The sequence below is a fragment of the Pseudomonas mangrovi genome, from assembly GCF_003052585.1.
Classification (GTDB): Bacteria; Pseudomonadota; Gammaproteobacteria; order Pseudomonadales; family Pseudomonadaceae; genus Aquipseudomonas; species Aquipseudomonas mangrovi.
This window is the reverse complement of record NZ_QASN01000011.1, coordinates 1-57,671: the sequence shown is the minus strand read 5'-3', so window position 1 is coordinate 57,671 and position 57,671 is coordinate 1. Positions and strand designations below refer to the sequence as shown.

Annotated in this window: 50 protein-coding genes (1 of these 50 running past the window's edge); 7 read left to right on the top strand and 43 right to left on the bottom strand. The window is 62.6% G+C overall.

The features are described from left to right. From DBO85_RS06300 to DBO85_RS06275, 6 genes are all read right to left on the bottom strand, one after another. Positions 1 to 195, bottom strand: the 5' portion of a protein-coding gene (locus DBO85_RS06300; protein WP_108106368.1) for a Na+/H+ antiporter subunit G. Its footprint begins 138 nt before the window's first position; 195 of the gene's 333 nt are visible here — the first part of the coding sequence; it begins with the start codon at positions 193 to 195; its stop codon lies off the left edge, out of view. A gap of 151 nt (positions 196 to 346) precedes the next feature. Beyond that, positions 347 to 616, bottom strand: coding sequence for a K+/H+ antiporter subunit F (locus DBO85_RS06295; RefSeq protein WP_108106366.1), 270 nt, complete (start codon positions 614 to 616; stop codon positions 347 to 349). Continuing rightward, positions 601 to 1,104, bottom strand: coding sequence for a Na+/H+ antiporter subunit E (locus DBO85_RS06290; RefSeq protein WP_108106364.1), 504 nt, complete (start codon positions 1,102 to 1,104; stop codon positions 601 to 603). The genes DBO85_RS06295 and DBO85_RS06290 overlap by 16 nt, the downstream gene beginning before the upstream one ends. Beyond that, positions 1,101 to 2,594 (bottom strand): monovalent cation/H+ antiporter subunit D, encoded by a 1,494-nt coding sequence (locus DBO85_RS06285; RefSeq protein WP_108106362.1) that lies wholly within the window; start codon positions 2,592 to 2,594, stop codon positions 1,101 to 1,103. The genes DBO85_RS06290 and DBO85_RS06285 overlap by 4 nt, the downstream gene beginning before the upstream one ends. After that, positions 2,591 to 2,920, bottom strand: coding sequence for a Na+/H+ antiporter subunit C (locus DBO85_RS06280; protein WP_108106360.1), 330 nt, complete (start codon positions 2,918 to 2,920; stop codon positions 2,591 to 2,593). Before DBO85_RS06280 ends, DBO85_RS06285 begins: the two co-directional genes overlap by 4 nt. Next, positions 2,920 to 5,712, bottom strand: a complete 2,793-nt coding sequence (locus DBO85_RS06275; protein ID WP_108106358.1) for a monovalent cation/H+ antiporter subunit A — start codon at positions 5,710 to 5,712, stop codon at positions 2,920 to 2,922. The genes DBO85_RS06280 and DBO85_RS06275 overlap by 1 nt, the downstream gene beginning before the upstream one ends. Between DBO85_RS06275 and DBO85_RS19305 the strand changes: the two genes are divergently transcribed. Beyond that, the gene (locus DBO85_RS19305; protein ID WP_177429740.1) at positions 5,645 to 5,869 is read left to right on the top strand and encodes a hypothetical protein; all 225 of its coding nucleotides are present in this window, start codon (positions 5,645 to 5,647) and stop codon (positions 5,867 to 5,869) included. The two genes, DBO85_RS06275 and DBO85_RS19305, sit on opposite strands and share 68 nt — an antisense overlap. A gap of 117 nt (positions 5,870 to 5,986) precedes the next feature. On the opposite strand, the gene DBO85_RS06270 is transcribed toward DBO85_RS19305, so the two are convergent. Next, positions 5,987 to 6,343, bottom strand: coding sequence for a hypothetical protein (locus DBO85_RS06270; protein ID WP_108106356.1), 357 nt, complete (start codon positions 6,341 to 6,343; stop codon positions 5,987 to 5,989). A 276-nt stretch (positions 6,344 to 6,619) separates the two neighbouring features. Next, positions 6,620 to 7,084, bottom strand: a complete 465-nt coding sequence (locus tag DBO85_RS06265) for an outer membrane lipoprotein (RefSeq protein ID WP_108106354.1) — start codon at positions 7,082 to 7,084, stop codon at positions 6,620 to 6,622. 189 nt (positions 7,085 to 7,273) lie between these two features. On the opposite strand from DBO85_RS06265, the gene DBO85_RS06260 reads away from it, so the two are divergent. Next, a complete protein-coding gene (locus tag DBO85_RS06260) occupies positions 7,274 to 7,507 on the top strand; it encodes a hypothetical protein (RefSeq protein WP_108106352.1) in 234 nt (77 codons plus the stop codon). 290 nt (positions 7,508 to 7,797) lie between these two features. On the opposite strand, the gene DBO85_RS06255 is transcribed toward DBO85_RS06260, so the two are convergent. The 34 genes from DBO85_RS06255 to DBO85_RS06090 form a co-directional block, all read right to left on the bottom strand. Beyond that, the gene (locus DBO85_RS06255; protein WP_108106350.1) at positions 7,798 to 8,121 is read right to left on the bottom strand and encodes a ComEA family DNA-binding protein; all 324 of its coding nucleotides are present in this window, start codon (positions 8,119 to 8,121) and stop codon (positions 7,798 to 7,800) included. Positions 8,122 to 8,202: 81 nt separating this feature from the next. After that, on the bottom strand, positions 8,203 to 10,173 hold the full coding sequence (locus DBO85_RS06250) for a polysaccharide biosynthesis protein (RefSeq protein ID WP_108106348.1): 1,971 nt from the start codon (positions 10,171 to 10,173) through the stop codon (positions 8,203 to 8,205). A 37-nt stretch (positions 10,174 to 10,210) separates the two neighbouring features. Further along, positions 10,211 to 11,236, bottom strand: coding sequence for an MraY family glycosyltransferase (locus DBO85_RS06245; RefSeq protein WP_108106346.1), 1,026 nt, complete (start codon positions 11,234 to 11,236; stop codon positions 10,211 to 10,213). Next, entirely contained in the window at positions 11,233 to 12,195 is a 963-nt protein-coding gene (locus DBO85_RS06240) for an NAD-dependent epimerase/dehydratase family protein (protein WP_108106344.1), read from the bottom strand. The genes DBO85_RS06245 and DBO85_RS06240 overlap by 4 nt, the downstream gene beginning before the upstream one ends. Positions 12,196 to 12,197: 2 nt before the next feature. Continuing rightward, the gene (gene wecB, locus DBO85_RS06235) at positions 12,198 to 13,325 is read right to left on the bottom strand and encodes a non-hydrolyzing UDP-N-acetylglucosamine 2-epimerase (RefSeq protein WP_108106342.1); all 1,128 of its coding nucleotides are present in this window, start codon (positions 13,323 to 13,325) and stop codon (positions 12,198 to 12,200) included. Beyond that, positions 13,318 to 14,328 (bottom strand): nucleoside-diphosphate sugar epimerase/dehydratase, encoded by a 1,011-nt coding sequence (locus tag DBO85_RS06230; protein WP_108106340.1) that lies wholly within the window; start codon positions 14,326 to 14,328, stop codon positions 13,318 to 13,320. The genes wecB and DBO85_RS06230 overlap by 8 nt, the downstream gene beginning before the upstream one ends. Positions 14,329 to 14,389: 61 nt before the next feature. Beyond that, entirely contained in the window at positions 14,390 to 15,250 is an 861-nt protein-coding gene (locus DBO85_RS06225; RefSeq protein WP_108106338.1) for a dTDP-4-dehydrorhamnose reductase family protein, read from the bottom strand. Between the two features lie 22 nt (positions 15,251 to 15,272). Further along, a complete protein-coding gene (locus DBO85_RS06220; protein WP_146168172.1) occupies positions 15,273 to 16,685 on the bottom strand; it encodes a hypothetical protein in 1,413 nt (470 codons plus the stop codon). Then, complete coding sequence (locus tag DBO85_RS06215; RefSeq protein ID WP_108106334.1) at positions 16,682 to 19,099, bottom strand: hypothetical protein; 2,418 nt, start codon at positions 19,097 to 19,099, stop codon at positions 16,682 to 16,684. The genes DBO85_RS06220 and DBO85_RS06215 overlap by 4 nt, the downstream gene beginning before the upstream one ends. Before the next feature lie 47 nt (positions 19,100 to 19,146). Next, complete coding sequence (locus DBO85_RS06210; RefSeq protein ID WP_108106332.1) at positions 19,147 to 20,358, bottom strand: glycosyltransferase family 4 protein; 1,212 nt, start codon at positions 20,356 to 20,358, stop codon at positions 19,147 to 19,149. Between the two features lie 3 nt (positions 20,359 to 20,361). After that, positions 20,362 to 21,552 carry a glycosyltransferase family 4 protein gene (locus DBO85_RS06205; protein WP_108106330.1) on the bottom strand — a complete coding sequence of 397 codons (1,191 nt, stop codon included), beginning with the start codon at positions 21,550 to 21,552 and terminating at the stop codon, positions 20,362 to 20,364. Between the two features lie 49 nt (positions 21,553 to 21,601). Beyond that, on the bottom strand, positions 21,602 to 22,723 hold the full coding sequence (locus tag DBO85_RS06200) for an N-acetyl sugar amidotransferase (protein ID WP_108106328.1): 1,122 nt from the start codon (positions 22,721 to 22,723) through the stop codon (positions 21,602 to 21,604). After that, positions 22,713 to 23,486, bottom strand: a complete 774-nt coding sequence (locus DBO85_RS06195; protein ID WP_108106326.1) for an AglZ/HisF2 family acetamidino modification protein — start codon at positions 23,484 to 23,486, stop codon at positions 22,713 to 22,715. Before DBO85_RS06195 ends, DBO85_RS06200 begins: the two co-directional genes overlap by 11 nt. A 1-nt stretch (position 23,487) precedes the next feature. Further along, positions 23,488 to 24,108: an imidazole glycerol phosphate synthase subunit HisH gene (hisH, locus tag DBO85_RS06190; protein WP_233356561.1), complete on the bottom strand. Its 621-nt coding sequence runs from the start codon at positions 24,106 to 24,108 to the stop codon at positions 23,488 to 23,490. A gap of 113 nt (positions 24,109 to 24,221) precedes the next feature. Further along, on the bottom strand, positions 24,222 to 25,655 hold the full coding sequence (locus tag DBO85_RS06185) for a hypothetical protein (RefSeq protein ID WP_108106324.1): 1,434 nt from the start codon (positions 25,653 to 25,655) through the stop codon (positions 24,222 to 24,224). Then, entirely contained in the window at positions 25,655 to 26,707 is a 1,053-nt protein-coding gene (gene pseI / locus DBO85_RS06180; RefSeq protein WP_108106322.1) for a pseudaminic acid synthase, read from the bottom strand. The genes DBO85_RS06185 and pseI overlap by 1 nt, the downstream gene beginning before the upstream one ends. Then, positions 26,704 to 28,218, bottom strand: a complete 1,515-nt coding sequence (gene pseG, locus DBO85_RS06175; RefSeq protein ID WP_108106320.1) for a UDP-2,4-diacetamido-2,4,6-trideoxy-beta-L-altropyranose hydrolase — start codon at positions 28,216 to 28,218, stop codon at positions 26,704 to 26,706. The genes pseI and pseG overlap by 4 nt, the downstream gene beginning before the upstream one ends. Next, positions 28,215 to 28,997: an imidazole glycerol phosphate synthase subunit HisF gene (hisF, locus tag DBO85_RS06170; protein WP_108106318.1), complete on the bottom strand. Its 783-nt coding sequence runs from the start codon at positions 28,995 to 28,997 to the stop codon at positions 28,215 to 28,217. The genes pseG and hisF overlap by 4 nt, the downstream gene beginning before the upstream one ends. After that, complete coding sequence (hisH, locus tag DBO85_RS06165; protein ID WP_108106317.1) at positions 28,991 to 29,614, bottom strand: imidazole glycerol phosphate synthase subunit HisH; 624 nt, start codon at positions 29,612 to 29,614, stop codon at positions 28,991 to 28,993. The genes hisF and hisH (DBO85_RS06165) overlap by 7 nt, the downstream gene beginning before the upstream one ends. Beyond that, entirely contained in the window at positions 29,611 to 30,759 is a 1,149-nt protein-coding gene (locus DBO85_RS06160) for an N-acetyl sugar amidotransferase (RefSeq protein ID WP_108106315.1), read from the bottom strand. Before DBO85_RS06160 ends, hisH (DBO85_RS06165) begins: the two co-directional genes overlap by 4 nt. A 1-nt stretch (position 30,760) precedes the next feature. After that, positions 30,761 to 31,393 carry a pseudaminic acid biosynthesis-associated methylase gene (locus DBO85_RS06155; RefSeq protein WP_108106313.1) on the bottom strand — a complete coding sequence of 211 codons (633 nt, stop codon included), beginning with the start codon at positions 31,391 to 31,393 and terminating at the stop codon, positions 30,761 to 30,763. After that, positions 31,390 to 32,088, bottom strand: a complete 699-nt coding sequence (gene pseF / locus DBO85_RS06150; protein ID WP_108106311.1) for a pseudaminic acid cytidylyltransferase — start codon at positions 32,086 to 32,088, stop codon at positions 31,390 to 31,392. The genes DBO85_RS06155 and pseF overlap by 4 nt, the downstream gene beginning before the upstream one ends. Beyond that, a complete protein-coding gene (gene pseC / locus DBO85_RS06145; RefSeq protein WP_108106309.1) occupies positions 32,085 to 33,224 on the bottom strand; it encodes a UDP-4-amino-4,6-dideoxy-N-acetyl-beta-L-altrosamine transaminase in 1,140 nt (379 codons plus the stop codon). Before pseC ends, pseF begins: the two co-directional genes overlap by 4 nt. 41 nt (positions 33,225 to 33,265) lie before the next feature. Beyond that, positions 33,266 to 33,778: an acyltransferase gene (locus tag DBO85_RS06140; RefSeq protein ID WP_199286990.1), complete on the bottom strand. Its 513-nt coding sequence runs from the start codon at positions 33,776 to 33,778 to the stop codon at positions 33,266 to 33,268. A 1-nt stretch (position 33,779) separates the two neighbouring features. Then, the gene (locus DBO85_RS06135) at positions 33,780 to 35,048 is read right to left on the bottom strand and encodes a lipopolysaccharide biosynthesis protein (protein ID WP_108106305.1); all 1,269 of its coding nucleotides are present in this window, start codon (positions 35,046 to 35,048) and stop codon (positions 33,780 to 33,782) included. After that, positions 35,045 to 36,142: a DegT/DnrJ/EryC1/StrS family aminotransferase gene (locus tag DBO85_RS06130; RefSeq protein ID WP_108106303.1), complete on the bottom strand. Its 1,098-nt coding sequence runs from the start codon at positions 36,140 to 36,142 to the stop codon at positions 35,045 to 35,047. The genes DBO85_RS06135 and DBO85_RS06130 overlap by 4 nt, the downstream gene beginning before the upstream one ends. Further along, positions 36,139 to 36,723, bottom strand: coding sequence for a UDP-2-acetamido-3-amino-2,3-dideoxy-D-glucuronate N-acetyltransferase (gene wbpD / locus DBO85_RS06125; protein ID WP_108106301.1), 585 nt, complete (start codon positions 36,721 to 36,723; stop codon positions 36,139 to 36,141). Before wbpD ends, DBO85_RS06130 begins: the two co-directional genes overlap by 4 nt. Positions 36,724 to 36,726: 3 nt before the next feature. Then, complete coding sequence (locus DBO85_RS06120; RefSeq protein WP_108106299.1) at positions 36,727 to 37,677, bottom strand: Gfo/Idh/MocA family protein; 951 nt, start codon at positions 37,675 to 37,677, stop codon at positions 36,727 to 36,729. An 83-nt stretch (positions 37,678 to 37,760) separates the two neighbouring features. After that, positions 37,761 to 39,074, bottom strand: coding sequence for a UDP-N-acetyl-D-glucosamine 6-dehydrogenase (gene wbpA, locus DBO85_RS06115; RefSeq protein ID WP_108106297.1), 1,314 nt, complete (start codon positions 39,072 to 39,074; stop codon positions 37,761 to 37,763). Between the two features lie 416 nt (positions 39,075 to 39,490). After that, a complete protein-coding gene (locus tag DBO85_RS06110) occupies positions 39,491 to 39,844 on the bottom strand; it encodes a hypothetical protein (protein ID WP_146168171.1) in 354 nt (117 codons plus the stop codon). 22 nt (positions 39,845 to 39,866) lie between these two features. After that, positions 39,867 to 40,709, bottom strand: coding sequence for a hypothetical protein (locus DBO85_RS19040; protein WP_146168170.1), 843 nt, complete (start codon positions 40,707 to 40,709; stop codon positions 39,867 to 39,869). Continuing rightward, positions 40,706 to 47,902 (bottom strand): hemagglutinin repeat-containing protein, encoded by a 7,197-nt coding sequence (locus DBO85_RS06100; protein ID WP_158268876.1) that lies wholly within the window; start codon positions 47,900 to 47,902, stop codon positions 40,706 to 40,708. The genes DBO85_RS19040 and DBO85_RS06100 overlap by 4 nt, the downstream gene beginning before the upstream one ends. Before the next feature lie 186 nt (positions 47,903 to 48,088). Further along, positions 48,089 to 49,807 (bottom strand): ShlB/FhaC/HecB family hemolysin secretion/activation protein, encoded by a 1,719-nt coding sequence (locus DBO85_RS06095; protein ID WP_407681450.1) that lies wholly within the window; start codon positions 49,805 to 49,807, stop codon positions 48,089 to 48,091. A gap of 151 nt (positions 49,808 to 49,958) precedes the next feature. Further along, positions 49,959 to 51,383: an alpha/beta hydrolase domain-containing protein gene (locus tag DBO85_RS06090; protein WP_108106287.1), complete on the bottom strand. Its 1,425-nt coding sequence runs from the start codon at positions 51,381 to 51,383 to the stop codon at positions 49,959 to 49,961. Positions 51,384 to 52,122: 739 nt separating this feature from the next. Between DBO85_RS06090 and mnmC the strand changes: the two genes are divergently transcribed. From mnmC to DBO85_RS06075, 3 genes are all read left to right on the top strand, one after another. Then, positions 52,123 to 54,084, top strand: coding sequence for a bifunctional tRNA (5-methylaminomethyl-2-thiouridine)(34)-methyltransferase MnmD/FAD-dependent 5-carboxymethylaminomethyl-2-thiouridine(34) oxidoreductase MnmC (mnmC, locus tag DBO85_RS06085; RefSeq protein WP_108106285.1), 1,962 nt, complete (start codon positions 52,123 to 52,125; stop codon positions 54,082 to 54,084). A gap of 401 nt (positions 54,085 to 54,485) precedes the next feature. After that, a complete protein-coding gene (locus tag DBO85_RS06080) occupies positions 54,486 to 55,073 on the top strand; it encodes a Tll0287-like domain-containing protein (protein ID WP_108106283.1) in 588 nt (195 codons plus the stop codon). 173 nt (positions 55,074 to 55,246) lie between these two features. Then, positions 55,247 to 55,513 (top strand): metal-sensing transcriptional repressor, encoded by a 267-nt coding sequence (locus tag DBO85_RS06075; protein ID WP_108106281.1) that lies wholly within the window; start codon positions 55,247 to 55,249, stop codon positions 55,511 to 55,513. Between the two features lie 10 nt (positions 55,514 to 55,523). On the opposite strand, the gene DBO85_RS06070 is transcribed toward DBO85_RS06075, so the two are convergent. Beyond that, positions 55,524 to 56,477 (bottom strand): MerR family transcriptional regulator, encoded by a 954-nt coding sequence (locus DBO85_RS06070; protein WP_108106414.1) that lies wholly within the window; start codon positions 56,475 to 56,477, stop codon positions 55,524 to 55,526. A gap of 273 nt (positions 56,478 to 56,750) precedes the next feature. On the opposite strand from DBO85_RS06070, the gene folE reads away from it, so the two are divergent. After that, positions 56,751 to 57,311: a GTP cyclohydrolase I FolE gene (folE, locus tag DBO85_RS06065; protein ID WP_108106279.1), complete on the top strand. Its 561-nt coding sequence runs from the start codon at positions 56,751 to 56,753 to the stop codon at positions 57,309 to 57,311. Between the two features lies 1 nt (position 57,312). Then, on the top strand, positions 57,313 to 57,671 hold a 359-nt coding region (gene folX / locus DBO85_RS06060; protein WP_108106413.1), incomplete at its 3' end, for a dihydroneopterin triphosphate 2'-epimerase.

Here is a 57,671-nt window from a genome sequence, read left to right as displayed (position 1 = left end):
GCCGTCACCCTGGCTGCCGAAGAAGATCATCGAGGCGATGATCATCCCGCCGACGCCCAGGGTGGTGGCCTTGGTCGGGCCGTGCAGGCGGGTGAAGAAGTCCGGCAGGCGGTACAGGCCGATGGCACCGACCAGGGCGAACAGGCTACCGAGGATGAGAAACAGGCAGATCAGCGCTTCGATCCAGAAAGACATGCGGTGCTCCTAACAGGCCATTGGAAAATGTAGGCGCGGCAGGCAAGACAAGGCAAAAATGGCGGAAAAAGCGCAATTCACCGATGTAACAAGCATTTTCACCCCGTTTTTGCCGCCGTATTGCCAACGCAGGGCGTTTTACAACGGCCTGCTAGTCAATGATGTCGCCGTGCAGCAGATACTTGGCCACCGCTACGGTGCCGACGAAGCCCATGACCGCGATCAGCAGCGCCGCCTCGAAGAACAGGTCCGACGCCAGCCAGATGCCGAGCAGCACGATCAGCGCCAGGGCGTTGATGTAGAGCGTGTCCAGCGCGAGGACCCGGTCGACCATGTCCGGCCCCTGGATCAAGCGCAGCAGGTTGAGCACCATCGCCACGCCGACAATGGCCGCGCACAGCGGAATCACATAGGCGAGCATTCGAAGATCTCCAGTAGCGGTGCCTCGTAGCGACGCTTGACCTGCTCGACCAGTCGCGCCGGTTCCTGCGCATCCAGGGCGTGCACCAGCAGCGTACGGCGATCAGGGCTGAGGCTTGCCGAGACGGTGCCGGGCGTGAGCGAAATGATGCTGGTCAGTACGGTCAGCAGGAACTCGTTCTCCAACGCCATCGGCACCTCGATGAAGGCCGGACGCAGGCGGCTTTTCGGCCCCAGCACCAGCTTCGCCACATGCAGGTTGGCGATGACGATGTCACCGAGGATGCGCGCCAGGTAGCCGAGCAGCCGTAGCGGGTGACGCAGACGCGGCACCTCGAAGAGGAAATCCTTCACCAGCAACGGGATCGCCCAACCCAGCAGCGCCCCCAGCAGTACCTGGCCGAGCGCAAAGGAGTTGACCAGCAGCGGCCAGATCAACCACAGAACCAGGCTCAGCCAGGGATGCGGCAACCCGCGCCAGCGTTTCATGCGCCACCTCCAATGAGGTTCAGGTAGGGCGCCAGGTCGCGCAGCTGGCGCGCCGTCGCCTCGACGTAAGCCATCACCGGCGCTGCGAAGATCACCAGCGCAGGGCCACCAAGCAACAGGCCGACGGTGGCGAACAGACGAACGCGATCATCCTCGCCCTCGATCACGTCGCCGCCCGGCCGCCAGAACAGCGCGCTGCCGGCGCGGCTGAGTGCCAGCAGCATACCCAGCCCGGCCACCAGCACCGCTGGCCAAAGCCAGAGTGCTTCACCGGGGTCCGCCGCGCGCAGCAGCATCAATTTGCCGAGGAAACCGGAGAACGGCGGCAGGCCGGCCAGCGAAATCGAGCCGAGGAAGAACAACCCACCCAACAGCAACGGCTGACGCAGACTGGGTCCCTGGGTCAGGTCACCGGCCTCGGCGCCCCGCTGGCGGCTGACCAGATCGGCGAGCAGGAACATCGCGCCGCCGATCAGCGTGCTGTGCAGCAGATAGTAGAGTGCCGCAGCCAGCGCGGTCTGGCTGTCCATCGCCAGTCCCGCGAGCAACACGCCGACCGACAGCACCACCAGATAGGCCAACAGCCGCTGCAGGTTGCGCGCCGACAGCGCGCCGACCACGCCTGCGGCGATGGTCAGCAGCGCCAGCCACCAGAGCAGCCCGTTGGCCAGTCCGGCCAGCTCGCCGGCCTGGGCACCGTAGATCAGCCCGAACACCCGCAAAATCGCGTAAAGCCCGACCTTGGTCATGATCGCGAACAACGCGGCCACCGGTGCCGACGCACTGGCATAGGCACGCGGCAGCCAGAAATACAGCGGCAGGATCGCGGCCTTGAGGGCGAACACCGTCAGCAGCAGATAGCCGGCAGCGGCCAGCAGAGGGGTCTGACTGGCATCGGCGACTGCGACCCGCGCCGCCAGGTCGGCCATGTTCAAGGTGCCGAGCAGACCGTAAAGAGAGCCGACGCCGAGCAAAAACAACGCCGACCCCAACAGGTTCAACACCACGTAATGCATCCCGGCACGCACTCGCTCCGCGCCATTGCCATGCAGCAGCAAGGCGTAGGAGGAAATCAGCAGAATCTCGAAGAACACGAACAGGTTGAACAGGTCGCCGGTGAGGAAAGCACCATTGATACCGAGCAACTGGAACTGGAACAGCGCATGGAAGTTCGGCCCGCGCTCGTCATCGCCACGGCAGGCGTAGAGCAGCGCGAAACCGGCCAGCAGCGCCGTGAGCAGGAGCAGCATGGCGCTCAGGCGATCAACCAGCAGGATGATGCCGAACGGTGGCTGCCAGTCGCCGAGGGCGTAGACACGCAGTTGGTCATCCCCGGCCAGCCATACCAGCCAGGCGCTCAGCGGCACCAGCGACCAGGTGGCGGCAAGCGACAGCAGACGCTTGAGTGGGAGCTCCAGACGATGACCGAGCAGCAGCAGGCTGCCCATGAGCAGCGGAAGCAGTAACGGCAGGATGGGCGCGTGCATCATTTGCCGGGCTCCTGGCCATCCACGTGGTCGGTGCCGGTCTCGCCCAGGCTGCGCAATGCCAGCACCACCACGAAAGCGGTCATGGCAAAGCCGATGACGATGGCGGTGAGCACCAGCGCCTGGGGCAGCGGGTCTCCGTACTCGGCGCTCCGCCCGATCACCGCCGGCACCCCACCGGCCAGGCGGCCCATGGCGAACAGGAACAGGTTGACCGCGTAGGACAACAGCGTCAGGCCGAGCACCACCGGAAAGATCCGCGCTTGCAGGATCAGGTAGATACCACTGGCGGTCAGCACACCGAGGGTCACGGCGAACAGGGCTTCCATCAGCGCACCTCGCGGAACGGTTCGGCCTGGCTGACCTGGCCGATATTGGAAAGGATCATCAGCGTCGCTCCGACCACCGTCATGTAAACCCCCAGGTCGAACAGCATCGCAGTGGCCAACTCGATCTCGCCGATCAGCGGAATGTGGAAATGACCGAAGGCCGACGTGAGGAACGGCCGGCCGAACAGCCAACTGCCCAGACCGGTAAGGGTGGCGATCAGTACGCCGGCTCCAGCCAGCACGTGATAAGCCAGCGGCTGTCGTGCCTGGGTCCAGGCGACCCCGCGCGCCACGTACTGCAGGATCAGCGCAACCGCGGTGACCAGACCGGCGATGAACCCCCCGCCTGGCAGGTTGTGGCCGCGCAGGAAGATGAACACCGAAATCAGCAACGCCATCGGCAGCAGGGCACGCGCAAGAATGTCGAGGATCAGCGGGTGGCTGTCGGTGGACCAGGGTCGACCATTGCCATCACGCGACGGGTGCGCCAGCCGCAGGCCGCCGAGCAGCGCGAAGATACCCACCGCTGCAATCGCCAGTACCGATATCTCACCAAGGGTATCGAAGCCGCGGAAGTCCACCAGGATCACGTTGACCACGTTGGTGCCACCGCCGCCGGGCACGCTGTTCTCGAGGAAGTACGGGGAGATGCTCTGGTACGGCCGGGTAATCACCGCATACACCAGCAGCGCGACCAGGGTGCCGACGCCACCCGCCAGACCCAGATCACGCAGCACCCGCAGGCTGCTCGACTCGGCAGGCACCTGCGCCGGCATGAAGAACAGCGCCAGCATCAGCAGGATGATGGTGACCACCTCGACCGACAGCTGGGTCAGTGCCAGGTCCGGGGCCGAGTAGCGGGCAAATGCCAGCGCCACCATCAGGCCGGTGCAACTGAGGATCATCAACGCCACCAGGCTGCGCCGGTGAAAGACCGCCGTCAGCAGCGCGGTGAGCGCCATGATTCCCAGGCCCAGCGCGGTGATGGCATCCACCGGCATCGCCGGCAGGCTGCCCTGCAGGCTTTCCAGCGGGCTCAGCGCAAAGACCACCAGCAGCAGGACGCTACCCAAAAGAAGGGCCATATAGCGCTGCAGGGAGCCGGTTTCCAGGCGGTCGGTCAGCGCATCGGTGATACGCATCAGGATGGTGATACCGCGTTGGAAGTTGACCCGTGCATCGATCTCGGGAAGGCCTTCGTACCAGGCGAACAAGGGCTTGCGCAGCGCATAGATGAACAGTCCGCCGACCAGTGCCAGCACGCTCATCGCCAGCGGCAGGTTCAGGCCATGCCATACCGTCAGACTGTACTGCGGCAGCTCGCCATTCAGGCTGGACGTCGCGGCGGCCGCGAGCAGCGACGCAATCGTATAGCCGGGCAGCACGCCCACCAGCAGGCAGAGAAAGACCAGTATCTCCACCGGAATCTTCATGTAGCGCGCCGGTTCGTGCGGCGGATACTTGGGCAGGTCGATCGGCTCACCGTTGAAGAACACGTCATGGATGAAGCGCAGCGAATAGGCCACGGCGAAGGCGCCGGCCAGGGTTGCGACCGCCGGAATCACCCAGTAGAAACTGCCCAGAAGATGCTGCTTGAGGGTCTCGGCGAAGAACATTTCCTTGCTCAGGAAGCCATTGAGCAGCGGCACGCCGGCCATCGCCGAGGACGCCACCATCGCCAGCACCGCGGTATGCGGCATGTACTTCCATAGCCCGTTGATGCTGCGCATGTCGCGGCTGCCGGTTTCGTGGTCGATGATCCCCGCAGCCATGAACAGCGACGCCTTGAAGGTCGCATGGTTGATGATATGGAACACTGCGGCGACCACCGCCAGCTTCGAGTCCAGACCGAACAACAGCGTGATCAGGCCCAGGTGGCTGATCGTCGAATACGCCAGCAGCCCTTTGAGATCATGCTGGAACAGCGCCAGCACCGCGCCAACCAGCAACGTCGCCAGGCCGGTGAGACTGACCAGGTAGAACCACCACTCCGAGTCGGCCAGCGCCGGATAGAAGCGCGCCAGCAGAAAGACCCCGGCCTTGACCATGGTTGCCGAGTGCAGATAGGCGGACACCGGCGTCGGTGCGGCCATCGCATGGGGGAGCCAGAAGTGGAACGGGAACTGTGCCGACTTGGTGAACACCCCGAGCAGCACCAGCACCAGCGCCAGCGGATAGAGCGCACTGGCGCGAATCTGATCACCGGCAGCGAGCACCACGGACAGCTCGAAACTGCCGACGATCTGGCCGATCAGCAGAATTCCCGCGAGCAACGCCAGACCGCCACCGCCGGTGACCGCCAGCGCCATGCGCGCGCCAATGCGCGCATCGGAGCGGTGCTTCCAGAAGCCGATCAGCAGGAACGAGGACAGACTGGTCAACTCCCAGAACATCAGCATCAGCAGCATGTTCTCGGACAGCACCACGCCGAGCATCGCGCCCATGAACAGGAGGAGGAAGGCGTAGAAGCGCCCCTGTGGTTCGGACTTCGCCAGGTAGTAGCGTGCGTAGAGAATCACCAGCAGGCCGATGCCGAGGATCAGCAGGGCGAACAGGAAACCCAGGCCATCCAGGCGCAGGCTGAGGTTCAGGCCCAGCTGCGGCAGCCACTCGGTGCCGGCGATCTGCACCTCACCGGCAAATACCGCGGCGCGTTGGGAGAACAGCAACCAGAGGCCGCAGGCAGGAGCCAGGGCAGCGGCAATGGCAACTGCGGATCGACCCATGCGTGACACCAGCAGCGGTATCAGCGCACCAAGGAAAGGCAAGGCAATAATCAGCGCAAGCGCCATTCAACACTCCAGTTTCCAGGCCGGCAATCGGGGATCACAGAATCCGTTCCGCATCGACTCCAGCGCCCATCGCATCAAGCGGATGCCGCGTCGACGAGGCGGCGATTATCCACGAGTTCATCCTGATCGGCGCTGGGGATTTATTACGAATGATTGATTCCTTGAACAGAACCTCTTTCAAATCAGCAACTTGGTACCATAACAGAGCAGACGAGCACGCTTCGCACCACCACAGAGCAGCATTCAGACCTTTTCGGCCCGCGCCCACCACCGTTCAACAGGAAAGCGGTGGGAATGAAGTCAGCCAGGGTGTTATGTAGAAAATCGCCAGATACCAGTAGCGGTAGACGAAGGCTTCGCCATGCCCCAGGTACCAACCGCAGTAAAGGGCATCCAGTAAGGCGAAAGGTAGCGTGTAATAGATCGAGTACCAGAAGGCCCGGCGCACGCGGGTTCGTCGACGCAGCACCAGCAGCGCACATAGCGAGATGGCCACCGACAGAAAAACGCAAGCCAGCGCCAGCGCGAGTGGCGAGTACTGCTGGTAGTACGCCGGCAACCCAGCCAACCAGAACGCGAGCCAGACGCCTACGCCCTGCGACAGAAGAACAAGATGCCTGCGCGCTTTCATCAGGATTGAATCCGTTCAGGACGAAGGTTGGAACAGCATCATCGGCAGGCGGCAGTCGATCGATGGGCCCTGCCAATCTCATCCAGGGGAACAGACTGCAGCGATATCGCACGAGCACCTGCAACGGACTGGCAAACTCGCCCTGCCCGTCATCGCCGGCACCCGTTGGCGCGATAGAAACGCCTCATCCGACGTTCAAGCAGCGGGCAACCGGGGCGCAGGCCAACGTCTCACTGCACTCGTCCACGCCCGCTGGCGCGGGCGCAGACCAGGCCGTCAGGGACTGACGCGACTGGTGCCGTTGACGGTCAGGATGCGCACGCGCTGGCCAACGCGGAACACCTGGTTCGGCTCGACTTCCTGCACATAGGCTCGCATCAGGCCGTCATCCTCGCGAACAGTGATCTCCACGCCCTGGGTGCGCGTCAGGCCTTCCTCGGTCGCCGCACCGAGCAGGCCACCCGCCACGGCACCGATCACCGCCGCCACGGCACTGCCACGACCACCGCCGACGCTGCTGCCGGCAACACCGCCGACGATTGCACCGGCGCCGGCACCGATCGGTGTCTTGGTACCTTCGATGCGCACCGGACGCAGCGACTCGATGGTGCCCATGCGCACGGTCTGCACGGTACGTGCTTCTTCACGGGAATAGGTGTCGCCGCCCAGGTTGGAGGCACAGCCGGTCAGCGCGGCCGAGCAGGCAACCAGCGAGAGAATGAGAAGACGAGACTTGAACATGACGAAACTCCATGGGGGACGGTGGATCATTAAAGCGCGCCGGCGCCGGAGAAGCCACGATAGGGCTCGCAAAACCACCTGAATGTTCCCCTCCCCACGACCGGGGGCCTCAGCGCTTGCGACCAAAAGCCGCGAAGCTCGTACGACGAAGTTGCGGCACAATCGACAACCATCGAGAAGGAGCCAGGTTTGGACTATTTCATCATCGCGATCACCACCGTCGCCGGTCTGTACTTCCATTGGTGGCTCTACGTGCGCATCAAACGCTGGATGGACCGCGACCTGGCCCTCTCCTTCGCCGGGCAGGACGAAGGCAAGCGCGCCTACATGCTCGACCAACTGGCCCAGGCCCGACGGCAGAAGATTCCCCGCCGCGAGCTATCCACCTGGCTTGAAGCCGCCGCAGGCAGATACCCGGCCTGAGCCTGCCGCAGCCACGGCCCGCGTCCGACACCCTGCAGACCGCCGCTTCCCTCATCCGGCGCTGCGCGCCACCTTCTCCCGCAGGGAGAAGGACGGCTGCGGGGCGACGGTGCGGTGTGGGGTTTCGTAGTGTTTCGAGCGCACACCGCATCTCCCTCTCTCGCCGGGAGAGGTGCCTAAGGCGGGTGAGGGAGGGTCCAGGCAACTCGCGGCCCGCGACTGCCCGGCGATGATGTCCAGAACAAAAAAGGCCGGTCATTGCGACCGGCCCCTGCTAGCCATTCACTGAATCAGTTGAGCGTGATTCGCTCGCGGTTCTTCTCCAGGGTGGCGGCACCGATGCCCTTGACCTCGATCAGCTCGTCGACCGAGGCGAACGGGCCGTGGGCGTTGCGGTGGTCGACGATAGCCTGCGCCTTGACTGCACCGATACCCAGCAGAGCTTCCTGCAATTGCAGCGCATCAGCCGTGTTGAGGTTCACCTGCGCGTGCTGGGCCGAGGCCTGCACGGCGGGTGGAGTCGAGGGGGCAGAAACAGGTTCGTTGGCGACAGCGAGGGCGGCGAAGCCGGTGAGCAGGGTAAATACAGCGGAAAGAAACAGCGGTGTACGCATGATCGAAACTCCTTTTCGATTGAGATGAACAGTGACTGACTCCGCAGTCACGCTCTCAACTTAGACCAGCGCACAGCCTTGTCAAATACGTGTCTCACGGCGCTTCTGGTGATACCAGTCGACGATCTCGCCCTCCGGCACGTAGCCGCTCACCACCCGTTGCAGCAGCTGCCGAACAGCGATGAAGTCCTCGCGTTCGACCGCCTCGAACAACTCGCCCAGAACCGCACCAAGCTGTTCCCAGGAGAGGAACTCCTCGTCCGCGCGCATGATCATCGGGTGCTCGGTGGGGCTGACGTTGTCGCCGATCAACAGCTCTTCGTAGAGCTTCTCGCCCGGACGCAGACCACTGAATTCGATGGCGATATCGCCATTGGGATTGGCCTCGCTGCGCACACTCAGGCCGGACAGATGGATCATCTTCTCCGCCAGCTCGGCGATCTTCACCGGCTCGCCCATGTCGAGCACGAAGACGTCGCCGCCCTGCCCCATCGCACCGGCCTGGATCACCAGCTGTGCCGCCTCGGGGATGGTCATGAAATAGCGGGTGATGTTCGGGTGGGTCACCGTCACCGGCCCGCCGCGGCGGATCTGCTCGCGGAACAGCGGAATCACCGAACCGGACGAGCCCAGCACGTTACCGAAACGAACCATGGTGAAACGGGTGCGATTGGTTACCGATGCCTCGCCGGAGGTCGGGCACAACTGGGGCTCGCGGCTGAGCGCCTGCAGCACCATCTCCGCCAGGCGCTTGGTGCTGCCCATGACGTTGGTCGGCCGCACCGCCTTGTCGGTGGAGATCAGCACGAAGTTCGCAACACCGGCACAGACTGCTGCCAGAGCGGTCTGCAGCGTGCCGCGCACATTGTTCAGTACGCCCTCGGCGATGTTGTGCTCGACGATGGGCACATGCTTGTAGGCCGCCGCGTGATAGACGGTCTGCACCTGCCAGGTGCGCATCACCTCGAGCAACCGGTCAGCGTCGCGGATGCTGCCGAGGATGCCGACCAGGCGTACCGCCAGACCGTCGCGGCGAATCCATCCCTCCAGCTCGCTCTGAATGCTGTAGAGGTTGTATTCGCTGTGCTCGAACAGCACCAGGGTCAGCGGGCCGCTGGTGAGAATCTGCCGGCACAGCTCCGAGCCGATCGAGCCCCCGGCGCCGGTGACCATCACCACCTGGTCGCGAATGCAGCGCTCGAACAGCTCCGCGCGCGGCGGCACTGCGTCACGGCCGAGCAGGTCGATAATGTCGACCTCCTGCAGATCACTGACGCTGACCCGGCCACTGGCCAGGTCCATGAAGCCCGGCAGGGTACGTACGTGGACCGGATAGGCCTCCAGCGCTGCCAGTATCTCCCGGCGCCGGCTGCGCGACGTCGACGGAATTGCCAGCAGCACTTCCTCCGCACCGGTGGCAGCAATCATCTGCTCGATGTGGCTGGACTTGTAGACCTTCAGACCGCCGATCACCCGCCCGGCGATGTTCTCGTCATCGTCGATGAAGGCCACCGGCTGCATGCTCTTGCCCAGGCGCAGGGTAGCCAGCAACTGGTTGCCCGCAGAACCCGCGCCATAGATCGCCACCCGGGTCAGCGGCAGCGGGCGGCGGACGCCACGCACCGGAAACAGCTCGCCACTGAAGTACTGGCGCATCAGCAGGCGCAAGCCGCCAACGAACAGCAGCGACAACGCCCAGTAGATGAAGATCACCGAGCGCGGCATCAGTTCGTCCGGCCGCATCAGGTAGATGATCACCGCGAGCAACAGCGCAGACAGGCTGATCGCATTGAAGATGGTGACCAGCGCGCCACTGCCGAAGTAGCGCAACACCGCGCGGTACAGACCGAAGCGCACGAACAGCGGAATCGCCGCGGCCGGGGCGGCGATGAACAACCAGAGGTACTCGCCGAACGGGTCGACCAGACGATCCCAACCCAGGCGGATGACGAACGCCAGCCAGAGCGCGGCCCACAGCAGGAGGACGTCGGCGAACACCTGCAAGGCGCGCTTGGCCTGTCGGGGCATTTGCAAAAGACGGCTGCGCAACATTGCTACCTCTTTCCTAGGTGGGGCCGGAGGCGACGCATCAGGCCCGATTTTCCGTCTGACCGGCGCGAAAGCGCAGCGCCAGAAGCACCAGCGGCGCGTAGGCCAGAAGCACACCGAGCAGCCCGTCCAGCCAGCCCAGCGTCACCACGACGGCCACCGGCAGCAGCCAGAACAGATTGATCGCCAGCACCGCCAGCGTCACCGGCAGATGTTTACCGAACTGCCGCGACGCGTATTGATAAGCATGGCTGCGATGGGCCTCGTAGACCTTCTCGCCCCGCAGCAGACGGCGCAACAGGGTGAGGGTCGCATCGACGATGAACACGCCGAGCAGAATCAGCCAACCCCACAGCAGCACCGGGCTGATCCACGCGGCCTGCAGCGACAGTACGCCCAGCACGATGCCGAGGAAACCGCTACCGGCATCACCCATGAAGATCCGCGCCGGCGGGAAGTTCCAGATCAGAAAGCCCAGCACAGCGGCGGCCAGCATCAGCAGCGGTAGATCGGTCAGCAGCGTGGTCTCCAGCAGTGCATAGAGAATCGCCCCACCCAGGCAGACGCAGATCGCCTCGACACTGGCGATGCCATCGATACCGTCCATGAAGTTGTACAGATTGAGCAGCCAGACCAGGTAGAAAGCCGCCAGCACGTGACCGATCCAGCTCAGCTGCAGCAGTCCGCCGAACACCGCCAGTGGCGGCAGTCCGCCGAGCCAGTAGAGCGCCCAGGCGGCAGCAGCGAAGTGACCGAGCAGGCGCCAGCGCGCGGCGATGTGGCCATGGTCATCGAGAAAACCGAGCAGCGCGATAGCCAGTCCTGCGCCCAGCAGCGCGTAGAACAGCTCGGCAGGAATCCCCAGCCCTGCGAAGAAGGCCACGCCCAGCCCGAGCAGGAAGGCGATGACGATGGCCACCCCGCCGCCGCGCGGGGTCGGCAGGCTGTGCGAGCTGCGCGCGTTGGGGATGTCCATGAGACTACGGGCCAGCGCGTAGCGGCGCAGCTGCGCGGTGAGTATCCAGGCCAGCACGGCCAGCGAAACGACGAGAAGCAGCACGCTCATGGGTGGTTGGTTTCCAGAAAATGCCTGGCCGTACGAGCCAGCGCCTGATCGACCGTCAGCGGTGGCGTCCAGCCCAGGCGCTCGCGGGTCTTGTCGATGTTCACCTGCAAGGATCCGCACAGGCGCTGGCTGAGACTCTGCCGGCCGAGCAGCCGCGCACCGCCTTCAATCCAGGTCTGCGGAACCGGCAGCAGACGCGCCGGCCGGCCGAGCGCCAGGCCCAGACGCCGCAGCAGCTCGGTGGTGGAAAGATCCTCGCCGTCGCTGGCCAGAAAGCGCTGGCCGCTGGCCTGCGGATGGCTCAGGCAGAGCACCAGCAGATCGACCAGGTTGTCCAGCGCCACCAGGCTGCGGCGATTGTCGATCGCACCGAACGGCAGCGGTACGCCCCTGTTCAGCCAGCGCAACATGCTGAGGAAGTTCGCCTTGACTCCCGGTCCGTAGATCAGCGGCGGACGAACGATGACCACCTCCAGTCCGGTCTCGGCGCCCAGCGCCAGCAGACCCTCTTCGGCCTCGCGCTTGGAGATGCCGTACGGGTCGCAGGCCTGGGGTTCATCGTCGGCACCAAAGGCCTCGCCGGACCGGGTCTGCTCGCCGTTGACCTTGATCGAGCTGACAAAGACGAAGCGCCGCGCGCCCGCCTCCACCGCCTGGCGTGCCAGACGCAGGGTGCCTTCGACATTGGCGCGGCGAAACTCCGCCAGCGGATCGACGGCCCGCTCGTTCATCACGTGGACCCGCGCCGCACAGTGGATGACCGCGTCGACACCGATGAGCGCCTGCGCCCAGTCGGCATCCGGCCCCAGCGACGGGGCCAGGCAGAACTCGGCAGCGGCAACAGCTGAAGCAGGCAGCTGGCGTTGGGCGCAACGCAGCTCATGCACGCCGTCGGCCAGCAGCCGCCCCTGCACGGCGCGGCCGACGAAGCCGCTGGCGCCGGTCAGCAGGACGCGCATGCTCAGTCCTTGCGCCAGACGGTGCGGTTCACATAGTCGGTGTAGCTGAGCACCACCCGCACCACCTGCAGCGACACCGGGCCGCCCTCGTAGTCCGGCACCACGGGGATGACCCGCTCGCCGGCCTTGTGCTGGCTGGTGATGACCTTGACCGCCGCCAGTACCGACTCCTTCTTCAGCCCGCTCATGATCAGCGTGCCCTGATCCATCCCCTCGGGACGCTCATGGGCGTTGCGCAGGGTCACCGCTGGCAGGTTGAGCAGCGAGGCTTCTTCGGTGATGGTGCCGCTGTCGGAGAGCACGCAGAAGGAGGCCATCTGCAGCTTGATGTAGTCGAGCAGACCGAAGGGTTTGACGAAGCGGATCAGCGGATGCTCAAGCGATTCACCCAGCGCCTCCAGGCGTTTGCGGGTGCGAGGATGAGTCGAGACGATCACCGGGAAGCCATACTCGTCGGCCAGCGCGCGCAGGGTGGCGAGCAGATCGCGCAGGTTGTCCGGGGTGTCGACATTCTCTTCGCGGTGGGTACTGATGATGAAGAACTTGCCCGCCTCCAGGCCCTCGCGTGCGAGCACGTCGGAGGCCTCGATCTTCGGCCGGTAGTAGTCCAGCACCTCGTGCATGTGCGAACCGGTCTTGATGATGGTCTCGGGACGGATGCCCTCGGCGATCAGGTACCGGCGGGCATGCTCGGTGAGCACCATGTTGATGTCGGAGAGATGGTCGAGCACCTTGCGGTTGAGCTCTTCCGGCACGCGCTGATCGAAGCAGCGGTTGCCGGCTTCCATGTGGAACACCGGTATCTTGCGGCGCTTGGCGGCGATGACCGCAAGGCAGGTGTTGGTGTCACCATAGAGCAGCAGTGCGTCGGGCTTCTCCTGCTCGAACACCGCGTCGGCCTTGGCGATCACCTCGGCGATGGTCTGCGCGGCGGTGTCGCCTGCAGCGCCGAGAAAATGATCGGGCTTGCGGATCTCCAGGTCGTCGAAGAACACCTGGTTCAGCTCGAAATCGTAGTTCTGTCCCGAATGCACCAGCACGTGATTGACCTGGCGATCCAGCTCGGCGATCACCCGACTCATCTTGATCAGCTCCGGACGGGTGCCGACCAGGGTCATGACCTTAAGCATCGAGCTGCTCCTTGATGTAGTCGAGCTTGAGCAGCAGCTGCTTGATGCCCGGCACGTCCAGGCGCTCGGTGTTGTGCGAGGTGTAGTCGTCGAACTCGGCGATCTTCTCCTCGCCCTCGACGAAGTACTTCTTGTAGTTCAGGTCGCGGTTGTCAGCGGGGATGCGGTAGTAACGGCCCATGTCCTCGGCCTTGGCCATCTCCTCGCGCGAAACCAGCGATTCGTAGAGCTTCTCGCCGTGACGGGTGCCGATCACCCGCACCGGGTTGTCGTGGCCGAACAGCTCCTTGAGCGCCTGGGCCAGATCACCGACGGTGGAGGCCGGCGCCTTCTGCACGAACAGGTCGCCCTGCTCGCCGTGCTCGAAGGCATGCAGCACCAGGTCGACCGAGTCTTCCAGCGACATCAAAAAACGCGTCATGTTGGGGTCGGTCACGGTCAGCGGCTCGCCGCTGCGCAGTTGCTCGATGAACAGCGGAATCACCGAACCGCGCGAGGCCATCACGTTGCCGTAGCGCGTGGCACAGACCACGGTGCCGCCCTCCGGAATCATCCGCGACTTGGCGACCATCAGCTTCTCGGCCATCGCCTTGGAGATGCCCATGGCATTGATCGGATACACCGCCTTGTCGGTCGACAGCACCACCACGCGCTTCACGCCGCTGGCGATGGCCGCATTGAGCACGTTCTCGGTGCCGTTGACGTTGGTGCGCACCGCCTCCATCGGATAGAACTCGCAGGACGGCACCTGCTTGAGCGCCGCCGCATGGAAGATGTAATCGACGCCGACCATGGCCTGCTTGAGGCTGTCGTAGTCGCGCACATCGCCGATGTAGAACTTGACCTTGTCGTTGGCCAGGGCGATGCGCATGTCTTCCTGCTTCTTCTCGTCACGGGAGAAGATGCGGATCTCGCGCACGTCGGTATCGAGGAAGCGGCGCAACACCGTATGGCCAAAGGAACCGGTGCCACCGGTGATCATCAATACCTTGTCGTCGAACATAGAACCTTCCAGAACGTGAACGCAGCCAGACGGCTGCGTGGATTCTCTTCGTCAGCGCACGTTAGCGCTGCTCATGCATACGTCGGATCAGCTCCGACCAGTCCGGCGCGACATAGCCGGTAGCCTGGCGAAAACGCGAGCCATCCAGTGATCTGTCGATCACCAGCGCATCATCCGGACGAATCTCGATTTGCTTGCCGTACTGCGCAGCGACCAGACCCAGCAGCTGGTGCTTGTCGATCGGCGCGGCGGCGACATGATACAGGCCATTGAGCTGTGGGTGCGGAATCACGAAATCCTTCATCACCCGCGCCAGCTCCACCGTTGGCAGGCCGGAGAAGATCGCCTTGGTGAAACCCCTGACGCTGCCCTGCTGGGACAGGAACCAGTCCACCAGCGCATAACTGGAACCCAGCTCATGGCCGATGATCGAGGTGCGCAGGGTGATGGCGTGCGGCAGATCGTGCAGCTCGCCGATGTACTTGGACTTGCCGTAGAGATCGTCCGCGTCCGACAGATCGGTCTCCTGGTACAGACCCTTGCGCCCGGAAAACACGCAGTCGGTGCTGACATGGATAAGCCTTGCCCCGGCCAGCGCGCAGAGGCGCGCCAGCCGGTGCGGCAGCATGGCGTTGATCGGCAGTGCGGTGAGCGGGTCCTTGGCATCGGCCAGATGCTTGATCAGCCCCACGCAGTTGATTACCACATCCGGCCGAACCCTGGCGATTGCTGCAACCAGCGCGTCCTGATCCAGCACATCGACCCCAGCCAGCAGTTGCGGATGGCTCTGCTCAGGAAAATGTCGCTGCGCAGCGCCGCTGCGCAGCGTGCCCCAAGTCTCGTGCGCAGAATCGGCAGAAAATACCCGGAAGACGGCATTGCCGAGCATGCCGGTGACGCCTAGAACCAGAATTCGAGCCATGAATCAAAACCTTCCCGGAATCTCAAGGCCTGCAGAAAAAGCGCAGGAGCCTATCAGAAAAATACAGAATCAGAACATTCAGCAGAATCGACCCAAACAGCAGATAACTCTGCATTGGTACATAGCCAAAGCTGGTGTAGCGGAACGCAACCACTTGAGCGATCAGGGCGCAGAACACCAGGTTCTTTCCACCCACCCGGTAGACGAAGTACTCGATAAGCGCCGCCAACATGGAAAAGGCAAACACCGCTACCAGCAGGAACAGGTAGGAGCCAGGGTAGAACAGGAAGGCGATATACCCTGGCAATGAAATGAAATGAGTGCCATCTCCCCGCGTATTGTCATAGGCCGACTCCACGAAATGCTGGTCATAGAACGCATTGGCCGAGGTATCGAAACGTTCGGTCAACGCCTCGCCGAACACGCCCCAACCGGTATGTTCTGAGCCGACAACCGCCATCACCCCCTCGACACCCACCCAGCGATCAAGGAACAGCAATGTGGTCTGCTCGCTGACCGCCTCACCGGTTGCGATATCCGGATGGGCGTCATAAAACGCATTGGCGCGCAGCCAGTTGACCGAAAGCACGGACACCACAAAAAAGCCAACAAAAGCCAACAACACGAAGCTCGCCAGACCCAGTCGAAGCCGCGGTTCGCTGCGCCTGAACTGGGCAACGGCGCCGTAGAGCAGAGACGAACCATTGAGGATCATTCCACGGCTCCACAGGGAAATGTTCGACAACGCCGTTTCCAGCAAGGCGATGCTGATCGCGATCCAGTAACGCTCTCGATTGAGCTCGAACTCGAAACGCAGCACGATCGCCGACACCGAAGCCATCCCGAACATCAGCATCCAGGCGTAGACGCCATTGAGCCCCAGAGGCAGGTTTACTCGTGCGACCTGACCGCGCTGGTAAATACCAAACCACGCGTTAGACAGACAGACCACGAGCACCGCCAGAACAAATCCGACCAGCACCGCGATACGGTATCGCCTGTAAAAGGTGAACAAACCGGTGTACGCGATCTGCGGCAGTGAATCCGGATAGCGGAAGACCCAACGCTGGCGCACCCAGCGCGCGAGGAGAATGGCCGCCAGGGCACAACTCACCACCAGCAAGGCCTTGTCCAGCGACGCGGGAGCTCCGTCGAAATTGCCAACGGAGATATTGAATCGCCCGTCGGAAAACGCCGTTCGGACGCTGAACTTCAACCAGAAGCCGATCCACAACAGAACACCGATAAACGCATCGAAAAATATCGCACCACGACCAAAGCCGAAGAACAGCACTGCCGTGGAAAGCACAGTGAACAACAGGTAAACCCAAGTGTTTCCCGCGTACTCCGCGCCTGCGAGAACGGCCAATATCGACGCTCCCACGAAGAACAGCAGCCAGGCAACTCTTGTTATCAATCCCCAACCCATACTCACGTCGCCTCCGGCGAATCACTACATCCAGCACAACGAATCTTTGCAAGCCTTGCCAGCAGCACACCCCAAATGAAGAACACAAATACACCCGAATACGGTTGGCGCAGCCCAACCTTGAGAAAGTTATCCACCAACAACAGAAACGCCACCACGCCCAACAGGCCCAGCAACTCAACGTCAGACCAGACCCGTGGCAATCGGCGCAAAGCAGTGCATGCGGAGTAGAGGATCAGCAAGATAAGCGGCAGCAGGCCCACAAACCCGAAGTTGTAAATGAAGTCCAGGTAGTAGTTGTGTGCGCTGGGATATAGAAGTCTATCCGGAGGCTCCACATGACCCAGCATGAAAACGCCCCAATCAGAAAGCATCTCACTGACATAAAAGCGCCAGAACACCACGCGCTCCGAAAGATTGGCCGGCACGCCAAGCGCTTCGCCCGTTGTCACAGCAGCGAACTTGTGATCAAAGAACTCGCTGCCCTGGGCATAAAGGCCCGCCGCTGCCGCACCTAGGACGACACATGAAATCACTCCACAGGCCCAGTCGACTCGCCGCCAGAACAACATGCGGATGAAGAACCCCAGGCACACCAACAGCATGAAACAGAGCGCGAGCATCGACATCGAAAGAACGGCATACCCACCCATCATCAGGCTCAGCACCAACAAACCGCTTCGTGGCCAGCCCTTGGCTGCGCCGACAAACAGCACGATGGCGAACAGCGCAACGAATACAACGGGCACGTATTGAAGGTGCTGATAAACACTGAAGATAAACAGCGAAGGCGAAAGATAGCCGAGGCCGTCAAGCAGCGTAGAGATCAGTTGCAGCGGTATGACCAGGAAAAGCACGCCTGCCCCGGCCTGCGCCAGCATTAATAGCGACTGGTCGCGTTTCCCGTATTGCTGCCCCAGCACCAATGCAAACATCGGCAGGATGTACTGGACCAGCAGGACCAATTTTTGTCGCCCCTCCCCGCCCTGATCCAGGCCTAGAAGCAGACTGGTCAGCAACATGCCGATAAAGACGAAGAACAGACTCACCAGGGACAGGCGCGCACGGGAATAACCACCCAGCAGCACCACGCCGAGATAGCAGGCCAGCACCGACACAGGGATCGGCAGCAACGCCAGCACACCGCCACTGTTGAAAGTGCCGGAACGGTCATCGAAGAGGCCGCCACCAAGCTGGAAGAACAGCGGCAGGAATATCGCGAAGGCTATCAGCAGCAGCAGGTTGCGTTCGCTGAGAAGCCCGCGAGCCCTCAGGTGCAGCAGTCCATGTCGCTCACTGGCATAGAACCCCCAGGACAAAACAGCACCCAGCAGGTAGAGCACTGCCAGGGCACCAGCACCGAGCTCGTAGAAAACGAAGGGAATGCACGCCACCAGCAGGATATTTGCCAGCATGTCCGAGCCGAAGACATCGCCGCCGACCGCATCCTGCAGGATGCGCAGGCGAATGCGCTGCGCCAGCACCATGACCACGCCGCCGACCAGGGAGCAGCCCACTGCCAGCCAGAACAGCTGCCCCTTCTGCGTCCAGTCCAGCAGATGCGGAACACTCCAGACGATAGCCAGCAGAAAGCACCCGGCCAGCGCCACCAGCACAAGCATCAGGTTGAACAACTGGAGCATACGACCGGGCCCCGCCGCACTGCGCTCCTGGCGCACCATGGTCGGCCCAAGCGCCTGGGAGAACACCGCACCGAGGATGCCGCCAAGGGCGAAGGCAGAGAACAGATCACCCGCTGTCTCCTTGCCCGCAACCAGCAGGATGAACAGCCGGAATACATAGACGGAAACGCCGATGACCGCGGTGGAGCCGAAGTGCGGGAGCATCTGGCGGATGCCGGCCATGACCGGCACGGCATGGCCGAGCGCCCGCCCCAGCAGGGCCAAACTCAGGCAACCGAGCAGCGGCGACAGCGCCCAGACCAGGGTCAGCGGCAGCGCCCACACGCCGTCATCGAGCAGTGCCAGCAACAATGCCAGGCTCAGCACCCCCTGGATCAGCAGAAAGCGCAGCGCAGCCTTGCCCTGGTGCTTCAGCTCCTGCTCACTGAGAAATACCTCTGCCAGCCATTCGGCAGCCCGACGCATCACCAGCAGCAGAATGAACAGCCAACCGCCGTCCACCACCCCGATGCACAGCGCGAACGCCAGTACCGCCAGCGGCAACAACAGGAGCAGACGCAGGCGCAGGATGGCCGCGCCGTCCACCCTGCCCGACTCACCCAGAATCAGGCTGCGCGCGTTGCCGGAAAACGAATAGAACAGCGCAACCGTTGCACCGTGGACCAACCCAAAGTCCGCGGCCAGCTCGGGCCTGCCGAACAGGCTGAGGCCGATCATCACCACCATCATGGCGAAGGTGTTCGCCATGAAAGCGACCGGAAAAACCATCACACGCATCAATTGATCCTTGATCGGACGAACGCCTCGGCGCCCACCTCTAGCATTCAGTGCTTGAGCAACTCAACCAGCCGGGTGACCTGCGCCGTCATCTCGAAGTTCGCATCGAAATAGGCTCGCCCGGAGGCGCCCATGGCAGCCCGTTCGCCAGAGCCCAGAGCCTTCATGCAGCGAATGTTGGCCACCAGTGGCAGCACCTGTTCAGCTGGCGAAGACAGCCCGGCACGTGCTTCGCTGACCACGCGGGCGCCCTCACCGTTCAGGCAGGCGATGATCGGCCGCCCCGCGGCCAGATACGCCTGGATTTTGCTGGGCACGGTCTGAGCAAAGGCCGGCTCGTCGTTGAGCGACACCAGCAGCGCCGAAGAGCGCTCGAAGATCTGTGGCATCGACTCCATCGGAAAACGGCCGGGCAAGACCAGGTTGTCCAGTGCGTGTGCCTGTTGTTGCGCCTTGAGCCACGCCAGACGACTGCCGCTGCCCACCAGCACCACGCGGATCTGCGGATCGTCACGCAGATGAACCGCCGCCTGCACGATGGTTTCCAACGCCTGGGCGGTGCCCAGGTTGCCGGCGAAGACCACGCAGAAGTACTTCTCGAGCAGCTCGCTCAACTCGGACGGGATGGGTACCACCAACCGAGGGGGACGCACATCCAGAGAGTTGGGGTAGTACTGGATCTTTTCTCGCGCGGCATAAGCGGCCACCGGCTCGACGAAGGCGCGCGACTGCACCAGCAGCGTGTCGCACCGCCGATAGATCGCCCGAACCATCCAGCCCACTGCCTTGAGCAAGTGTGGATTCTTGACGAAGCCGGTGGCTGAGAGGCTTTCCGGCCATAGATCCTGGACCCACAGTGCCAACCTGGCCTTCTTCAGCCACTTGAGCGCAATGGCCGGGATCGCCTGGGTGATCGGCGACGGGGCGAATACCAGGATCGCGTCGAACTCGCGCTTGCGCAGCATCCACGGCAGAAACAGCAGGCCGCTGAGCACGAACGACAGATAGTTGAAGATCAGGTTGCGCGCACCACCTTCCCCGCGCGGCCAGAGCGGGACGCGCAATACCTCAACTTTGCCCTGGTAGTGCTCGCGCTGCGTACCCCACAGGCGGTAACCCTCGAACAGCTTGCCATCCGGGTAATTGGGCTTGCCGGTGGCCACCACGACTTCGTGCCCCTGCTCGTGAAGGGACAGCACTATGTCGTTGATGATGAAGCTTTCGGGCCAGAAATACTGGGAGAGCACCAGAATGCGCATGACTCAGCGACTCGCGTTGAATGACAGAACATGACGATAGAGATCGAGCATACGCGCGGCATTGGCCTCGATCGCGAAGGTTTCCTGCGCCCAGATCTTCGCCTGACGTCCGAGCTGACGACGAAACTCTGGTGCTTGCGCAAGACGTTGCAGCGCATCGGCGATCAGCGCAGGGTCAGGTGTCGGTACTGCCAGCCCGGTCACCTCGTGCAGCAGCGCATCCGGCACCGGATCGGTTACCGCCACGACGCTCGGCACCGAGTAGAAAGCCGCTTCGAAGACCGGGCGACCCGCTGCATCCAGGTGGGACGGAAAACAGAGAATATCCAGTTGCGGATAAAGTTCGCGGACATCGCTCACGAAGCCGAGCAGTTTGACTCGATCCTCCAGGTCCTCACGCCGGATCAATTCCTCAAGCTCAGCCCGCACATCCCTCGCGAAACCGAACTTACGCAACACCCAGGCCTTGAACCCCGAGATCTGCCGCGCATTCTCACCGGCGACCAGGCATTCGATGGCCACACCACGCGTCTTCAGGATGCGCATCGCCTCGACCAGTTCGAAGATGCCCTTGAGCGGAATCAACACCCCAAGAAAGCCCACCTTGACCGGCTCACCGTCGGCGCGCCGCTCCACCGGCTGAGCGTTAACTTCGAGTCCGTTGTGAATGATGCTCAGCGGTAGCTCCGCCTCCAATGTGGCGGCCACGGTGTGGTCGATCGCCACCACTGCATCGGCGTATCGACGCAGCAACCCATTCACCCAGCGCGTACGTAGTCCCGAGCCCGGCTTACGTTGCAGGGAGCGAACATGCACCACCATCGGCACGCGCAGCAGCCACTTGGCGACCACACCCAACGGCAACAGCGTGATCTCGTTGATGTGGATCAGATCGAAAGGCTCGCGACGCAAGCGCCAGAGCCCTGCAAGTGCGAACGGTAGCAGGAGAAGCTCACGCAGCAGGATCAGCCAGCGAACCTTGCGATAGTAGCCATAGCGGGTGTTGTCGAACTGGCTAAGTCCCTTGACCGGACGAACCTGCATGCCGGCCTTTTCGAAAGATTGGCAAACGGCTCCGGCAGGAGTGAGAACCGTCCCTCGAACCCCGCCAGCATGTAGCAACCTGTAGAGCTCGATCAGGCTTTTGGATGCACCACCGAAGGCAGCAGCAGGATGCAGAAACAGAACATTCAAATGGAAAAACCCTTAACGGAACCGACCCAGCGGGCCCTGTCGATCGACCTCAGGAGCCGCGCTTCATCTGATAGATCTTGCGGATGAAATCCCAGGCGAAACGCTCACTGGGGTAGGCATCGTGCGGTTTGGCCGGCCGGCGCAGGTAATCCTCGAGCTGGCTCTCGGACCAGCCCATCTTCTTGAGGAAATACTTGCGATCCCGGTCCAGCTCCTCCGGTGAGGCGTAGGGAGAGTGCTGCAACTGAGCGAGCGCCTGTTCGCGAGTCATCTGTCCACTCATTACCAGCGTCGACAGATGCAGCTTGCGTTTATCCACATCGAATTTCTCGGGGAGGATGTAGCCCTGATAGAAGCGCGTGAAGACCGACTCGTAGTGCTTGTAGGGGTAACGCTTGTAGGCGTATTTCTCTTCGAGCAGCTCCAGGGCCGCTTCCTTCTGGTAGTCATACAGGTCGAGGAACGACGCCCACTGGATCCCACGCAGCACCCGGTTATACACGTAGCCAAGCGTACCCATGATCGGGAAGGTGCGAATCCGCACCGAATTGCGCCGAGCGATGGCCTTTATGTTGCGCTTGTCCCACTTGCGCCAGTTCCAACCCTCCGGCATCGGCATTCCCTCGGTCGCGGAATTGCTTCCCGAGAGGATGTACTTGATGCCGTAGCGCCGCGCCTGTTCGTAGTTCACGGCCAGCATGGCATTGTCGTAGAGCAGCTCCACATCGATGACATCGGCATCGAAGAATGCCTGCATCAGGCCCTTGTACTCGGGCCAGTCGATGACGTGGGTATAGAGATCGACGCCCAGGCTGGTAACCAGGTTTTTGATGTTGTTGACCGCAAGCTCGGAGTTCCAGTTGTTGTCCATGTGCACGGCCAGCGGGCGCAAGCCTTCGCTCAGGGCCAGATGGATAACATAGGAGCTGTCCACTCCGCCGGAGAGACCGATGATGCAGTCGTATTTCTTGCCCTTGCCGGCCTTCTTGACCTTTTCCACGAACGCCCGGCGCTGCTCGGCACGTTGCTGCTCAGGAGCGAAGACCACGCCGTTGACGCGCTGCTGGAAGTAGGTGCAGTAATTGCAAACGCCCGCGTCGTCGAAAGTAATCGCGGATGCGCTGTCGTCCATCACGCACCGGGAACAGATCCTGTGTTCTTTAGGAAACATCCTTACCTCTGAAAAGCGACTCGAGTTCTGAGTAGTTGGGATAGCTGATCAGCACCGCCCGATGTGGCCCCTGCAGCACGAAAAGACTGCCGGCGGCGACCGCCGAAGCACCCGCCTCGGTCGCCTCGATGAAGTCTTCCCGTTTCGCAGCGCCACCCAAGGCTATCAGCGGTACATCTACCGCATCGGCAGCGGCCTTGATCAGACGCAGATCATATCCCTGCTGCATCCCGTCACGATCCACCGAATTCAGCAGTACCTCGCCAGCTCCGGCAGCAACCATGGATTTGAGTGCTTCCAACCAGTCCACGGACAGCGCCCGGCGAGAGGAGGACGACCACAGACGATAGCGGCCGAGCCAGTCGCGCTTGATGTCGATGGAAACAACTACGCTCTGGCTGCCGAAGCGCTGGGCGATCTCCGTGACCAGCTCCGGCTTCTGCAGCGCCGACGTCTGCAGCACGACCTTCTCCACACCGGAAGAGAAGATTCGCCGCGCCTGTTCGATCGTGGATATCCCGCCACCGTAGCCAAGCGGCATGAAGCACTCGGCTGCAATGCTCTCGATCAGCGCATAGTCCGGCTCCCGCCCCTGCCGGCTGGCATCGATGTCGAGCAGCACCAGTTCGTCCACCTCCTTCTCGTTGAAGATGCGAATGGCATTGATCGGATCGCCAATGTACTTGTGCTTGCCGAACTTCTGGGTTTTCACCAGGCCGCCGTCGCGCAACAACAGGGCCGGTATCACACGATGCTTGAGCACCTCATACCTCCAGGAACTGGCGGAAGAGTTCCATGCCGAATCGATGGCTCTTCTCCGGATGAAACTGGAAGCCCCAGATATTTGCGCGGCGAAAGGCCGCCACGAAGGTCTCGCCGTATTCGCATTCCAGAAGCACGTCAGCGGGGTCGGCGCACTCGACCCGGTAGGCATGCACGAAGTAGAAACGCCGCGGGGTGCTTGACGCAGGCAACAGCTCATCCTCGCGCATCTGCCGCACCTCGTTCCAGCCCATGTGCGGCACCTTGAGCCGCGGGTCCTCCGGGCGAAAGCGCCGTGCCTGCGCATCGACCCAACCCAGCCCAGGCTCCTGCCCCTCCTCGCTGCCACGGGTAAGCAGCTGCATGCCCAGACAGATGCCCATGATAGGCACCTGACGCTCGTGCACGGCCTGCTCCAGTGCCTTGACCCAGCCGCCCTGGCGCAAGCTGCCAATGCCGTGATCAAAGGCTCCGACACCCGGCAGAATGAGTTTGGCGGCATCCTCCAACTGATCTGGAGTGCGAATGATCCGCGCCTCACCGCCCACGTGCTGGATCATGTTGACGACCGACGCCAGGTTGCCGCAGCCATAGTCGATCACTGAAATTGTCTGTACGGCCAAGATTTGCTACCGATCGAAGTGACTTCACTGATTGCCGGCGCTCTGCCGACCCCGAACAATCCGGGCGCGCAAGGATACGCTGTTTGCTCGTCCTTGGCCGCCAGACGATGGCTTCAGCCGGGTGCTGCCAGCGCCTGAGCCAGATACTGCCGGTAGTTGCCGACCCAGTCCGGCGCCCAGATTTCCTCAGCGAGCACTCCGGCTCTTTCACCCTGGGGCTCGCCCAATGCCTCGACCAGCGCCTGGGCATCGGCGAACCCGCTGAACGGGTGCTGCGGATAGCTGAACCGCGCCTTGTCGGTTTCCCAGAGCAATACCCTGCCCGCTATCCCCTGTGCCTCGAACAGCCCGGTAGAAACCTCTCCCACGACCGCGTGGGCACTGGCGAACGAGCTGTAGATATCCCGATTGGGATCGATCAGAACCTCCCCAGCCCGGCCCTCGGGGAAGCGCAGAGACACCTGTGCGCGCTCCAGAGGATGCGGTCTCAGCACAATGCGATAACGCCCGCGCAGCAAGTGCGCCAGTTCCTGGGCCAAGGCCAGGTAGAGCGTGAACTCGATGCCGTCCCCTAGCAGCAGGATGTCGGTCTGCGCCGTTTCGGTGGGCGCCATGCTCCGACGCTGCTCGCTGTAATGCGGGTTGCCAATCACCCACTTTTGCACCGGAACATTGATCTGGCTGTTCCACCAGGCGCCGTAGCCGAGGAAGTCATGCGGCAGGCAAGCACGGTACGCCTCGCTCTCGCGCAGCACCGGCGCATAGCAGTAGGCATCATGCCCGCCGGAGACCATGCCATGCTGAGGCTCCGCCACGCGTATGCCCATCTCCCGCGCTACCTGATTGAACGGCGCGAAGTCCCCGTAACAGGCCTGTTCCAGCAATACCAGGCGCGGTTGCACCCGTTCCAGCAGGCGCCGATAGGCATGCTGCATGACCGGCAGGCGCGCCAGCTTGCGCGCCAGCATGCCGACCAGCATGTCCATGTTCGAATCGGCGATGGTCAGCCCCAGCAACTGTGAGGCCCGCTGCCTGGCGTATTCGAGCAGTTCACGCGCGGCTGCCAGGTGGTGCTCACGCGTCAGCAGACGACCCGCCACCGTGATTGCGCCCTGCCAGGGCAGCCAGTAGGCGACTCGCTGGTTCCAGCGCGGATGCGGTACGTGCCAGTCCACCACGCCTTCGACCATCACCGTGTCTGCGCAAGACTCCTGCGCCAGGTAATCGGTGATGCGATTGAACCAGCGGCCTTCGCGCTGAAAATGCCCTGCGCCGGTACCGACCACCAGCACCTCGCCGCGCATCCTGCCCTGCTGAAAATTGTGTCGGAGCACCCGACCAAGAGCCCCCAGCGCCTGTCGACGCGGCACTGCCGGCACGGCCGCGACCAGTGGCGCCTGCTGGTAGTAGAGGTCGGAAATCAGCTGACGCAGGAACTGATTACGCACCAGCGGCCAGAGCAGCACGCCGCTGCGCGGGCAACGAAACTCAAGGAACGTCGAATCGTTCTCGATCTCCAGCAGCTGGGCAAGACTGGGCCGCGGCACTAGATGAGATCCCAACTGATGGGTGTGCCTCGCTTGATCGTCTGTTTGGCACGCTTGCCGATGACCTGCTCGAAATACTTCGGTGGCAGGCCCAGGCCCGGGCGAATGATGCGCACATTACCGGGCGACAGCAGCTCACCGGCGGCGATGTCTTCGCTGGCGTAGATGGAGCGGCGGAACACCCGGCTCTTTTCTTCGGCAGCAGTAGCGCCATAGCTGACGCGCCCCAGCGACTGCCAGGCGCGCTCGGTTTCGACGACCAGTTGAGCCATTTCCTGCGGCTCCATGGAAAAGGCGCTGTCGACCCCTCCCTCGGCACGACTCAGAGTGAAGTGTTTCTCCACAACGCTTGCGCCCAGCGCGACGGCCGCTACGGACACGCCCACGCCCATGGTGTGATCGGAAAGACCGGTTTCACAGTCAAACAGCTCGCGCAGATGCGGAATGGTCAGGATATTGGTGTTCTCCGGCGACGCCGGGTAAGTGCTGGTGCACTTGAGCAGGATCAGGTCCTTGCAACCCGCCTGCCGCGCGGCACGGACAGTCTCGTCCAGCTCGGCGACCGTGGCCATGCCGGTGGAAATGATCATCGGCTTGCCGGTCGCAGCCACACGGCGGATCAACGGCAGGTCGGTGTTCTCGAAGGACGCGATCTTGTAGCAGGGCACGTTCAGCGACTCCAGAAACTCCACGGCCTTGTCATCGAAGGGAGTGCTGAAGGCGATCATGCCCAGCTCGCGCGCCCGGTCGAAGATCGGCTTGTGCCATTCCCAGGGGGTGAAGGCCTCGCCATAGAGCTTGTACAGCGAGGTGCCAGCCCAGAGGCTATTGGGATCACTGATATGGAACTCGCCCTCGTCCAGATCCAGCGTCATCGAATCCGCCGTGTAGGTCTGGATCTTCAGCGCATGAGCACCCGTGCGGGCCGCTGCTTCGACGATCTGCAGTGCGCGCTCCAGCGACTGGTTATGGTTGCCGGACATCTCGGCAATGACGAAGGGCGCGTGGTCACGGCCGATGCAACGGTTTGCGATCTTGATTGATTCAGTCATAGCTCAGGCAGCTTCTTTGAAAACAGCGTGTTGTCGACGTCATAGCCTGCGGCCATGAACAACCCTTTGGAGACGGCGTTGCCACCCATGACCTGCGCATGCAACTGCCGCACTTCGCGACGATGCTCCATGAGCCAGTCCTCGGCACTTTGCAACAGATCGCCCCCGCGACAGCGCACCTGCCCTTCGGGGACGAGATAAATGGATACTTCGGCCTGCTCAGCGTCGATGTCGAAGCGTACGACACCCACAGCCACCCCGCCCTGCAGGCCAACCAGCAGCGTGCGCCGAGGATCGTCAAGCACGCCGGCGAACCAGCGACAGTGGTCTTCCCAGGCAATCTCGTCACGGTTGCGCGAGACGGCGCGGATCGAGGGGTGATTGCGCCAGCGGAACAGATGCTCGGAGTCTTCTGCACACGCCTCGCGCAGGCTCAGCCCACTGCAGCCCATGCGTGTGGCCAGGCGCTGAGCGCCCAGGCCATCCACGGCAGTCATGCCTGCACGGGAGATCAACTGGCGCAAGGCAGCGCTATGCAGCAATGCAGGCAGGTGCATGGCAAGGGTCGCCTGCACGTCCATACCTGGCTCGGGTGCATAGACCAGACCCTGCGCAGCCGCATCGGCCAACTGCCGTGTCTGGTTATCCGCAGTGCTCAGCGCCAGGGTCGGCAATCCCAGGCTGCAGCGCTCCCAGGTCGCCGTACCGCCCGCCCCGATGGCGAGATCGGCACCCGCCATCAGTTCGGCCATCCGCGAAGTCTGCACATGGCAACGATAACCCTGGGTCTGACACAACGACTCGATGGCAGCGCGCTGCGGATGCTGTGCGCCAAGCACCACGTCCACCTCGAAGCCGGCCGGACCAACGTTTGCCAGCGCCGTCAGCGCCTGCCCGGTGAAATTGCGAGCGTCGACACCGCCAAAGAACACCAGCATGCGCCTGACCTGGGTCCGCGGACCGGCCAGCGTTTCACGCAATTGCCGGAACTCCTCGCGCAGCAGAGCGAACTTCGGGCCGAGCAGCAGATGACAGGTCTGCGGGACCTTGTCGGCGTAACGCGTCTGCATGTCCTGATACAGGTTCTGATCGAGCAGCAGATCGCAATCATGCCGTCGATCGGCAAGGTCATCGATCACCAAAATCTTTCTGGCGGCCTGCCGCAGCTGGGTTTCCCACCGGCAGTCCAATGCGTAGTGATCAACGATCAGCCAGTCATGCAGTTGCCCTTGCAGTGCCGTCAGGCAGTCGGCGGCATCGCTGCTCTGATCACAACCCAGCCAGCTGGAGTGCGCTAGATCACCCACGCAGGCGCCCGCCTCGTGGACAGGCAGATGCCGCAGGGTATGGCCCTGGCGCTGCACCAATTGCTGCAGATGCGCAGGCAAGTCACGACTGAGAAAAACACACTGTGCGCCACGCTTGAGCAGAGTGTCGGCCAGCGTCAGGCAACGCATGAAATGCCCGGTACCGATCCTCTCGCTGGCATCGACGCGCAGAACCACCTTCACGGATTGGCCTCACCGACGAAGTTGCGCCGCACCGGAATGCCCGCAGCCTGCATTGCCGCCTTGGCCCCGGCCGGCGTCAGCTCGGTGAAATGGAAGATGCTCGCTGCTGCAACCGCCGAGGCGCCTGCCTGCTGTACCACATCGATCATGTGCTGGTAGCTCCCCGCACCGCCGGAGGCGATCACCGGGATATCCACGGCACGCGCGACGCGCTCCACCAGCGCCAGGTCATAGCCGGTCATGCTGCCGTCTCGCTCGATGGAGGTCAGCAGTATCTCGCCGGCACCACGGTCAGCCAGCTCGCGCGCCCAGGCCAGCACTTCACGGCCGGTATCCTGGGTGCCGGCGTGACTGAAGCAGCGGTAGCCACCCTCATCCAGGCGGCGCACGTCGATGCTGGCGACCACGCATTGCGCGCCAAAGCGCGACGCGGCTGCATCGATCAACCCCGGTTCGGCATAGGCCGCACTGTTGATAGCGATCTTGTCAGCACCGCTGTGCAGCAGCGCCAGAACCTGCTCGAGACTGCTGATGCCACCACCCACGGTCAGCGGCACCGCGCACTCCTCGGAAAAATCGTTGACCGAGTCATGATCCGGCAACTCGCTCTCCAGGGTGGCGTTGATATCCACCAGGATCAGCTCGTCGACATCCCGCGCGTTGTAGACCTTGACCGCCGGCAGTACCGGCCCGACGCGACGCCAACTATCGAAGCCAACACCCTTCACCAGGCCCAGGCCTTTCCACAGCAGCGTCGGTATGACACGAACCTTCAACATGGCGAATAACTCAGGAAGTTGCGCAACAGGCGGCGCCCCGCCTTGGAGCTTTTCTCCGGGTGGAACTGACAGCCGAACACATGATCACGGCGCACCGCAGCCGTCAGATCGACGTCGTAGGGCACGCTCGCCAGCAGGTGCTCACGCTGCTCAGGAACGAAGGCGTAACTGTGTACGAAATAGAAATCGGCAGCAGACGGAATGCCTTCGAAGAGAACATCCTCCTGCGTGTGACAAACCTCGTTCCAGCCGATATGCGGAATGCGCAGCGTGCAACCCAGTGCATCCAACCGGCGCACCTGTCCTGGAATCAACCCGAGACCGGGCGTGACGCCACCTTCGTGACCTTCCCCGGCGAGCATCTGCATGCCCAGGCAGATTCCCAGCAGAGGCTTGCCCTGTTCGCCAACCAGCTCGCGCAACGCATCGCTCCAGCCACCCTGATCCAGGTGCGCCATGCCCTCGGCAAAGGCACCCACGCCAGGCAGGACGATACGATTGACGTCATAAAGCGCCGACGGGTGATTGGCGATCAGCGGCTCGGCACCGAGCTCCTCGAAGGCCCGGCGCACCGAGCCCAGATTGCCCATGCCGTAGTTGACGATGGCGATCTTCATGGATTGTCGTGGTTCAGCTTCTCGAGGTTGCCGTGACGATCCTTGACCAGGACGCCCGACGCATCACGCTTGAATATCTTCTTGTTGGTGAAGCGATCGCAGATCTTGATGAACTCATCAGTGGTCATCCCCAGCGGCTCGAGTATCTCGGCCAGCGGCTTGCCCAGGTAGCTCCAGGGGAACTTGCCGTCGCGCGCCTTGACGATCTCGATGGCGTCCTGACGCGTGATACGACCCCGCCGCACATGCAGGCAGGCGATGTCGGTCGCGCGGGAAAAGCCGAATTTCAGGTACTTGAAGTAGTCGTGGATGCCGGTCTGGTGGTTGTCGAGGTTTTCGTAATTCACCATCGAGCCTTCGACAGGCTCGTCGTAAGTAACGAAGCCGTTGGCCTGGGCGATCAGTGCATTCGACAGGCCATCCCAGGGCAGGTAATGGCCGAGGAACAGGCCGGTCACGCCGACTCGCTGCAGCTCCTCGTCGGACGGGTACTGATACGGCAGCAGATGGCGCTGCTCGATGCCGTAGGTCTCGGACAGGTCCGACACGCGCAGGCCGAGCAGGCCACCGAACTCTTCCAGCCAGCGCCGGGTCAAGGTGTTGTTCTCGGTCGCCGCCGCCGGGCCACCGTACTCGTTCTGCGAGTTCTCACCCCAGACGATCAGAGGCACGTTGTACTGCACCGCTGCACGCACCGGGATGGTGAAGATGCCGACATGCTCCGGCCAGGAGATATCACCCACCTCGGTCAGACCGATGCGATTGAGCTTCGCGCGCACCAGAGGGTTGGGCGAGAACTCGACGTGATCCACGCCCAGACGCTGCAGGTTCTCGATGTTACGCCGGCCGATCTCACTCAGGTCGCAGGTGGTCGAGGTCACGCACAGCGGATTGAGGCCCAGCTGCAGCATGCGGATCACCTGATAGGTGCTGTCTTTGCCACCGCTCACCGGAACGATGCAGTCCCAATTGCTGCCGTGCTTGCGGTATTTCTCCAGCAGCGTCAGCAGCTCGCTCTTGCGCTGGTCCCAATCGACTTCCTTGCGCTTCTCGTAAGAGCGGCAGGCGTTGCAGACGCCCTCTTCGTCGATATGCAGATCCGGTTTGGTGTGCGGCATCACGCAACGAACACAATACTTGAGCATCTCAGGCCCCCTTTTCCATCAGGAACCAGGTGATGTCGTCCTGCGGGAACGCAGGGTCGCGGCGATAGGCGAAGCCGTAATCGACCAGTTTCAGGTCCGGATATTTGTCCATCATCTCGCCGGCAAAATCGCGCTTGAACAGCCGGTCGGCATGCCCGCGGTAGGAGATCGCCACGGGCGACGGATTGTAGTACTCGCATACCAGCACGAATCGGCGAGACGCCGTGTAAAGCTTCTCGTAGACCACCGGCAGCATGTCCGGATTGATGTGGATGAGCACACCCTTGATCAGCGAAAGGTCCACCTGCTGCTCGACCGGGTAGTTGAAGATCGAACCTTCGTAGACGTTGTCCTGGCCGATGTGCGAGCGCAGCTGGGCTGCCGCATCGGGATTGATCTCCACGCCGTGCAGGGCCACATCCGGATAGAGCAACTGCAGGGCACGCAGGTTCATCCCGATGTTGGCGCCAAACTCGATTGCCGAGCCGACCCGACCCGCCTGCTTGAGCGCCTTGGTGAAGAAATTCAGGTTGGAAGCCAGCAGCTGCTGGCTGTCGTTACGGCCGATGTACTCGGAGCCGAACTCGCCCGCCCAGAAGCCTTCCTGCGGCGTCACATAATCCGATGCACTCATTGTGTCTGGTCACTCGTCATTTGTTTGAAGATCATTTCAGCGCGAATCCAATCGTCCATGTCATCGATGTCCTGCACTCTCCAACGCGGAATGGCGACGGGCATCGAGTGGCGATCGAAAATTCTCAGCCCCTGCGTCCAGGCGTCGGGGCGGCCCCAATAGAACTGCGCGGCATCGTGCAGAGCCACGGGCAAATCCTGGGAACGTGTCGAGAAGTACTCTGGAAACAGCATGGCGAGTCCACCTTCGGGCAACGCCTGGAAGGCGCGATAGACCGACGGCGAGAACTCGGCAACCGAGAAAGCATATGCCCAATCGCCCGATTGCAAAACCTCAAGACCGCGTTTCAGGTCTTGCGCATGTATCAGCGGCGCAGTGGCATAGATGCAGCAAATTGCAGACGCGGCTTGCCCCTGCTCGTCGAGCCAACGCGTGGCATGGGCTATCACCTCGGTGGTGCCGGCGTAGTCGTCGGACAGCTCCGGCGGACGCACGAAAGGTGTTTCCGCGCCCCACTCCCGCGCCACCTCGGCAATCTCCTGATCGTCAGTGGAGACGATGATCCGCTCGAACAGGCCGCTCTGCTGCGCCGCCAGAATCGACCAGGCGATCATCGGCCGGCCGCAGAAGGTCTTGATGTTCTTGCGCGGAATGCGCTTGCTGCCGCCTCGCGCCGGAATGACTGCGACGTTCAAGACAACGCCTCACGCAGCAGCTCGACGACGCACTGCTGCTCTTCATCAGTCAGGTCGTAGAACAGCGGCAGGCTGAACGCTTCAGCGAAATAGTGCTCCGCCTCCGGGAAGTCGCCCGTCTTGAAACCCAGATTGCGGTAGTAGGGCTGGGTATGCACGGGTATGTAGTGCACCTGCACCCAGACATCCGCTGCGCGCAAGCGGGAAAACACCTCGAGGCGGCGTTCCGCTGCCACACGAATCGGATACAGATGCCAGGCCGACTCTTCGCTCGGCTGCGGCAAGACGATCGGCAGGTCAGCCAGCAGCTCGTGGTACTGCCGCACCAGCTCCCGCCGTCTGGCAATGAACTGCGGCAGACGCGCCAGCTGGCTCTGCCCGAGCGCTGCCTGCAGATTGGTCATCCGATAGTTGAAGCCCAGCTCGATTTGCTGGTACTCCCAGGGCCCCTGCGGGGTACTGACCATCTCGTCGCTGCCCTGGGCGATGCCATGGGTACGCAAACGCACCAGGCGCTTCGCCAGCGCAGGGTCGTTGCTCAGCAACATGCCGCCCTCACCCGTGGTGATGATCTTCACCGGGTGGAAGCTGAACACGGTGACATCGCTGTATTGGCAGGCACCTACCGGCACACCTTCATGGCTCGCCCCCACGGCATGCGAAGCATCTTCGATCACGCGGAAGCCATACTCCCTGGCCAGTTGCCCGATGGCGCGCATATCGCAACTGCGCCCGGAAAAATGCACCGGGATCACCACCTTCGGCAGGCGCCCGGCCAGCCGCGCAAGCGCCAGCTTCTCAGCCAGGCGCTCCACGCTGATGTTGAGCGTTTGCGGATCGATGTCGACGAAGTCCACATCCGCGCCGCAGTAGCGCGCGCAGTTGGCACTGGCGACAAAGGTATTCGGGCTGGTCCAGACCAGATCCCCCGGCCCGACATCCAGGGCCAGACAGGCAATGTGCAGAGCCGCAGTAGCGTTGCTTACCGCCACCGCATGCTGCGCCTGACAGGCCGCGGCAACGGCCTGCTCGAAGCTGGCGATACCCGGCCCCTGGGTCAACCATTCCGAACGCAGGACATCGACCACTGCGGCGATATCGTCATCACTAATATTTTGTCGACCGTATGGAATCATAAGCCCTGCATCACATAATTAAACTGAGACAAGCAAGCACATCAATTAGCTGCCGAAAGTTTCTTTCGAATCAACTTCGCCGGAACACCACCCCAGATTTCATTTGGCGGGATATCTTTGACCACAACGCTATTTGCGCCGACGACACTATTCTCACCAATGGAAATACCAGGATTTATCAAAACATTAGCCCCAACCCAGCAGGCATCACCAATTACAACATCGGCAGTTTTTGAGGGAACTGGCTTTATTCTAAGATCGCTATCCGCCACCATCGATTCGGTAAATATTCGAACATTCGAAGAAACATGACATCCTTCGCCAACTCTTACACTGCAGCCAGCGGAGGCTTGCACCGTCGAATTGTCTCCAATATAGCTATTCGCTCCCAACACGATTCGCCCATCACCGTATAGCAGTATGTTTTTTCCATTAAACCGGAATTCAGGCGACACTTCGTAACGTCTGCGAAACTCCAAATAAATAAAACGCCAATAGGCCGCCACCACCTTCAGAAGAAACCCGACCAGATACCTATTCAAATTAGCAAGCAATTTATTTTGCTCCCTTATTGAATAGCGTGCGCCATGGCAAAGGGAAAGTCTTCTGCGCCAGACGCCACGCTCCCAGAAAGAAAAACAGCTGAACCAGCACATATGCCCAGGCTGCTCCAATCACACCCATCGACTCAACCAATACGTAAGTAAGAACGACACTCACCAACCCCACCAGCAATGTCAGCTTTGCCAGCAGGACAGTTCGCTCGAAAAAGAATAAAAACCCGGCAACTACGTAGTACATGCCCATGAAAGCGTTACCGAAACCTACCAACTGAGCGACCGGTAGTGATGCACCATATTGACCACCCACGATAAGTGGATAAAGAAACGGCAGTAGCGCCACGTAGCTTAGCGCCAATACCAAAAACCCCAAGAAGACGGCAGCACACTGCCGCACGATGCGAACACCAGAATAAGGATCCTGACTTTTCAATTCAGCGAAAAGATGAGGACCGAAAGCCTTGACGAATGCATCAGCCAACAGCCCGACGACCATCCCCATTTGCACCCCGACAGCATACGTACCTGTGACCCCGATCCCCAGCAAGTGGGTGATGATAAAGCGATCACTCATCGCGATCATCATGGCGCCCACAGCGTGGGGGATCAACGGAACGCCGAAGCGCAAGACAGCCCGTATGTACTCGCGATCAATGCTCCAACGCACCAACGCTCGCCGCTGCAAACCATAGAGCGCCAGACCAGCGAACAGGAAGACCGCCACGCATATTCCCAAGACCCGGCCTTCCCAGCCCAATCCAAGCAGGAGAATAAGGCCCAGCGACAGGCCAAGGTTCAAGGCCGTCTGCAAAATCTGGAACAGGCCATAGCGCCACACCTCGCTCCTGACCTGCCAGATCACCAGCCGCACCTGCACTATGGCTTGCGCCGCCGACGCCAGTACCGCGACAAACAGCCAGCCCTCCGGGATTTCTACCCAGCGAGAAAGCGGCCCTGCCATCAACCAGACGATCAGCAGAACCAGACTTGTGCTGACGGCCAAGAGCCCCAGACAGGTTCCTACGAAGCGCGGATGATCCGTGTCTGCATCGAAATGTCGCACGCTTACGGCGCCATGGATGCTGAGACCGGTAAAGGCGGTAAGTACGCTTACGACAGTAGCGAACATGGTCACTACGCCGTATTCAGCGGGCGCCAGAACCCGAGTCAGTACTGGCAGCAGCAGAAACGGGATAGCACTGTTGATGACATTCGCCAGAGCGTAGGTAGCGGTGGAGTTCACCAGCCGTTTCAATGCGGTCATGCGCTTCGCTGCAACGTTTCTTGCAGCGCATCAATCACTACCCTCTGCTGCTTTTCATCCAGATAGGGATGCATTGGCAGGCTCATGACCTTCTGCGCAATCGCATCACCTACCGGCAGACTTGCCTCGTCGTCCTTCACCGCCGGTTGGCGATTGAGTGGGATGGGGTAATGCACGGCCGTGGGTACGCCTGCGGCCTTGAGGTGCTCCTGCACCTGGTCACGCGCTTCGACCTGCACCGTGTACTGGGCCCAGGCACTGACGTTGTGCGCCTCGACGAAGGGCGCAGCGATACCGGACTTGCCGAGCAGATGCGCGTAACGCTGGGCAGCCTGCTCACGCAGTTCCAGCTCGTGCGGGAAGATGTCCAGCTTCGGCAGCAGGACGGCCGCCTGCAGGGTATCCAGGCGGCTGTTCACGCCCACGCGGATGTGGTGGTAGCGGCGGTCCTGGCCATGCCGGGCGATCTGGCGCAGAACCTTGGCCAGTTCCTCATCGTTGGTGAAGATCGCGCCACCATCGCCATAACAACCCAGCGGCTTGCTGGGGAAGAAACTGGTGCAGGCGATGGTCGTCAGGTTGCACGAGCGCTTGCCCTTGTAGGTGGCACCGAAGCTCTGCGCAGCGTCCTCGATGACCGGGATACCGTGTCGCGCGGCAATGGCGTTGATGGCATCGAAATCAGCGCACTGGCCATACAACGAGACCGGGATGATCGCCTTGGTACGCGGAGTGATGGCGGCTTCGAGCAACTGCGGATCGAGGTTGTAGGTGCGCGGGCAGACGTCCACGTATACCGGCTTGGCGCCTAGCAGGGCGACGGTCTCGGCCGTGGCGATATAGGTGAAACCGGGGGTGATGACCTCGTCACCTGGGCCTATGCCCAGCGCCATCTGGGCGATCTGCAGGGCATCGGTGCCGTTGGCCGCGCTGATGCAATATTTCGCGCCGACGAAAGCCGCGAGCTTTTCTTCCAGCTCGCTGACTTCCGGGCCGAGGATGTACTGACCATGCGCGAGAACGCGCTGGATGCCAGCGTCGATCTTGTCCTTGATCAGCGCCTGCTGCGCCTTGAGGTCGATGAACTCGATCACGCCACGCTCTCCTTGCTCAACACACTGCCACGCAGCACATAACGCGCGCCGGTATGAATGCAGGGCGCACTGCCCTCGCCTTCCAGCGGCAGTTCCAGCTGTTCGCCGAACTCGCTCATCCAACCGATCTGCCGTGCCGGCACACCGACCATCAGCGCGTAGGCCGGAACGTCCTTGTTGATCACCGCGCCAGCGCCGACGAAAGCGAACTCGCCGATGGTCACGCCACAGACGATGGTGCAGTTGGCACCGAGGGTGGCGCCCTTCTTGACCAGGGTGTCGCGGTATTCACTCTTGCGCTCGATCAGCGAGCGCGGGTTGTAGACGTTGGTGAAGACCATGCTCGGGCCGCAGAACACGCCCTCTTCCAGGGTGACGCCGTCGTAGACCGAGACGTTGTTCTGGACCTTGCAGTTGTCACCGATGACGACCTTGTTGCCGACGAACACGTTCTGCCCCAGGGACACGCCCTGACCGATGCGTGCGCCGCCGCAGACATGGACGAAATGCCAGACGCGCGAGCCTTCGCCAATCTGCGCGCCTTCATCGACGATGGCGCTGGGGTGCTGGTAATGACTCATGGTTCAACCCAGCAGGCGCGCAAGGAACGGATGGCCTTCGTCATCCTGGGCGCGACTGGGCGCCAGGCTGCGGATGGTTTCGACGGTTTCCACGCAGTGCCGCGCATCCTCGATGCCATAGCCCTTGCCATCGAGAATGGCCTGGTAGCTGACGGTGTGCAGGTCGGTGAAGCCTTCGGAGAACTCGATTTCGGCACCATCACAGGTGATCGAGCGATAGGTCGGCTTCTTGCCCTTGACCGAGTCCGGCAGGTCGTTGGCGTCGATGGAGAGGAACCAGCGCACCCGCGCGTTCTCGTACTCCAGATAGCCCGCGGCCTTGAATTCATTGACGTAGTGCACGACGTTGCGCTGCAGCTTGCCGAAGATGAAGTGCAGCATGTCGTAGAAATGCACACCGATGTTGGTGGCCACGCCGAAGGATTTGCGCGGGTCGCCCTTCCAGCTTTCCATGTACCACTTGCCGCGACTGGTGATGTAGGTCAGTTCGACGTCGTGCTTGTGGTCCTGCTTGCCCGCCTCGACCTGCTGCTTCAGGTCGATGATCGCCTGGTGGTGGCGCAACTGCAGGATGTTGTACAGACGGCGACCGGTCTCCTTCTCGGTAAGCAGCAGGTCGTCGAGCATCGCGGCGCTGGGCACCAGCGGCTTTTCGCAGATCACGTCACAGCCCAGGCGCAGGCCCGCGTTGATATGCGCGTGGTGCAGGTAGTTGGGCGAACAGATCGACACGATATCCAGAGCGGTCGCCGGATCGCGCTTCAGGCGCCAGGCGTGGTCGTAGAAACGCTCGAACTCGGTGAAGAACTCGCTCTGCGGCGAGAGGCTGTCGATGATGCCGACCGAATCGTTGATGTCGTAGGCACACGCCAGCTCGTTGCCGGTGTCCTTGATGGCACGCATGTGGCGGGGGGCGATGTAGCCGGCAGCGCCGATAAGGGCGAATCGTTTCATGCTGTCTCTCGCAAACGGTTGGAGCGAACCGCCAACGCGCCAGACAAAAATCTGCGCCCGGCGTGCGGCCCGCGCAAAAACACTCAGGCCTTGATGACGTTCGCCTGCGGCGCCCGGTACTTGCCGCGGCTGTCGACCAGCAGGCGCGCGTGCTGCTGAATCAGCGTGTAGTCGAACTTGTCATGGTCGGTGGCCAGCACCACAGCGTCGAACGAGGCCAGATTCTCGGCGGTAAGCGGCTCGCTGGAGAGCTCGAAATGGTGCTCGCGCATCTTCGGGAACACCGGAACGTGCGGATCACTGTAGGCGACGATGCCGCCCTTGGCCTCGATCAGCTCCATGATCTCCACCGACGGCGATTCGCGCATGTCGTCGACGTTCTTCTTGTAGGAGATGCCGAGCACCAGCACCCGGCTGCCCTTGAGCGCCCGACAACGATCATTGAGCCCGTCCATCAGCTTGCCCACCACGTACTCGGGCATGGCCTTGTTGACCTCGCCAGATAGCTCGATGAAGCGGGTGTGCAAGCCGTACTCGCGAGCCTTCCAGGTCAGATAGAAGGGATCGATCGGGATGCAGTGCCCACCCAGACCGGGGCCTGGATAGTAGGCGGTAAAGCCGAACGGTTTGGTCGCCGCGGCATCCACCACCTCGAAGATGTCGATGCCCATGCGGTCAGCAACAACTTTCATTTCGTTGACCAGACCGATGTTCACCGCGCGGTGGATGTTCTCCAGCAGCTTGGTCAGCTCAGCGGCCTTGGTCGAGCTGACCGGTACCACCTGATCGATAGCCTGTTCGTACAAGGCGATACCGACCTGCAGGCAATTGGCGGTATGACCACCGATAACCTTGGGAATGGTGCGGGTTTCGAAATTCGGGTTGCCCGGATCTTCACGCTCCGGCGAGTAGACCAGGAAGATGTCCTCACCGACCTTGAGCCCGCCTTCCTGAACGCGCGGCAGCAACTCTTCCTCGGTAGTCCCTGGATAGGTCGTGCTTTCCAGCGAGACGACCTGACCGGCGCGCAGGTAGGGCTTGATGGCGTTGGTGGTGTCGATCACGAAGCTCATGTCCGGCTCGCGATACTTGTTAAGCGGCGTGGGTACACAGAGGATCAGGGCATCGCACTCGCTGACACGGCTGAAGTCGGTGGTTGCCTCGAAGCCCGAGTCACGCGCCTTGGCAATATGCTCGCAGGCAATGTGCTCGATATAGCTGCGACCCGCGTTGAGTTTCTCGACCTTGGCGGTGTCGATGTCGATGCCCAGCACGCGAAAACCGATGGCGTTGTAGCGCAACATCAGCGGAAGCCCCACATAGCCCAGACCCACGATGCCGATGACGGCTTCTCTGCTCTTGAATCTGGCGACGCTCGCCGGGGTCCGATCAGACATCCACTTGCTCCAAATACAGCGGCGACGCCCGGCACCGATGAAACGCGCCGACGCGTACAAAACAGCGATGAAAACGGCTCGCCCACGCCCGTTCGGGTACGCAGACAAAGGAAGGCGGCCATGATAATGACCAATCCATCAATGCGAAAGCGCGGCTTTGGATTACTGGCCAGATGCCTGCCAACCATCATTCATCTGGCGATCAGGGCGACAGGGAATCAGCACAAATGGAGCCGTCGTCACTATTCCGTCAGCTCACTGTCTTCATTGGCTGTTTTAGCAGCCGACTGGCGTAATTCAACCCTGGACCGGCCAGTGGCCGAAGAGGGTTTGCGTCCTCAGCATTTCGCTGATTACAGAGCAATACGTCGAGCTTTACCTTCTATGGGGCCGCGCGGCGAGCGCTCGAAAGAAGATCAGTGCCAGATACACACCGGAACTGTCTGCGCACGGCCGTTGACTACCTTGCCGTCCTGCGAGAAGAGATCGACGAAATCCGATTCAACGCAGAACAGGCCAGATGTCTGGCGATGGCAGGTGAGCTTCTGCGGAGACATTCCTTGCTGGTTGAAAAAGCTCTGCTCATTCGGAGTGAAGCTGTTCTGCGAGCAGTGATAGCCGCGCTGTTCCAGCACGGCCACCGCCTTTTCCACATCCATTCCGACATCCCGCAGCGCATGCCGGTCCACTGATCGCCTCGCCATCGCGCAGGAAGCGCAGGACAGACAGATAAGCGAAACGAGTAACAGACGACCAGCCTTGCTCACCATGCTTCCCTCCCTGGAAGTACGACTATCGGTACAGATTGTTCAGATTCGGTTCGAGTACCTGCCCGTCATGCGGAGGAACCTCGACGTCGTAGCCGCAACTCTTCAGGAGCCGCAGGGCTCGGCGGTGATCGGGGAAGTCCCCTTCGACCCAGCCTTTGCCTTTTCTATCGAAGTACTCCTTGTGCTTCAGGCAGGCCTCCTGCCGCTGCCGCTCGATACGCGCAAGCACGTCAGGCGACACGCGCTTGAGCTGCAGACTGGCGAAGAACGGCTCAAAAATCTCCTTCTCCAAGTCGACATTGAATTCTTCGTATGGCCCTACGGCTTCGAGCGCAGAGACATTGAACGGTTCTGAGACACCGGATTCGTTTTCCCAGCACCAGTAATCCAGTTCCTGCATTTTTCGCATTCGATTCCAAAAAGAATAGGTAAACCGTACGCATTTGAGACCAGCTCTTTCTACCCAGTCAGTCCGCTCAAGACGATTAAGCGCCCGACGCCGGATGGTGTCTTCGTGATAGCGCGCAAATTCCTCAGGCGAAAGCGCCTCCTCTAGAAGCGACCCTCCGGTGTTTCCTGAAATTCTTAATTGAAGGGAGGCAGACTCCATATATGCATTGCCTGACTGAAACGAACGCAAAGTACTCATCGAGAGACTATCCACTACCTTGTCATAAGAAATATCAGATCGCTCTGAGCACCTGCCGGTCATGAATATAGGCAAACGCTCATATGAAAGACGCATAAAACGATCATCCCTTCCCTGAGGCTCATTACACAAAAGCCCCGGCACAAATCTTTCCGAACCTTTAACAGCACAACCAGACACAATAAAAGTGAGAATAACTGACAGCATCCATTTCATCTGCGTGAACCATCCTTATTAATAAAAACAGGAACAGGTAAATTGCCCCTAATCTCTCTACCTTGCTCAGTTATATCCTCACCGCAAGCCCAGCATGCATAATTACTATGAGAGCTACTTTTTCCGAAGAGAGTAGCAAAACTTAGCACACTCCCCACAAACCTAAGCGCCGGCTCATCATCATGCCGGAAGTTCATTCCTAAGAAATCGCTAACCGAGTCAGTCTTCGGGACACCCAAAAACAGATATTCATCCGGTCGATTTACTTGAAAAACTCGATCCATCTCACTCTTATAACCTACACTTTCCGCGATCCGGTGAAAACTTATTGCTCCAAACGGAGCTCCTGAAAGTTGAATGATTCCCCGTGAGTACTCTTTATCTTTAATCTCCACCCCACGCAGCGCGGTCATAAGAATCAATCCGCCCTGACTATGGGCGATATTATTTAGCAACACCCCCTGATCCAGCGCCTGCTGCTGAACGTCCCGCATCTGCCTCGAAATACCACTAGGCATGAATGTACCGAATAGCACATCAAACAGTGACTCACTTAAATCCCCAACAATCCCATGCGTGGGATTGTAGAACTGCACGAAGTCGGCTCGACCACTCTGCATTGCGCCATTGACGATCGCCTCTCCGAGGAAATTCATGATTCCGTTAACCGTAAGAAAGTCCCCTGCCTCGAAACCTTCGAAGGGACTGATGGTGGCGCGCGACATATCGCGTACCGGCTTTCCATTCTCATATTTTATCTTGCCACCTTCTTCCTTGAATGGCGCGTGAACCCGCATTAGCTGCCCATCCCCGGATAGTAGAACCGGCATCTGCGCAAGCAAACCGCCGCTAGTTCTCGTCCCAGGCACTGCGCCGCCGGACTTTTTATTCAGTTGATTCATCGAGTCCACAAAGCCATTCGCCAACATGCTGAATGGAACCAGAATCGGCCGTTCTTCCGCCTGTTCAGCAGCGCGATCAGCCAGAACTCCATAGTTGGCGTATGCCTGAACGGTGGACTTACCGTAGTTCTCCCACCCTGCCTTCCACTCCGCAAATGTCTCCTTCGGATTCATTACCCGGCTGATCGAAGTGCTACTGACATATAGCTCGGTCTTGCGCTCCTTGTCGGTTAGGCCGATCTGGCTGAGAGACGGGTCACGGTTGAGGCCAGCGGTGGAGTCGTTGCCGGTTGTGGCATCGCTGCGGACGATGATCTGGCCTTCACCGATGGTGGCGCGGACCAGTTGCGAACGTTCGCGTTTGTAGTCGTAGCCGCTGAGGCTCCATCCGCTCGATCCTTCGTTGCCTTTGCCCTGCTGGCTGCTGTCGGTCACCACCGCTTTGTTCGCTGCGGCTGCGCCATCCTTGCCAGCAGTGCCACCGCTCTCTCCGGAGCCGCCGAAGCTGATGCTGCCGCCACCATTGATGTACCAACTGTGCTCGCGGTCCTCGCCCTTGATGTCGCGAAACGCCAGGGTCTCGGTGTCGAACTTGAGATTGCCGATATCGGAATGGATCAGCGCTCCATCGACCTGGGTATGCCCGCCAACATGGATATCGAGCAGGTCTCTGGCGTGCAGAGTGGTCTGCTCCTCGACCCAGTTCGTCTTGCCGTTGGTCTTGCCGACGCCGACCGAACCGCTCACGCTGGCGGTGCCGTAACCGATGCTCACGGTGACGCTGGCGTCCAGCTCCTTGCCCTCTGCCTTGCCGGTGTCCGGCAACGAGGTGACTGTCAGGTCGCGACCTACCCTGCCGATGATGTCTTCCGCCTCCAGGTGCGCGCCGGCAATCCGCGTATCCCGGCCGCTGGTAAAGGTCAGTCGCTCGCCGGCACTCAAGTAGGACTCTTGCTGATTCTCCGCCTCCCGGTCCAGACGCCCTCGGCCGACATCCGCGGAGACATAGATGGCGATGAAGTCCGAGCCGCCCAGAGCAATGCCCACCTCGCCGCCACCGCTGCGCCGGCGGTTCTCCACCCCCGACTCGATACCGGCGGCCTCGATGGTCAGATCACGCCCTGCGGTAAGGTGCATGTCTCTCTCAGCAAACGCACGCACCCCGGAGAGCCGAAGGTCCTCGTCCGCGAGCAGATTGATGTCCTGGCCCGCCGAGAGGACGGTCGGCGCGGAGTTTCCGCGGACCTGCTCACCGGTGATCACCCCCTGGCTACCGCCGATTCCGATACGCGCACTGCCGGCGCTGGCACCGGCGTTGATGCCGCCCTGCGAGCGGGTCTGCTGCTGGGTGATCAGATCCCGGCCACGAGCGACATCAAGCGTTACGTCGCGAGCAAGCAGATTGATGTCGCGACCAGCTTCCAGAACACCGCCACTGACCAGCAGATCTTCCCCGGCGAGCGCGTCTATATCGCGCCCTGCCACCAGCGTCGCGGAGCGCGCGCTGTAAGACTGTTCGGTGTAGGAGTTCTTGTTCGAGGTACTGCCGATGTGGTCGCCCACCGTCGGGCCAGCAAAGAACTGGCTGACGGTATCCACGGTCTTCAGCACGCTCGACACCTGGCTGGTAGCGTCGTCGCCCTTGCCGGTATTGCCGATCGTGTCCAGGGTGCTGTCGAGATTGTGATTGAGGTTACTGGTGATGCCGCTGCGGGCGAGACTGCTATTCAGTTGCCGTGAATGGCTCTCCATTCCCGCCTCGATCGTCAGGTGCCGGCCGGCACGCAGCTGGATGTCCTGCCCGGCGCTCAGATCGGAGCCTTCCTGCCGATAGTCACGCCCAACATCGACCAGCAGGTCGCGGCCAGCCCCTACCTGACTGGGCGCCAAACGATCGCCCATCTCGTTGTAGTCGCGCTTCTCCCGTGCCGAGCCGAGGAACATGGTGAAGCCGTTGCCATCGCTCTGCAGATCAATGCCGCTCTTGCGATCGCTCTTCCAGCTGCGCGACCAGTAGGGCTCGGCGGAGGAGACGATCTGCACATCCCGTCCGGCCGCCATTACCACATCGCGCCCGGCGAACAAGTCGCTCGAGGTCAGGCTGATGTCCTGGGCCGCACGCAGAATCGCATCGCGCCCGGCGACCACCTCTGCGCCCACCTGGTTGGTGTTCAAGCCGGATTCACCCAGCCTTTTCGACGAACCCACCGACACCAGCATATTGCCGCTGGAGAGGCCGATGCGCTTGCTCTGCTGATTGCGGTAGTACTCATGCTGCTCCTGCGCTGCCAACAGCTCGATGTTGCCGGTGCCGCTCACCACTCCCGCATGCAGCTCGACATCCTGGCCCGCGGCGAGTGCTGAAGCGCGCAAGCGCAGGTCATCACCAGCGACCAGTAGCAGGTCCTGACCCGCAGTCAATTCGCTACCGGCCTGCTGCGAGGAGGTCTGCCACTGAGTGCTGCTGCTCTTGCCCAACAGCGACGACTTGCTGCGTTGCGCGGACGAGGATTGCTGCTCGAGCACCGAGGTGACTTCCAGATTGCGCAGCGCGCCCAGGCTTATGTCCTGCTCTGCAGACAGCCGACTGCCCGCAATATTGAGATCCCTGCCGCCGGTGAGCTGGAGGGCGCCGTTCGCGTCGATTTCGCTATTGATATGAATCGAGCCGCCGCTCTCGATCACGCTGGCGACCGCCTCGGTGGAAGATTGGTCACCGGAACTGCTGCTTTTTCGTCCTAGCGAACCTTTGCTCTTGACCAGATAATCCGAGTGCGACTCGTTCATCGCCGCCTCGATCGTCGTATCCCGTCCCGCCGACAGGTTCACGTCTCCCCCCGCCCTGGCCCGACTACCGATCAACGCCAGATCATTCCCCGCCCCCAGACTCAGCGCCCCGCCCGCTTCCACCGATGCGCCCTGCTGCTCGATGGCCATGCTGCTGGTGGTCACCTTCTTGCTGCTGCTCTTGCGGAAGAAGTCGCTTTCGCGCTCGTTCGCCGCAGCCGCCAGGGTCAGGTCGCGGTTGGCGTAGAGGTCGATATCGCCCTGCGCCTTCACCTCGCTCGTCACCACCGTCAGGTCGCGGCCGGCCCAGGCGTCGAGGTTGCCGGCCACGTTCACTTCGCCGCCGCGCTGGGTCACCTGGCGATTGCTCATCGCTGCACGCTTGAACAGCATCTGGCGGCTGTCGGTTTCGGTTGCCGCCTCGAGGCGGATGTCGCGGCCGGCGTAGAGATTGGCGTCGCCACCGCTGTGGATCACCCCACCGGTGTTGCGCAGGTCGCGCCCGGCGTCGATCAGCAGCTCGCTGCCCGCCTCGATCCGCGCGGCGCTGTCGACCACATCGTCACGCCACGTGAAGCCACCGTTCTGGCCGCTGTTGGTGGCCACGCTGCGCTCGTTGATCACGTCGCCGAACAGGCTGCTGACCTCGACGCTGTCGCCCTTGAGGATGCCGCCCTGGCTGTTGCGCACATCGCCCATCGCCAGCAGGGAGAGGCGGTCGGCCTGCGCCAGGCCGCGGTTGGCGATGCTCATCGCCTGCATGTCGATGGTCGGCGCGCGCAGGGTGCCGCTGTTGTGCAGGCCACCACCGGAGATAAGCGCAAGATCGCTACCCTGAATCAGCGCACCGGTCGGTGCCAGGCGATCATTGGCCTGGGCCAGGTAGAGCACCGGGACCAGTACCTTGGCGCCGGAGACCTCGCGTTCCTCCATCCAGACGATGTCGTGGGTCAGCGCCGCGACCTGTTCGGCGGACAGGCTGATACCCACCGAGAGGTTCAGTGCTTCCTTGCTGGCGACGGCGTTTTCCATCAGGTAGCGAAACTGCGCCTCGTCGGTGGTCAGGGCATCGACCAGAAAGCGCTTGCCGGTGCGGGCGATGATCGCCTCGCGGATCAACCGCTGCTCGTAGAGGCCGTCGCCCAGGCGGCGCTGGGTGGTATCGGCGGTATAGCCGAGCAGATCGAGCATGTAGTCCGAGCTCAAAAAGCCGCCGAGGCTGGCGAAGGCCGGGTTGCTCTCGATCAGGTAACGGTGGCCAGGATCGTTGTTCAGTCGGAACAGCCCGCTGCCGGCCGGCAGTCCGAAGCCCGGCAGTGCCAGGGGGTCGACCAGGCGCTGCGCCAGGTCCGGCGGTAGTTGGCGATTGAGGTGCGCACCACCGCTGCCGTCGGGACGGATCACGGCGTTTTCCAGCGTCTGGCTGGCGTTGATCTCCACCGCGCCGCCGGCCTGGACCACGGCGTTGACCAGCGCATCGCCGCTGGTGTCGACCCAGCCACCGCCGCGCTGCACGCCGAGGGCGATGGACTCGAAGCTCATGGCATCCGGGTTATAGCTCGGTGAGTTCGGGTCGTTGTAGGCGTTGTACTGGCCCATGTTGTTGATGAAGGTCCAGTAGGCCGCATCGCTGCTGGTGTAGATGTAGTAGTCGGATGTCCGCTCGCGGCCACCGCCGGCGCCGATGTTGAAGAACTGGTCGGCATCGATCTGGATCTTGCCGCCGGCCGAGACGCTACCCAGGCGGTTCTCGAAGCGCTCGCCAACGAAACTCAGGTCCCCACCGGCCACCAGCATCGGCGCTGCCGAGTCCTCGCTGATCTGCGGCTCGTAACGCTCTTGCAGCAGGTAGGCCGCCTCGCAGTGATCGCCCTTGCAGTTGTCGGTCCCGGTCAGGGTGATCTGCCCTTCCACCCGGCGCTGGGTGGCGGCGAAGCGATCCTTGCGGTTGAGCAAGTGATCTACTGCCAGGCGCATGTAGCCGGCGCTTTCGAGGGTGCCGGAGATGTTCTCCAGGTAGGCGCTGCGGCCGTTCTGGTCATCCAGAGCGATGTCCAGCGCGCCCAGGCTGAGGATGTCGGCCAGACGATTGGTGATGCCCTCGCTGCGCAGGGTCATGTCCGCGCCGCTGAACAGCAGGCCGTTTTCGTTGGTGAGCGTGGGGCTGTCGATGCGTACGCTGCCGGCCGCACCCAGGGTGCCCTGGTTGTGGGTCTGCGCAGCCTCGACCGCCAGGCTCTGCTGGACGATCAGTTGGCCGCTGTTGTTGAGGTTGTCGGCCTTGATCTGCGCATTGCCGGCCACGGCGATCTCGCCGGGGTTGGTCAGGGTCTTGAGGTCGGTGCTCAGGCTGCCGTGGCTGATCAGCTTGCCGCTGTTGGTGACGGCATCGCCGCTGAGTTGCAGCTGGGCGCTGGCGTTGAGGCTGCCGTCGGCGTGCACGCCGGCTTCGATGGTGCCGGGGTTGTTCAGGGTCTGGGCTGTGACTTCTACGCGGTTGCCGGCGGCGAGGCTCTCCTGCACGTCAAGCTGGTTGGTCTCGATGCTCGCGCTGCCGGCGGCGAAAGTGTCGTTCTGCAGGGTGACGTCCTGGGCCTTGATCGCCAGGTCACCGGCGGCGGCGCTGCGCGCCATCGTCAGCTGGCCGTTGGCGTCGATGCGGATGTCGCCGCCGCTGGCGGCCAGGTCGCCGGCCAGTTTCACACCCACCCCGGCCTCGGTGCCGACCAGGCGGATCGCACCGGCGTACATGCCGCCGAGCGCCGAGCTGTCGATGGCCACGCTGGGTTTGGCGCTGCCGTCGTCGGCCTTGGCCGTGGCGGCAAGTGTCTGGGCGTCCACCTCGTTGCGGCCGGTGACGATGGTCAGCTGCTGTGCGTGGATCTCGGCGTTGATTTCGGCGGCGCGGGTGATCAGCTCGAACTGGCCGACGTTGCCGGCGTTCAGGCCCGCGCCTTCGATGGCGATGCTGCCGCCGTTGACGTCGTAGCCCTTGAGCGCGCCGTTGTCGATCTGCGGGGTGCCGGTGGTCAGGGTCGCCTTGGGGGTGTTGATGAAGCCGCAGCCGTCGCAGGTAATGCCGTGCGGGTTGGCGACGATGACGTGGGCCGCCTGACCGGCGACCTCGGTGTAGCCCTCCAGGCGCGAGGCGTTGCTGCCGGTGACTTCGTTGAGGATCAGCCCCGCCGCGCCGCCGGCCAGGTTGGGGTTGCCGGTGATGAAGCCGCCCAGCTGGGTCGGCGCCAGCGCCTGGGCGCTGTTGTTGAGGATCAGGCCCTGCTGACCGACGTTGTAGTCGGTGAACTTGTTGTGCGACAGGCCGCTGCCGTTGGGCGTGGCGATGTTCACCAGGGGGACGCCGTTGGCGGCCTGGCCGAGGCTGGCGTTGCCGCCAGCCGCCGCATCCAGGGTCAGCTCCGCCGCGCGGGTGACGATGGGATTGAGGAACATCACCCCCATCAGGATGCTGGCGATGATCTGGTTCAGCGGGTGGCGTACGTCCATGTCGGTGAACTCCCTGTGTTGCGAATCAAAAATCGTTGATGGCCGACGGGTCCTGGCCTTGGCCGGCGGACAGCAAGGGCTGTCCGGCCGGTAAATCTGTTGTCGTGCCCCGCTCGTTGCCCTACAAGAGCCGGAGCCGGCTCGCCATAGGGCGCAACAAGCGCAGCGCATTGCGCCGCCACTCGGTCAAAAGCTCAGGTCGATGCGAAAGTGCACCGGGTGTTCTTCACGCTCGATCACGCCGGGGCGCTCCAACGAGCGGGCGAAGGTCAGGCTGGCGGCCAGGTGCTCGCCGCGGGCGGAAAATTCGATGGCGTTGCCGCTCAGGCGGCCGCGGCGGTCAGGGTTGTACGGGCCGCTCTGGATATGGCCGATGTCGTAGCCGACCGCCACGCCCACTTCCTGGACGAAGGGCCGCAGCGGCTCGAAGGTGACGGCGCGGCGCCAGCGCAGGTTGTTGCGCCAGTAGCCGCCGCTGTCGCCGGACAGCGACTGCTCCTTGAAGCCGCGCACCGAGTTGAGGCCGCCGAGGCTGATGCGCTGGGGACCGAAGAGCACGTCCTCGCTCTGCTGCCAGGTCGCCAGGCTGTCGACGCTGAAGTTCTCGCCCCACAGCTGGAACGGCTGCAGGTAGCTCAGGGTCAGGCCGTACTTGTTGTAGCGCGCCACCGGCTCGCCGAATTTCGGGTCGCCCGAGCGCTGGGCGTCGAAGGCGCCGGTGCCGTGCTGCCAGCCCAGGTCGGCGTTGACGAAGGCACTGCCGATGCGCCGGCCGTGGTTGAAGCCGAGCGAAAACTCCGACAGCCGCTGGCTGGAGACGTCGATCAGGCTGTCTTCGATGTAGTTGCGCGTGCGCAGATGACTCAGGCCGACGCTGGCGGCGGTCTTGCCAAAGCCGTCGCGGTGCAGCACGCGCTCGGCGCGCAGGTTGTGGTTGCGGCTGTCGCCGTCGACCTTGAAGTCGAAACCCACCGCCTGGTTGAGGGTGCGGTAGTAGCTCTGGCTGTAGCCGTAGCTGAAGGTCCACCAGCCCCAGGGCACCAGATAGTTGAGACTCTGGTTATGCGAATGGCGATAGCTGTCGCTGACCGCATCGCGGCCGGCGCGCAGGATCAGTTGATCGCCCAGGCCCAGCGGGCTGTCCCAGTCGAAACCGATGCCCCACTGCTGCTCGCCGGTGCTGGCCTCACCCTCGTTGTGGCGACTGGCGCGCACCCGCCAGGGCTTGGCGGCCTCACCGTTCACCTGTACCCGGCTGCCGCCGACTTCCTCGCCTGGCGCCAGCTCGATCTGTGCGCGGCGCGAAGGCAGGCGATTGAGCTGGTCGACCATCTGCTCCAGCTCGCGCAGGTTCAGGCGCTCGCCGGTCGCGCCGGGAAAGGCCATGCGGGTCTCGGTATCGCTCGGCCCGCCGTCACTGCCCTGGAAGCCTTCCAGGCGGCCTTCGACCACCAGCACATCCAGCTCGCCATCGGCCAGGTCCTGCGGCGGCAGGTAGGCGCGCGAGGTGACGTAGCCACGGTCAAGATAGAACTGGGTGATGGCTTTGAGCAGCTCGTTCAAGCGGCTCTGGCCCAGGCACTGGTTTTCGAAAGGACTGAGCAGGCGCTGCCGAGCGTTCTCGTCGATCAGTTCGGCGCCATCCAGGCGGATGCTGCGGATCTCAAAACAGGCTTCGTCGGCGGCAGGCGCGGCGGATTCGAGCTGCAGATCGCGGCCGGGCAGTTGCTGGAGTTCTTCCAGGCGCTGACGCTGCTCGTCGAGCAGTTGCTGCTGACGCTCGCGAATCAGTTCGCGAACCTGCTCGCGGTCGCCGGGCAGTTCGAGGGCGTGGGCAAGCCACGGGCATGAAACGGCAGACGCCCCTATCCATAGGGCGATAAGACAAGCTCGCATCCTGACCATCCTTGGTAATGACGCTGAAATGTCGCGAACTGGTTGTGGTACAGCCGGCCGGACTACGCAAGAAACGACCGGGCTGGATTGTCGATTATGAAAGGCAGATCACATTTTCATGACAGAAGACCCGCAGCGTCCTGCCGCGGGTCCTAAGCCATCAGCGGCGGCGCTTGGTGATCTCGCGCTTGGCTGCCTGGCGCACGGTGGCCAGGGCGTCGGCGGGGGTGATGTAGCCGGCTTTCAGGTTGTTCATGGTCACCTGGGTCACCTTGTGCACGTACTGGCCCGGGGTCCAGTACAGGTCGCGCAGCACGTCATCACTGAAGCGCACGTGCGAGCCGTTCAGGAAGCAATAGCCGGGGCCGGCGTTCAGGCCGGTGTTGGTGGCAATCGGTACCGCGTGCTCGGCCAGGCGGATGCCGCCCAGCGCGTTGCCGTAGGCATCACGCGCGGCGGTGACCCCGGTCGGGGTGACCGCCGCGATCTCGATGCGCGGTGCGGTCGGCGGTGGCGTGCCCTTGATGACCCAGCGGGTCAGGTGATCCACGCCAGCGCGCGCAACGTGCGCAGTTGGCACATGGCTCAGCGCCGGCAGGGTGCATTGGCTGTTGTCCGCAACCGGCAGCTGGTCACGCTCCATGATCGGCGCGCGCGGGCTGGGATTGGTGTAGCCGACGTGCGAGGCCCCGGCGACTTCCCAGGTGCGCAGCTTGTCCGAGTCGGCCTGGCGCGACGGGAAGCGGCCAAGCAGCAGCACGTCGGTCTCGGTGTCCAGGCTGAAGATCTTCGGCTTGAGGTCGGTACGCAGGGTGCCGGCGATGCCGAGGTACATGAAGTAGCCGTCGATCAGGCCTTCGGTCAGCGGTTCGACCGAGTTGTGGTAGCGGCGCAGGAAGCTCTGCGATTGCGAGGCGCCGGCGGCGATCACCGTGACCGGCTTGAGCGGGCCCAGCGCCTTGGACGAGCCGGCATTGCGCACGGCCTGGACCGCCTGGGAGTAGATATCGAAGGACAGCGAGTCGTCGAGGATGCTGCCGCCATCGGTGACATCGAGGCTGGAATAGCGGGTCGGGCTCCAGGCGCGCAGGCCGGTGAGCGGAGCGTTCAGGCCGACCTGCTGGGCCGAGACGCCGACATAGGCGTAACCCTCGCGCATCAGGTGCTCGGCAGTGGTCAGCCAGAGCACGTCCAGATCATGGCCGGCGGTGACGTTGAGCCATTCGACGATGACCACGCCGTTGAATTTCTTCGCCGAGGTGGGGTGACGCACCAGCAGACGGGTGCGGTAGGGATGGCCGCTGGACATCAGGATCGCGTTGTTCAGCTCCGGCGTGTCGTAGCGACGCGCCTTGCCCTCGATGAAGAATTCCTTCTCCACATAGCCCTGGCTGGCGAGATCCATGGCACTGGCGAACTGCGGATAGTCGCGGGACGGATCGCCCAGCGGCACGGTGACGGGAACGAGGCTGACCTTGGGACTGGCGACTTCGGCCAGCGCGCCGGTGCTGCCGAGCAGCAAGCTGGCGCCAACCGCGAGCAGCCAGCGGCCGCGCACGGCACGGGAAACGGGGGTGGAACGCATGATGGTCTTCTCCGGATTCTTGTTAGGGCGGTATCCGACGGTGTGGCGGATGATCCGGCGCTATCCGGGAAGCTGAGTGGCGTTCTCGACGGCGATAGCGCGGGACCGTGCGGCACGACACGGTCTCCACCTACTGCTGCTGCGCGAGGCGCCCAAAGTGGTGGCCGAAGCTTAGTCGGCGATCCGAAACGGGCGCACAACCCAAACGGGTGAGCAACTGCCCGCCGTGCGCCGGAAACAGGCACTAAATCCTGACCAAGACATACCATCGCAAGGAAGCGCCCCTTATGGACCGGGCATCCGGGGAACTCCGGAACGATCGTACGGAATATTGCAACGCGTCAGCGCCTGCCGGTTCCGGTGATGGTCCGGGATAAGCCCGGCGAATGCGCCACAGCAATGTCGCTAGATGTCCTTGTCTCTTCGGGGAGGAGAATCCGCGCGCCTTGACGCTCAGTTTGAAACAACGCGTAGCGCCGGATTAGTGATGCTGCGGCTGCACGCCGACTGGCCTCGACCGTAGGGTGGATGGCGCTCTACCCATCCACCAGACAATCCCCCGGTGGATGAACAAGGCGTCATCCACCCTACGGATGAAAAATCCCTGCAGGCCGGGGCATCCCTCACCCGCCTTCGGCACCCTTTCCCGGAGGTAGGGGGAAAAGCTGCGGCTAATCCGCACTAACCCGGGTGCCGCCCGGCGCACTAGAATGCCGCCTCCAGCCAACCGGGGGTTTCGATGTCCGATTTCCAGCACGCCAGCCTCGACTGGGACGAGCAGGGTCAGCCGCTTTCCAGCACCTTTGGCGACGTCTATTTCTCCCGCGCCAGCGGTCTCGACGAAACCCGCCACGTATTCCTTGAGCACAACGCGCTGAGCGAACGCTTCGCCGCGCTGCCTGCGGATGGCCAGCTGTGCATCGGCGAGACCGGTTTCGGCACCGGGCTGAACTTTCTCTGCGCCTGGCAGCTGTTCGAAAAATGCGCCCCGGCTGGTGCGCGGCTGCATTTCGTCAGCGTCGAACGCTATCCGTTGAGTGCGCCGGACCTGCAACGCGCGCTGGCCCTATGGCCGGAGCTGACGCGTTTCAGCGCAGCCCTGCTGGAGCAATATGTCGCCCTGGCGCCGGGCTTCCAGCGGCTGGTTTTCGCTGGCGGCCGGGTCTGCCTGACGCTGCTGATCGGCGATGTGCTGGAGCGACTGCCGGAGCTGGACGCGCGCATCGATGCCTGGTTCCTCGACGGTTTTTCGCCGGCGAAGAATCCGGAGATGTGGAGCCCGGCGCTGTTCGCCGAACTGGCGCGGCTGGCGGCGCCCGGCGCGACGCTGGCGACCTTCACCAGCGCGGGTTTCGTCCGCCGCGGGTTGATCGAGGCGGGTTTCGCCGTGCAGCGGGTGCCGGGTTTCGGCCACAAGCGCGAGATGCTTGCCGGACGTTTCGACAGTGCGCCCGACGTTCAGCCGAGCGCGCGCTGGTTCGAACGACCGCCGCGTCCGGCCCAGCGCCGTGCACTGATCATCGGTGGCGGCATGGCCGGCTGCGCAGCGGCGGCCAGCCTGGCCGGGCGCGGCTGGCAGGTGCAGGTGATCGAGCGGCGCATGGCGCTGGCCGAGGAGACTTCGGGCAACCCGCAGGGCGTGCTCTACCTGAAATTGTCGGCGCACCACACCGCCCTGTCGCGCTACATAGTCGCCGGTTTTGGCTACACCCGGCGCCTGTTGCAGAAGCTCCCCGCCGACGCCTGGCAAGCGTGCGGCGTGCTGCAGCTGGCGTTCGACGCCAAGGAAGCCGAACGACAGAGCAAGCTGCCGGCCGCCTTCCCCGAGGAGCTGCTGCACCCGGTCAGTCGCGAGCAGGCCGAGCAACTGGCCGGGGTCGCGCTGCCCAGCGGCGGGCTGTTCTATCCGCAGGCCGGTTGGGCGCATCCGCCCGCACTCTGTCGCCAGTTGGCAGAACACCCGAACGTCAGCGTGCGCTTCGCCCAGTCGGTCGGCGAACTGCGCCGCGTCGGCGAGGACTGGCAGCTCTGGAGCGGCGACGCGCTGCTCGCCAGCGCACCGGTGGTGATTCTTGCCGGCTCCGCCGAGGTCAACCAGCTGCTCGGCGACAACGCCCTGCCGCTCAAGCGTATTCGCGGACAGATCAGCCGCCTGCCGGCCACCGCCGCCAGCCGCGCGTTGCGCAGCGTGGTCTGCGCCGAGGGCTATGTCGCGCCGGCGATGGGCGATGAACACACCCTGGGGGCGACCTTCAAGTTCGACGCCGAGCATCTCGAACCCAGCGCCGAGGAGCACGTCGAGAACCTGCGCCTGCTGCACGAGATAGCGCCAGCACTGGCCGCAGACCTGAACGCCGAGGGCCTCGATCCCAGCCAACTGCAGGGGCGAGCAGGCTTTCGCTGCACCAGCCCGGACTACCTGCCCATCATCGGGCCACTGGCGGATCAGCGGGAATTTGCCAAGGCCTACCAGGCGCTGGCGCGTGACGCTCGGCTGCTGCCGCAGGCACCCTGCCCCTGGCTCGACGGGCTCTACGTCAGCACTGCGCACGGTTCGCGCGGCCTGCTCAGCGCACCGCTGGCCGGCGAGCTGCTCGCCGCCTGGCTGGATGACGAACCGATGCCGCTACCACGCGCCGTCGCCGAAGCCTGCCACCCGAATCGCTTCGCCCTGCGCAAACTGATTCGCGGCCAGTCCTGACACGCCACCGTCGTAGAGCGCAAACAACGCTGCGCAATGCGCCAGATCGCCTTGCCTGGCGGATTACACCGCCAGGCTAATTCGCCCTACGAAGAGTGCGACCGCAACACGGTCGCGGAGCGGTGACGCACCCCCAGCGAACAGTCTGAGCAGACCCTGCTGGGCCTCGCGCGGCTCGGCGCCAGCCTACATGGTCGTCACTTCGTAGGTTGCGGCCGCCAGGCCCAAGGTCGCACCTGCAGGGTGCAACGCATTGCCCCCTGCCGACCGTCTCTGCCACATCAATATCCGAGCCGCCAATTGGACACTGGCGCTCACCACAATACCCACTCAAAGGATATGGTCTTGTCGCCCGGAGACAGATCGCGGATACTTTCCGCAACATACACCTGGGGGTATAAATGAAATTTCTATCCAGCACTGTCGCGCTCAGTCTTCTGACACTTGCCGGCACGGCCGGCGCCGCCTCTTTCGATGAGCTGAAAGCCGAAGCCGCCGCGCTCGTCCCACCCTTTCAGCAACACCTGCTGCAGACCGTGAAGCAGGCCATGCAGGAAGGCGGTCCCACGCATGCGGTCGAATCCTGCCAGTTGCTCGCCCCGCAGATCGCCGCCGAGCACAGCAAGGCGCCCTGGCGGGTTGGCCGTACCGCGTTGAAGGTACGTAACCCGGAGAATGCCGCCGATGCCTGGGAGCGTGAGGTGCTCGAGGAGTTCGCCAGCCGTGCCCGGGCCGGCGAGCCGCTGCAGGGCATGCACAAGGCACAGGTGGTTGAAGGCGAATTCCGCTACATGCAGGCCATTCCCACCGGCGAGCCCTGTCTGGCCTGCCATGGCCCGGCGATCAAGGCGGAACTGGCAAGCCTGATCGAGCAGCGGTACCCTGCCGACCAGGCTTACGGCTTCCAGCTTGGCGAGTTGCGGGGTGCCTTCAGCCTGCGACAGGCATCTGAGCCGCAGAACACGGAAGCTGCGGCCCGGGAGCACTGAAACCGGCTCAGGCGATGGACTCCACTGCCGCGGCATCGAGGGATGTCGGCATGCTCTGCCGCCAGCTCTCGTAGCCGAAGGTTGCACCCAAACCCCGAAACCGAGGCTGGCCACGCGAACCAGCGGACAGTTCACAGAACGGCGCGCAGCAGTACCCTTGGAGTATCCATCGAATGAACGAGTCCCGAGAGAAGCACCAGGACGCCATGCTCAAGCGCCTGGCGCGGGTGGAAGGCCAGATCCGTGGGATCCAGGCGATGATCCGTCGTGGCGAGGAGTGCGAGGCGGTGGCGCAGCAGTTCGCCGCGGCGCGCAAGGCGCTGGACAAGGCCTATCAGGAATTGCTCGCCTGCCTGCTGGAGGAAGCGGTGCTCGATCCGGAGCAGGACGCTACCCAGACCCTGGCTCAGGTTCGCGCGATCTTCACCAAGTACACCTGAGTCGCCCGACTCAGGTATCCAGATGTCCGTCGATGAACTGCGCCAGGCGCCGCTGCATCACCTGCGCGCTACTGCCCAGACAGGCGATCGGTGTTCCCGCCAGCGGCTCCTCGCCCAACTCTGCCGCCGCACCGGCCAGTGCCAGAGGGCATTCCAGGCCCAGGGCCAGACGGCGTAGCTGACGCGGCAGCTCGGCCGCCGGCGGATGATTGGAAAACAGCACCAGCACCTGCGGCTGCAGCTTCTCGCAGATCAGACTGAGCTCCTCCAGCGGCTGGCCGAAGGCGAGCACCTCCACTTCCAGCGCGTCGCTGCCCAGCAGCAGCCCGGTGACCAGCAGTTCCAGCTCACGGCACTGTCCGGGAATCGCCGCCAGCAACACCCGCGCCCTCGAGCTCCGGCGGCCGAGCTGCAGACGCTGCAGCGTGCGGGCACGCAGGAAGCTGTCGAGGAACAGCCACTCGCTGGTCCGGCCGAATTCGTCCTGGCGCAGCAGCAACTCCTGCCAGACCGGCAGCAATACCTGCTCGAACACCAGATTCAGCGGATAGCTGGAGAACACCCGACCATAGGCCTGCTCCAGCTGATTCGAATCGAATTCAGTTACCGCCTGGCGCACCTGCTGCTGCCACTCGACCCACTCACCGGCAACGGCTTGCTGATAACTCGGCGCGGCCTGGGCACGGGTCGCCGAGGTGCGCGAGAGGATGCTGCCGACCTTGCTTACCGCTACGCCGCGCTCGATCCAGGCCAGGATGCTGCGCACCTCTTCGATGTCCGCCTGCGAGTAGAGGCGGTGACCGCTGTCGGTGCGGGTCGGCTGAATCAAACCGTAGCGTCGCTCCCAGGCCCGCAGGGTCACCGGGTTGACCCCGGTCAGCCGCGATACCTCGCGGATCGGAAACAGCTCCTGCTGCTCCAGCGAAGCGGCGGCGAGAATCGAGGAACCGGCGGCGTCTGTCATGAAGGAACAGCCCAGAGCGAAGAAGGCGGCATTGTACTCCAGGCTCGCGCCGGTTCCAGCGTAGCGGTAGCCAGGTGAGGGTCGCATCTCATGTACAGGATTACTCAGGCGCAAAATTTGTTATTTTTATCTTTTAAAACAATTAGTTAAATAAATAACTGGCTACTCTAAACAAGTGTAACCCCAAAAATACTTGTACAAAACAAATACATTGGTATAGGTTTTATCGACAGCAGTACAACCCGTGCAGCGCCCCGCCCTACAGGACGCGAAATGAACGACGCAATGAATGAGCAGTATCGGCAGATCCTTCTGAACCTCGGCGAGAACCCCGAGCGCGAAGGGCTGCTCGACACGCCCAAGCGCGCAGCCAAGGCCATGCGCTATCTCTGCCACGGCTATGCGCAGAGTCTGGAGGAGATCGTCAACGGTGCGCTGTTCGCCTCCGACAACGACGAGATGGTGATCGTCCGCGACATCGAGCTGTACTCCCTGTGCGAGCACCACATGCTGCCCTTCATCGGCAAGGCGCATGTCGCCTACATACCCACCGGCAAGGTGCTCGGGCTGTCCAAGGTCGCGCGCATCGTCGACATGTATGCCCGCCGGTTGCAGATCCAGGAGAACCTGACGCGGCAGATCGCCGAGGCGATCCAGCAGGTCACCGGCGCCGCCGGCGTGGCCGTGGTCATCGAGGCACAGCACATGTGCATGATGATGCGCGGGGTGGAGAAGCAGAATTCGCAGATGCTCAGTTCGGTGATGCTCGGTGCCTTCCGCGAGTCCTGCACCACCCGCCACGAATTCCTCCAGCTGATCGGCAAGGGCCGCTGAGATGCCGCGCCTGGAGCCGGGAATGGCGCGCATCCGGGTCAAGGACCTGCGCCTGCGCACCTTCATCGGCATCAACGAGGACGAGATCCGCAACAAGCAGGACGTGCTGATCAACCTGACCATCCTCTATCCCGCCTCCACCGCGGTGGAGGTCAACGACATCCAGCACGCGCTGAACTACCGAACCATCACCAAGGCGATCATCCGCCACGTCGAGGAGAACCGCTTCGCCCTGCTCGAGCGGCTGACCCAGGAAATCCTCGATCTGGTGATGGCCCATCCGCAGGTGCGCTACGCCGAGGTCGAGGTCGACAAGCCGCACGCCCTGCGTTTCGCCGAATCGGTATCGATCACCCTCAC

Bases quoted from the DNA above. Each gene is read 5' to 3' on its own strand.
- DBO85_RS06095 (WP_407681450.1), bottom strand. From the start codon at position 49,807: ATGGTCAGGATGCGAGCTTGTCTTATCGCCCTATGGATAGGGGCGTCT.
- hisH (WP_108106317.1), bottom strand. From the start codon at position 29,614: ATGAAGATCGCCATCGTCAACTACGGCATGGGCAATCTGGGCTCGGTG.
- DBO85_RS06155 (WP_108106313.1), bottom strand. From the start codon at position 31,393: ATGAGTGCATCGGATTATGTGACGCCGCAGGAAGGCTTCTGGGCGGGC.
- pseI (WP_108106322.1), bottom strand. From the start codon at position 26,707: ATGACTGAATCAATCAAGATCGCAAACCGTTGCATCGGCCGTGACCAC.
- folE (WP_108106279.1), top strand. From the start codon at position 56,751: ATGAACGACGCAATGAATGAGCAGTATCGGCAGATCCTTCTGAACCTC.
- DBO85_RS06160 (WP_108106315.1), bottom strand. From the start codon at position 30,759: ATGCTCAAGTATTGTGTTCGTTGCGTGATGCCGCACACCAAACCGGAT.
- wbpA (WP_108106297.1), bottom strand. From the start codon at position 39,074: ATGTCTGATCGGACCCCGGCGAGCGTCGCCAGATTCAAGAGCAGAGAA.
- DBO85_RS06225 (WP_108106338.1), bottom strand. From the start codon at position 15,250: ATGGCTCGAATTCTGGTTCTAGGCGTCACCGGCATGCTCGGCAATGCC.
- DBO85_RS06285 (WP_108106362.1), bottom strand. From the start codon at position 2,594: ATGATGCACGCGCCCATCCTGCCGTTACTGCTTCCGCTGCTCATGGGC.
- DBO85_RS06120 (WP_108106299.1), bottom strand. From the start codon at position 37,677: ATGAAACGATTCGCCCTTATCGGCGCTGCCGGCTACATCGCCCCCCGC.
- DBO85_RS06100 (WP_158268876.1), bottom strand. From the start codon at position 47,902: ATGGACGTACGCCACCCGCTGAACCAGATCATCGCCAGCATCCTGATG.
- DBO85_RS06230 (WP_108106340.1), bottom strand. From the start codon at position 14,328: ATGTTCGACGACAAGGTATTGATGATCACCGGTGGCACCGGTTCCTTT.
- DBO85_RS06245 (WP_108106346.1), bottom strand. From the start codon at position 11,236: ATGAGCGTGCTGCTTCTCGTCGTTTCGCTGGCCGTGCTGGCCTGGATA.
- DBO85_RS06200 (WP_108106328.1), bottom strand. From the start codon at position 22,723: ATGTTTCCTAAAGAACACAGGATCTGTTCCCGGTGCGTGATGGACGAC.
- DBO85_RS06265 (WP_108106354.1), bottom strand. From the start codon at position 7,084: ATGTTCAAGTCTCGTCTTCTCATTCTCTCGCTGGTTGCCTGCTCGGCC.
- DBO85_RS06280 (WP_108106360.1), bottom strand. From the start codon at position 2,920: ATGGAAGCCCTGTTCGCCGTGACCCTCGGTGTGCTGACCGCCAGTGGT.
- DBO85_RS06215 (WP_108106334.1), bottom strand. From the start codon at position 19,099: ATGCGTGTGATGGTTTTTCCGGTCGCTTTCATGGCGAACACCTTCGCC.
- DBO85_RS19305 (WP_177429740.1), top strand. From the start codon at position 5,645: ATGCGTGACACCAGCAGCGGTATCAGCGCACCAAGGAAAGGCAAGGCA.
- DBO85_RS06290 (WP_108106364.1), bottom strand. From the start codon at position 1,104: ATGAAACGCTGGCGCGGGTTGCCGCATCCCTGGCTGAGCCTGGTTCTG.
- wbpD (WP_108106301.1), bottom strand. From the start codon at position 36,723: ATGAGTCATTACCAGCACCCCAGCGCCATCGTCGATGAAGGCGCGCAG.
- pseC (WP_108106309.1), bottom strand. From the start codon at position 33,224: ATGATTCCATACGGTCGACAAAATATTAGTGATGACGATATCGCCGCA.
- DBO85_RS06250 (WP_108106348.1), bottom strand. From the start codon at position 10,173: ATGTTGCGCAGCCGTCTTTTGCAAATGCCCCGACAGGCCAAGCGCGCC.
- DBO85_RS06210 (WP_108106332.1), bottom strand. From the start codon at position 20,358: ATGCGCATTCTGGTGCTCTCCCAGTATTTCTGGCCCGAAAGCTTCATC.
- DBO85_RS06255 (WP_108106350.1), bottom strand. From the start codon at position 8,121: ATGCGTACACCGCTGTTTCTTTCCGCTGTATTTACCCTGCTCACCGGC.
- wecB (WP_108106342.1), bottom strand. From the start codon at position 13,325: ATGCTTAAGGTCATGACCCTGGTCGGCACCCGTCCGGAGCTGATCAAG.
- DBO85_RS06295 (WP_108106366.1), bottom strand. From the start codon at position 616: ATGCTCGCCTATGTGATTCCGCTGTGCGCGGCCATTGTCGGCGTGGCG.
- DBO85_RS06275 (WP_108106358.1), bottom strand. From the start codon at position 5,712: ATGGCGCTTGCGCTGATTATTGCCTTGCCTTTCCTTGGTGCGCTGATA.
- DBO85_RS06135 (WP_108106305.1), bottom strand. From the start codon at position 35,048: ATGACCGCATTGAAACGGCTGGTGAACTCCACCGCTACCTACGCTCTG.
- hisF (WP_108106318.1), bottom strand. From the start codon at position 28,997: ATGTTGAAGGTTCGTGTCATACCGACGCTGCTGTGGAAAGGCCTGGGC.
- DBO85_RS19040 (WP_146168170.1), bottom strand. From the start codon at position 40,709: ATGAAATGGATGCTGTCAGTTATTCTCACTTTTATTGTGTCTGGTTGT.
- DBO85_RS06110 (WP_146168171.1), bottom strand. From the start codon at position 39,844: ATGGTGAGCAAGGCTGGTCGTCTGTTACTCGTTTCGCTTATCTGTCTG.
- mnmC (WP_108106285.1), top strand. From the start codon at position 52,123: ATGTCCGATTTCCAGCACGCCAGCCTCGACTGGGACGAGCAGGGTCAG.
- DBO85_RS06240 (WP_108106344.1), bottom strand. From the start codon at position 12,195: ATGCGCGTCCTGCTGACCGGCGCCAGCGGCTTCGTCGGCCGCGCCGTG.
- DBO85_RS06075 (WP_108106281.1), top strand. From the start codon at position 55,247: ATGAACGAGTCCCGAGAGAAGCACCAGGACGCCATGCTCAAGCGCCTG.
- DBO85_RS06090 (WP_108106287.1), bottom strand. From the start codon at position 51,383: ATGCGTTCCACCCCCGTTTCCCGTGCCGTGCGCGGCCGCTGGCTGCTC.
- DBO85_RS06070 (WP_108106414.1), bottom strand. From the start codon at position 56,477: ATGACAGACGCCGCCGGTTCCTCGATTCTCGCCGCCGCTTCGCTGGAG.
- DBO85_RS06080 (WP_108106283.1), top strand. From the start codon at position 54,486: ATGAAATTTCTATCCAGCACTGTCGCGCTCAGTCTTCTGACACTTGCC.
- DBO85_RS06270 (WP_108106356.1), bottom strand. From the start codon at position 6,343: ATGAAAGCGCGCAGGCATCTTGTTCTTCTGTCGCAGGGCGTAGGCGTC.